Raw genomic sequence first — 57208 nt, forward strand, 5'->3', positions numbered from 1 at the left:
GCGACCGATTCCTCCATCGCCGTGGCGTCGCTGTGAATATCCAGCCCGCTGCCGTCGGCGAAGTGCGCGCGGTAGGCCGGGATGACCGGCAGCAAGTCCAGCCGGGAGTCGAGACTCTCCCCCACCGCGGCGAGGGTGTCGGCGACGATGTCGGGCATGGTGAGTACCGACGGCCCGGTGTCGAGCATAAGACCGTCGATATCGCGCCGCCCGGCTCGACCGCCTGCGACCGAGTCGCGCTCCACCACCGTGACACCGCGGCCGCGTCCCGCCAAGTGCAGCGCGGCGGCCAGACCAGCCAGACCGGCCCCGACGACGACAACCTCATCGGTTCTTCCCGGTATCGTTCGCATCTCTACCTTCCCGTCGGACTTCTCGATGGCACGCTGGCCGGTCAGGACGTACGGTCGGTGCACAACAGCGCCATTCGGTGCAGCGCGTCGGCCACCGACGGTTCGAGGTCGGCGCGGTCGAGGAGCCGACGCGCGTGTTCGACTCGGTCGTGGATCATCCGCTCGGCGCACTGCCGCGCGCCGCTGTCGACGATCACCGCCTGTGCGAAGGCGACGCCCTGCTCGTCGATCAGCTCTTCCCGCCAGAGATCTCGCAGCCGGGCGCGGTCCGGCGGCCCGGCGAGCTGATCGGCCAGTGCGATCAACGTGGTCGCCTTGCGTTCTCGGATATCGTCACCGGAAGGCTTTCCGGTGGTCGACGGGTCGCCGAAAACGCCGAGCAGGTCGTCGCGAAGCTGGAATGCTTCTCCGACCAGTACGCCGTAGGCACCGAGAACATCCATCACGGTGTCATCGCAGTCGGCCATCGCCGCACCGAGTTCCAGGGGTCGGCGCACGGTGTAATTGCCGGACTTACGGCGTGCGATGTCCATCACCGCGGTCAAGGACGGAAAGCGGTTCGCGTCGTTGGACAGGTCCGCGAGCTGACCTACTGCCAGTTCGCTGCGCATCGCGTCGTAGCGTGGCCATGCCCGGCCCAACGCTGCGGCGCCGACGCCACTTTCGCGCAACATGCGCTCGGCCCACACGAGGTACAGGTCGGCGAGGAGGATCGCCGCGGATTCACCGAATCGGGCCGCCGATCCCGACAACCCCTGCTCGGTATGCCACGCGGCCAGACGCAGATGGGTCGACTGTCGTCCCCGTCTGACACAGGACTCGTCCATCACGTCGTCTTGCACGAGCGCGAACGCGTGTAGCAGTTCCACACTTGCGGCGGCGCGCAGCGCTGGTTCGAACTCGCCGCCGCCACCACACAGCCAACCGAGATAGACGAACACCGACCGCACGCACTTGCCACCCGACGCGAAGTCGACCATCAGCCGACCTGGCAGTGAGAACCCCGCCGGGTCCAATTCCGCCGCGCAACGCGCCCGGACGAACTCATCGACGTGATCGCGGACCGACCTCTGTGTATGCGCGAGCCACTCCGCGAACTGCGTCGAGCCGTCGTCGGTGGAGAGTCCACAAGGTCCGGCCGCGGTCGCAGCTCGCTCTGCATTCACGCCACGATTGTGACACCGTTTTCCCAAAAATGCATCGTTTGTGCGTCGATTACTGTCGCGTCGGCTCTCCCTCGCCGGCACAAGTTGTTCCGCACCGCGGCCGGGTGTCGGAGGGATTCGGTTGGATGAGCGCGTGACTGTCTATGACGTAGCCCGCCGGCTTCCTGCCATCGCCGACCTGCGGGACCTGTGCCGCGCGCTTGCGATGCTCGACGCGATCCTGAGCCCGGACTGGGAAAGCCGGTACTACTCCTTCAACGGCGCTTGGGCCAAAGGTGAGGAGATGGCTTCGATGCGCAACGGGTCGGGAGACGAGTACTCCATTGTGTTCTCGGTGGCCGGGGTATTTGTCCGGGGCTTCAGCCACGAGTCGCCGATGAGCCCGTATGGCCATGACCGCCTGCCCTGGCCGGGAGTGATCGACGAAGTTCCCGATGTCTTCATGCCCTTGGCCGAGGAGCCAGCATTCACCGACGAGGACGGCGTGCTTGCTGTGACGGCCTGCTTGTGGCGGGAGGCTACGGATGATCAGTGGCACCACGGCACGATCGACTTCCCGCCGGACCATGCCGACCCTGACGGGGCGACATATCTGTTCCAACTACTGGTCGACCGCTCACCTGAAGCGTTCCAGCGCTTCGCCGAGGACTATTACGAGGTCCCCGTGGACCTGGAAGCGGTGCGTGACGTGTATGCCTTGCGGCCGCTGGACCAGGAACTCGTGTCGTCGTTGAACCCAGAGGCCACCCTGGCGGACCTGGCCCAAGACATCTCCGAAATCGGATATCCGCATGCCTCGTGATCGAGTGAACGGAATTCGATCGTTCAGTCGGGAAAACCCGCAGGATCGACGAGCAGGCGCTTGAGCACTTTGCCGGTTTCCCCGCGCGGCAGCGAGTTGAGAAAAGTGACATCGCGCGGGACCGAGAAGCGGCTGAGCCGGTTGCGGACGTAGGTGCGCACCATGCCCGAATCCAGGCTGGAGCCTTCATGTTTGACGAGGAATGCGGCCAATCGCTGACCGAATTCACGGTCGGGTACCCCCACCACCGCGACATCGCTGACCTGCGGCAGATACGACAAAGCCTCTTCGACCGGACGTGGGAAGACGTTCTCGCCACCGGAGATGATCATTTCGTCGTCGCGTCCCGCCACGAACAGCCTGCCCTCCGCGTCGAGGTAGCCCAGGTCACCGGTGTTCAGCATGCCGTCGGCCTCCTCGGGCGGAGTGTCGTTGACGTAGCCGTCGAACAGCATGTGGTTGCCGACGAAAATCCGTCCGGTCACCCCGATCGGCACCGGCTGGTTGCCGGCGCCGAGGATCGCGATCCGGGTCCCCAGCGGCGGGCGGCCCGCCGTGGTGGGAGCGGCACGAAGGTCCTCGGGCGCGGCCACGCTGGCCCAGGAGACCTCGGTGGAACCGTAGAGGTTGTAGAGCACATCACCGTAGTCCTCGAGGAAGCGATCGACGGTCGCCGCGACGAGTGGAGCACCACAACTGACGACGTGACGCAGACTGCTCAGGTCGTGGCGAGCGCGCACCGCGGCGGGCAGGTCGACCATGCGCTGGATCATGGTCGGCACCGCGATGAGGGTGTTCACCCGGTGTTCGGCGACCTGACGAAGGCATTCCTCGGCATCGAATCCTTGCGCGAGCACCACGGTGGCCCGTACGGCGGTGCTCAATTGCAGTGCCGAGAGACCCCAGGTGTGGAACAGCGGCGCCGGGATCATCATCGTGCTGCCCACGTGGATCGGGATTCGCGACAGGAGCGCGACCAGGGTGTCGAATCCCTTCGGATGCGGACGCCTGGCGCCCTTCGGCGTGCCGCTGGTTCCCGACGTGAGCACGATCTGCCGACCGGGCACCGTGGGGACCGGAAAAGTCGTGTGGCCCATGGCGATCAGATCCTCGATGGTGATCCGCCCCGGGTCCGCGGGCAGGTCGTCGGTGACGAAGCGCGGCACGCCGTTGTGCAGATACTGCACGAGGTGGTTGAGGTCGGTGTCGACGAACAACGCCGAGAGCCGGTGCCGCTGCACGATCTCCTCGATCCGCCTGCCCGACAGGCCGGCGTTCAGCAGTGCGACGTCCACGCCCAGCTTGCCCGCCGCGACCATCGTCTCGACCATGCCGCAGTGGTTGGCGGCGAGCAACCCGATCGCGTCGCCCGCACGCAATCCGACCTCGTACATCGCACCGGCCAGCGCGGTGGTGCGCTTGTCGGTTTCGGCGAATGTAGCCGTACTGACGGTGTCGATCAGGGCGAGCTGGTCGGGACTGTGCGCGGCGCCCGCCGCGTAACCGCCCGCCAGGTTGAAACCCCACCGGTACAACGACCGCAGTTGCCGCGCCGAGGTCACCGGCGGCGCGACCAGCCCGGAATTCACCACCCAGCGCACGAGCTCGGACTTGCGACGGATCGGCGCCCGCTCGCCGTTTCCCACCACCGATGTCTGCGCCCCACGCACCACATCGACCGCACGCCGCAGCCCGGCCCTGATCCACCGGACGGTCTCGGCGTCGCGTGCCTCCGCCAGCGCCGGATGCAACCGCGGCGCGGCGAAGGCGGTGACGCTCACGCTGGTTCGCTGCTGGTCACCGGCGAGCCGGATCAGCGCGAAACTGCCCGTCTCCGGGTTGTGCAGTTCGAAGCTCTCGTACCAGCGACCGATCCGCAAGGCCAGATCGACGGTGCGCACGCCGACATCCGCGTCGCCGATGCGGACCTGCCACCTCGTGTCTCCCTCGGTACCGGTCAACCGCTGGCATCCCCCGATGCCGGACCACAGCCGCGGATAGCTCTGTGGTTCCAGCAGCACCTCCCACAACGCCTGCCTCGCAACGGCGAAGTCCACGGTCACATCCACGACATCACTCGACATCTCTGCGCCTCTCTCGGCCCGGCCACGCTGCCGGGAAGTGCCCACGCATCCCGGCCACTGTGCCGCGACGGCGCCTTTCGTCAGGCACTGCACCAGAAGTCATAGTCGCGCACCGGGTCGTGGCCGAACGAGGATTCTCCGGATGCTTGACGGTCTACCGAAGAACAGGCGCACCAACTGTGAACACTGCCAATCGTCGGCCGACCCGAAGTCGGGTAGGGGCCCGCGTGTTTCAGTCCACCCGCTGAGCAGGGTCGGCGGCCGCCGCCGGGGGCGGGTCGGCCAACAGTCCGCCGTGCAGGAGCTGGGCGACAGCATCGTCCCAGCGGCGCAATTGTGCTGATGAGGTGAGCGGCTCGGGCAGGTGCCGGTCGATCTGTTTCCGCAACACAGCCGTACCGATGACCAAGATCAATGGATGCAGCGCTGCCCAGGTGCGGTCGACATCGGGTCGTAGCAGCCCCTGTTCATCGAATTGGTGCCACTGCGTGGTGCTGATGGAGACCAGTCCATCGAAGATGGTCGTGCCGATGGTGTCGCCCTCGACGAACGCGTGCGCGATGTAGTCGACGACCTCGGGATGGTCGGTCATGATCGAGGTGACCCGATGCCCCAGCTCGCCGAGCGAATCCTCCGGTGGTGGCGGTAGGGGCCGAGACGCAACCGCTGTCGCGACGACTCGCAGGACGTACTCGTCGACAGCGACAACGAGTCCGGCCTTGGTACCGAAGTGATGTTGCACCAGCCCGATCGACACCCCCGCCTTCTCCGCCACCGCACGAAGCGAGGTTGCCGAAACCCCGTCGGCGGCGAAGCACTTCAACGCGGCAGCGCGGATCCGGTCCGCGGCCGAGGGGCCAGGGCCTGCCGGTAGGGGAAATGGCGACGTGGGCTGCACGAATCAACCATAGACAATACGAGCATACTGTGTCACGATACGTTCATATTGCAAAACAGTATGGACATATTGCACCGGTATCGAGGTAGGTAATGGCCATCCAAGACAATCGACGTCGGACACGAAACCTGCGACTGGCCGCTGTGACGTTCGCGATAGGGTTCGGCGTCCACGGCTTGGATCATCTGCGCCGCGGCATGGACGCTTCGCCGATGTCGATCATGATCGGCGGCAACGTGCAGGCAGCGCTTGTCGCCGTCGCCGTTCTGATGACGATGACTCACCGGTACCGGGCGCCGGAAGCGGCGATCGGCATCGGTTTCGGCAGCGCGGCCGTGTTCACCTACGCCCACCTGCTACCGACATTCTGGGCCGACTATCAAGACAGCTATATCTCGTTGCCGCACACCAACGTCACCTGGTTCTCCTGGCTGAGCGCGATCACCGAGATCGGCACCGGTCTCGTCTACGGGTTCGTCGGCGTCGGCGTACTACGAGCCAGGAAATCAACCGACCCATCCACGCGTCTCGACGCCTCCTCGCCCGGAACAAACCGATGAGGGTCCTGGTGCTCGGCGGCTACGGCGCCGTAGGCGGCCATCTCGTCACCGAGCTCCGCCGCCGAGGAGACGCGGTGGTCGTCGCCGGCCGCGATCCGGCCCGCTCGGACACGGTCATCGATCTCCAAGACCCTCGGCTGTCGGCCTATCGTGCGGCGCTGCCCGGCACCGATGTGACAGTCAACGCCTCGGGAGCCGAAAATCCACGGTTGGCTGCCCTCGCCGGTGACCACGGGTCCGCGTTCATAGAAATCTCGGCCACCTCCGAATATCTCGACGACCTCGCACGGACAAACGTGGGGTCCCCGGTCGTCGTCGAGGTCGGCCTCGCCCCTGGGCTCACCAACCTGCTCGCAGCAGCAGTCCACCGAACTTCGCCGGGCCCGATCGACCTCGCCGTATTCCTCGGCGCCGGCGAACATCACGGCGCCGCCGCCGTCGAATGGTCATATCGACTGCTGGGCAAGCACTTCCGCGACGGCGACGGCTACATCCGCAACTACACACAGCCCGAGACCTTCCTGCTACCCGGGCACCGGAGACCACGGCGGCTCTACCGACTCGATTTCGCCGACCAGCACACCCTCCAGCGCGACTTCGACGTTGCTGTCCGCACGTTCTTCGGTCCCGATTCCCGACTTGCCACCACCGCACTCGCCGCACTCACCTGGCTCCCCGGCGCCTCGAAAGCGCCACGCGGACTCCACTTCCCAGGGACCGACCGATGGATCGTGCTGGCCCGCGGCCACGACGGGACCACGCGCTGGGCACGCGGAACAAACCAATCCCGCGCGACCGCGATCGTGGCCGCCGCAGCCGCGACTCACGCGCCGCACCTCCCCCACGGAATCCACTCCCTCCATCGCGTTCTCACACTGGCCGACCTGCCCCTGGGTGACATCGAACTCGACATCCCGGAGCCGGGCCGCTGACCGAGTTCCGCGACAGCGGCGAAGTGTCGGATGAATTCGCGGGCCGACGGTCTCGACGCAGTGTCCCGTGTCGCGACGGTGTCAGCTCGCGCGCGAGCCGGGATCTTCGGGGACTTCGGTGGTTTTCGTGCTGCGGTGCGCCCGGATCAGCAGGGCCGCGCGCAGATAGCACAGCCCGGTGATGTCGTTGAGGTCGAATCCGGTCATCTGGGTGATCCGCTTCAGCCGGTAATCGACGGTATTGGTGTGGATGAACATCTTTCGCGCGGTGCGCGCACGTTGCATATTCGTCGCCAAATACACCTCGAGCGTCTGCATCAATTCAGGATGCGGCTCGAGGGAATCGACAACCGAACTCAGATAGTCGCGGGCGGGCCCCGGTCGGGTGAGCTGATATTCGAAAGCCAATTCGTGCGGGCGGTACACTTTGCTCGGCCCACCGAGGCGGTGCACTATTTCGACGAGTTCGTGAACCTCTTCGGCGGCGCGCGGGATCTCTGTCGGCGCCGCCGTCGTCACGACAGCGCGCAGCGGTACCTGGGCGGCCGCGGACAGGTGTGCCACCAGCTCGTCGAGGTCTGATCCGGCGAACTCGGAGGCAGGCAGCAGCAACGTGCCACCGTCCACGCTGAGCAGCGAGAGCGCCTTGCCGTCGCATCGGTCGGCCAGTTCTGCCTGGACTCGCCGCAGCTTGCGTCGGGCGACTACTTTCGCGTTCAGCCCCGGTTCCGATTCCTTTGCATGGGGCGGAAGTTCGAGCGCCATGACGTGATACTCGGTGTCGATCTCGATGCCGCATTCCCGCGCCATCGTCGCGGTGTTCTGGCCGCCGAGCAGCGCCGAGGTAAGGGTGTGCACGGCGGTATGGTGCTCGCTGACGACAGCACGCAGTTCCCGCACATACGCCGCCGACACCGCGGCGGTGATCATGTCCTGGGCGTCCATCAGCCGCCGTACCACGCCGACCATGGTGTCGTAGTCATGGTTGGTGACATTGGTGATGATGAGGTCGAAGCCGAGTTTGAAGCCTTCGTACACGGCGTGGTGGATGGTGTCGATCGGAATGCCCTCGCGCGCCCAGTCGGCGGCGGCAGCCTGTACGCGCTCCACCCGGCCGGGCAGATCACGGCCGTCGAGCATGCTTCGGGTGAGTTCCAGGCAGATCCTGGTGACGGTGGTGATATCGCCGTCGAGCGCTTCACCGGGCAGTGTGCCGCAGGGGACGACGTTTTCGATGAAATGGACAACCATCTGCCGCGAGATCGCGCGAACATCGCTCAGGGGCGTCGACACCGGGCGGCCCGCGGCGGTCAAGAACGGTTCGATGGAGGTCGTAACAGCCATAGTGAATCCTTCCCACCCGAGTTCGTAGTTACCGGGCGCGGGCAGGTGCGGGCGCCCCGACGCTCGCCCACACCCGCCGCACGGTCCGGCGGATCAGAGGCAGAAGCTCACTTCCAGCGGCCCCAGCGGCAGCGGCAGGCAGACCTCGACCGAACCCGAAACAGGTGCAGGCGCGGCGGCGGTGGCGGTGCCGGCGCTCAGCGCGGCGGCCGACATGACGAGCGCGGCAACGGCGAGCGGGCGGCTGATTTTGGCGTTCATATGTACTTCCTCGATTGTGCTCGTGAACATCCCAACCTCGGGACATCTCGATCAGATCACGACGATGCTCGAATCTCATTATTCCGGGCGAGGTTTTGACGTTCCCATTTCGCTCGCCGCACAATCCTCGGAGGAATCCACAACAAATGGTGACGGCCGTTTCCACCCCTCATCGGGTATGTACGCGGTCGTCGGCACCACGACGGTTCAGGACCTCGGCAGCCCCAACTGCACACAGGCCCGCAACGCCACCTCGATGTCGAGCCGGTGCTCGGTGAGCGGATGCCCGAGCACCTCCTCGGCTTTGCGCACCCGATAGTGCACGGTGTTCTTGTGAACGTGCAGACGAGCGGCGGCATCGGTGTAACTGCCTCGCGCGTCGAGGAATACGCGCACCGTCTCCCGGAGCCTGGCCGCCGTCTCGTCGGTACCCATCAGTCCGCCGAGCACGCGCGCCGCCCAGGCCTGAACCCGCGTCACGTCATCGGCGAGCAGCCCGGTCAGCGCCACGTCCGCGTAGGCGAGCACACCGCGGGATCGGGCGGCCACCGCCACCGAGCGAGCCCGCTGTGCGTCGTGGAAACTCTGCCGGAATCCCGCGAGCCCGGTCGCGGGATCCCCCACGGCCATCGAGAGAATCGGTGTCGCGCGCAGCTCCCGGACCAGCCGCGCGGTGTCGAGGACGGGCCTGCCGGTCGAAGCCAGCCACACCCAGCGGGTGTGCTCGTCGATTTCGACGGTCATGGGTGAACGGGCCGACACCGCAGCCAGCACCTGGATGCCGGCTCGCAACACAGGCCCCGGGTCGGCGGTTCCCGGCGGTGTCCACAGCAGCACGAACTGGTGCCAGCCGCGCAGTGACGCCGACAGCATCTGCTCCGCGGAGGCCAGATCCAGCTCCTCGGCGTCGAGCACCGCGCGGACCTGGGCGGCACGAGCGGCATCGGTGCGCGCGTCCCAGCGGCGTCGCTCCGTGCCGTAGATATCGATCAGGCCCTCGATCACCTGATCGATGTAGCTGTTGACGAGCTCGGCGACGCGTGCGGCGGCCGCCAGCGCCATGGCGGTCGGCGGCGCCAGCTCGGTCAGCAGCGTGATCGTCCACTGCACGAACATGTGCTCGCCGAGCCGGTAGGCCCGCAGCAGCGCCTCCAGCGACAGATCGTGCTGGGCGAAGCGGCGGGCGTACTCGGCGGCGGCGGGCGGCACGGTGATGTCGTCGAGCCCGATACCGAGGGTGAGGATGTCGATGATGGCGGTGAGGTTCGACTCGGTGCTCGCCACCATGAGTCGGCGGATCTCGTCATCGTGGCGGAACTCCAGGATGGTGTCGGCGAACATCGTGGTCATCGCGGGAGTGAGCCGGTCCAGATCCGCCTTGATCCGGCCCGCCACCTCGCGGACAAGGGCGTCGTAGTCGGGGGCCATGGGCGCCGACACTACCCCGCGCCTACCCGCCGACCAGGCTGTTTGTACCCGTGGCACAACGGGGGCTCGCAACGCTGGTCTCCCGGCCCGTAGCCGCCGCCAAGGCCGGTCCCTACCGTGGGTGATGTAACCCAGATCACAATCAGCCTCGTGAGGAATCATGCGACAGATCGTCGAATTGCCCACCACCCGAGCGGTTTCCGCGCCGGACGCGCCGTGCCTGGCCGACGACACCACCGCGCTGACGAACGCGCAGTTCCGGGACCGGGTGCACGGCGCCGCCTCGGTGCTGCGCCAGGCGGGTGTGCGTGCGGGTGACGTGGTCGCGGTGGTGCTGCCCAACCGCGTCGACCTCGTGGTCGTGCTGTTCGCCGCCTGGCAACTCGGTGCGGCGGTGACACCGGTGAACCCGGGACTGACCGACGACGACATCAGCTTTCAGATCGCCGATTCGCGAGCCCTGGTGGTCGTCGGTGACCCCAGCCGAGCGGGGACAACCCTCGACGTGGCCGAACTGGCGCATTCCGCCGGCCCGGTCGCGGCAGTGGCCCCTCGCGACGGTCTGGCCCTGATCATCTACACCAGCGGTACCACCGGCCGCCCCAAGGGCGTGCTACTCGGCCACGACAACCTCGCCGCCATGTGCGCGATGGTCATCGGCGCGCTCGGCCTGGACCACACCGACCACAGTCTGCTGATCCTGCCTCTGTTCCACGTCAACGGGATCGTGGTCAGCGTGCTGTCGCCGCTGCTGGCCGGTGGCCGCACCACGATTGCCGGGAAGTTCTCCGCGACCGGCTTCTTCGACCTGGTCGAGCGGGTCCGCCCGACCTACTTCTCCGGCGTGCCCGCCATCTACGCCATGCTGGTGGCCCAGCCCGCCGAGCTGTGTCCCGACACCTCCTCGCTGCGGCTGGCGATCTGCGGTGCGGCACCCATGCCCGCAGAGCTCATCGCCCGATTCGAGGACCGTTTCGGTGTCCCGGTCGTGGAAGGCTACGGGTTGTCCGAGGGCACGTGCGCCTCGACACTGAATCCGGCGTCGGGACAACGCAAGCCGGGCACGGTCGGCCTGCCACTGCCCGGTCAGACCGTGCAGGTCGTCGACCTCGACGGCGTCGCGCAGCCCGCCGGGGAACGCGGCGAAGTGGTGATCAGCGGACCGAATGTCATGCGCGGCTACCTCGGCAAGCCCGAGGAGACGGCGAAGACGGTGGTCGACGGCCGACTGCACACCGGCGATATCGGCTATTTCGACCCCGACGGCTACCTGGTCCTGGTGGACCGGATCAAGGACATGATCATCCGTGGCGGGGAGAACCTCTACCCGAAGGAGATCGAGAACGCGCTCTACACCCATCCGTCCGTGCACGAGGCGGCGGTGGTCGGAGCGCCCGATCCGGTGCTCGGGGAGGTGCCGGTCGCGCACGTGGTCACCACCGGCGCCGTGACCGCCGCCGAACTCACCGAGCACTGCCGCGCGCGGCTGGCCGCGTTCAAGGTGCCCGCGGCGATCGTGCTCACCACCGAACTGCCGCGCAATCCCGTCGGCAAGATCGACAAGAACCGGCTCCGCGCGCTCGCGACGACCGCCTGAACACCCTCCACCGGAAGGTAATTCGGAATCAGAGGCAATTCCGGTCGCGGTCGCGCGCGCCCGGAACACGACAAGAAAGGCATGAGAACAATGGGGTTCAAAACAGGTGATTTCCCCCCGGTGGATACGGAGACATTTCTCGATCTGCCACTGCGCGACCGTGTGCGCACCCTGGCCCTGCACTGGGTCGAATACGGCTTCGGCTCACCGAAGATGATCCACACCGTCTATGTGCTGAAACTGCTGGTGCTCTACATCTTCGGCGGCGTCCTGGTGTCCACGCTGACCTCGGGAACCGGCCCGTTCTGGGACATCGGCGCCTGGTGGGATCAGCCGATCGTCTACCAGAAGCTGGTGGTGTGGACCGTCCTGCTCGAGGCGATCGGCGTGGCCGGATCCTGGGGTCCGCTGGCGGGCAAATTCAAGCCGATGACCGGTGGCGTGCTGTTCTTCGCCCGGCCGGGAACCATCCGGCTACGACCGTGGCGGCGGGTGCCGTTCACCGCGGGCAACACCCGCACCCCCTTGGATGTCGTGCTGTACCTCGGGTTCCTCGCGACCCTCGGGCTCGCGCTGCTGGCGCCCGGACGCCCGTCGCAGTCGCTGCTGGAACGCCTGCCCGACAACACTTCCGGGCTGATCAGCCCCGCGCTGCTCATCGCCGCGATCGCGCTGTACATCCTGTGCGGGCTGCGGGACAAGACGATCTTCCTGGCCGCGCGTGGTGAGCAATATCTGCCCGCGCTGGTGTTCTTCGCCCTGCTGCCGTTCACCGACATGATCATCGCCGCCAAGCTGCTGATCGTGATCGTATGGGTCGGCGCCGGGGTGTCGAAGTTCGGCAAGCACTTCACCAATGTCGTGCCGCCGATGGTGTCCAACAGCCCCTCCGTGCCGTTCCGATCGGTCAAGCGAGCCCACTACCGCGACTTCCCGCACGACATCCGCCCGTCCAGGCTCGCCGCGTTCATGGCGCACGTCGGCGGCACCACCGTCGAGGTGGTCACCCCGATCGTGCTGCTGTTCTCCACCAACCACTGGCTTACCCTGGCCGGCGTGGCGATGATGGTCGTGTTCCACCTGTTCATCACCTCAACCTTTCCGCTGGCGGTGCCACTGGAATGGAACATCCTGTTCGCCTACCTGACGGTGTTCCTGTTCCTCGGCTACCCGAACGGTGAGGGGTACGCGGTGTTCGACATGTCCTCGCCGTGGCTGACCCTGGCGATCGTCGTGGCGCTGGCGTTCTTCCCGATCGTCGGGAACCTGCGCCCGGACCTGGTGTCGTTCCTGCCGTCGATGCGTCAGTACGCGGGCAACTGGGCCTCGGCGCTGTGGGCCTTCGCCCCCGGAGCGGAGCAGAAGCTGAACACCATCGAGCACCGGCCCACGCTCAACCAGCTCGAGCAGCTCCAGGCCATGGGTTACGAGCCGACCGTCGCCGAGATCACCATGCAGCAGACCATCGGCTGGCGGTCCATGCACAGTCAGGGCCGCGGCCTGTTCTCCCTGCTGTACAAGCACATTCCCGATATCGACCGCTGGACCGTGCGCGAAGCCGAGTTCGCCTGCAACTCGCTGATCGGCTTCAACTTCGGCGACGGGCACCTGCACAACCTCGACCTGATCGAGGCGGTCCAGCAGCGGGTCGGGTTCGTGCCCGGAGAATGGATCGTGGTCTGGGTCGAATCGCAGCCCATCCACAAACCCACCCAGGAGTACATGGTGATCGACGCCGCTGTCGGCGTGATCGAGCGCGGCACCTGGCGGGTCGCCGACGCGGTCGAGGCACTGCCCTGGCTGCCCGGTGGTCCCATCCCCCACCAGGTGACCTGGCGGCGCGAAGACGTCGACGCCCCGATCGTGTCCCGCCGCGCGGACACCACGGTCCAGCCCACCGAATAGCCCGGAAACCGCAGACAGACAGGACGAGTTCATGAAGACGGCGACAGTGGTCGGCAGCGGCCCCAACGGGCTGGCAGCGGCGATCACCCTGGCCCGGGCGGGCCTGGAAGTGACAGTGCTGGAAGCGGCCGACACCATCGGCGGCGGCACCCGCTCCCACGAGGCGATCGTGCCCGGCCTGCTGCACGACCACTGCTCGGCCATCCATCCGATGGCCGTCGGCTCGTCCTTCCTGCGCGGCATCGACGTAGAGCGGTACGGATTGCGTTGGGCGCATGCGGAATTGGATTGCGTGCACCCCCTCGACGACGGCAGCGCGGGGGTGCTGCACCGCTCGGTCTGCGACACCGCCGCCGGACTCGGCGCCGACGAGCGGCTGTGGCGCAGGCTGTTCGAGGGCCCGGTGGCCGGCTACGACCTCACCAGCGCGGACATCATGCGGCCGCTGCTGCACCTGCCCCGGCATCCGATCCGGCTGGCGCGCTTCGGGATTCCCGCGACGCTGCCCGCCACCTTCCTGGCGCGGGCCTTCCGCACCGAGCAGGGTCGGGCGCTGTTCGGCGGCGTCGCCGCACACGCCTTCCATCCGCTGCACCGGCCGCTCAGCGCCAGTATCGGTCTCGGCATCCTCACCGCCGGCCACCGATACGGGTGGGCGGTGGCGGTCGGCGGCTCTCAGCGCATCACCGACACTATGGCCGCGGTCCTCGGTGACCACGGCGGCAAGATCGAAACCGGTATCCAGGTGCGCTCGACGTCGGACCTGCCGCCCTCGGATATCACGATCTGGGATCTCGCGCCGACCGCGGTCGCCGAGATCCTGGGCGACCGGCTACCCGCCCGTATCGCCCGCGCTTACCGCCGATTCCGTTACGGGCCGGGCGCTTTCAAAGTGGACTTCGCTGTCGAGGGCGGTGTCCCGTGGACCGCCCCCGCCGCGCGACGGGCGGGCACCGTGCACCTGGGTGGCGACTTCGCCGAGATCGCCGCGGCCGAACGCGACATCCACGCGGGCCGGCTGCCACAGCGCCCCTTCGTCCTGGTCGGTCAGCAGTATCTGGCCGACCCCGGCCGCTCGGTCGGTGACATCCACCCCGTGTGGACCTACGCCCACGTGCCCAACGGCTACACCGGTGACGCCACCGAGGCGATCATCGCTCAACTCGAGCGCTTCGCCCCCGACTTCCGCGAGCGGGTGATCGGCATGTCGGTCCACAGCACGGCCGAATTCGCCGCGGGCAACCCGAATTTCGTCGGCGGCAACATCATGACCGGCGCCAAGGACATCCCGCAGCTGGTCTTCGGCCCGCGAAAGACCCTCCAGCCCTACGATATCGGCGTCCCGGGCCACTATCTGTGCTCGGCAGCGACGCCACCGGGCCCGGGCGCGCACGGCATGTGTGGCGCGAACGCCGCCGAGCGGGCACTGCGGAAGACGCATTCCTGAGGCCTCGTCGACCAGCGGGTTACGTCGACCCGAACCACCGGATAGGCGTAACTCAATCCACCGCGCGTCGGGACGAGTCGAGTCGGTGCACGGTGAGGGCGGCCGCGAGCATGCGGGATTCCCGGGGGACGGTGGGGTCGAGGCCGGTGAGTTCGGCGATGCGGTGCAGTCGATAGGTGAAGGTGTTGGGGTGGACGTGGAGGCGACGGGATGCTGTTTTGCGGTCGGCGCCGTAGTGCAGATGGGCTTCCAGCGCGTCGAGCAGATGGGGGCTGGCCAACAACGGAATCACGCGTTGGGCCAGTCTCGCTCGGGCGGGGCCCGGACGCGTGAGCTGGTACTCCAGCAGCAGATCGTCGAGCCGGTAGCAGCCACCCGGTCTGCCGCGCAGGCGCGCCAATTCGGTCAGTTCGATCGCGTCTTCGGCGGCGGCCGGAATATCCGCACGACCGACGCCGGGAAGTTCGGCCAGATACACGGTCACGCCGAATTGCTCCGAGAGTCGCGCGGCGAGTCGGTCGAACTGCTGGGCTTCGACGGTGCCGGTCTCGGAGCTGTCGCTCACCAAGGCGATTCCGGTCTTCCCGTCGAAAGTGGCGGGCGTGGTGGTGCCGGTGAGGTCGTCGAGTGCGTGTTGCAGCACCCGGATCCGGCGCCGGGCCACCAGATTCGCGGCGCTGCCAGTCAGCAGCGGTTCGTTCAGGTGTATCGCCAAGACGGTGTAGTGATCGGCGAGAATCGTGTCCGCGCGGGCCGCGAGTTCCTCGGCGGGCAGGCCCCGCACCAGTGCCGAGCACAATTCGCGACGCGCCTCCCGCTCGGCGTGATAGATCGAGCGCTCGACCTCGGTGTATGCCTCCACGACCGTCAGATTGATATCGCGCAGCAGATCGAGAAGTCTGCCGAATGCCATCAGGAATTGGTCCATCTCGTCCGGTTCGACCAAGGCCGATGCCTCGGCCAGCAACGACTTCGCCGATGCGTGGATCGCGGCGATGAGCATTCGCAGCGGCAGCCGGTCCTCGGCGTGCCGTTCGGCGACGGGTCCGACGAAGACCGCCACCTCGGCCTGACTGAAGTCACGACCGGCGGCGATGGCCTCCAAGACCGCGCGACCGCAGGTCAGGATCGTCGGCAGCACCTCCGCGGTGAAGTGGTCGGCGGGTAGGTCGACGGGTGTGGTCGCACCGAGACCTTCCGCGAGCATGCGTTCGGAGATCTGCGGCCATCGAGCGAGCATGCGGGCAGTCAGAGCGGGTCGCACGGTAACAGGCTTTTCGACGAGCATGCCCCGATTGTGTTCCGAAGACAGGCCTGCAGTGGTAGGTCCGGTCGAATACGGCCAAACCCTGGCGTCCGCACCAATTTCGTCACCGTCATCTCAGCGCACGGTGCAACGAACGTCTCCGACTACAACGTGTTGCTACTCGTAATCGTCGCTCAGTGGAGTGACGATGCGGTCCTGTGCACGCCAAACTGTCGTGACCCTACTTTCGGAGATGCGGCCGACACCAACGATGATCATGTTCGACACCAGTGCCTTACCGACCGCGCCGTCCGCGCAGATCTCGCGGGCGACGCAGCGGATCGTCGACGGAGTTCTGCACGCGATTCGCCCGCACAATGCGCCCAGCAATGTCCTGCACGACGAAATACATGCCGTTGTCAGAGAATGTCTGGAATTGGTGAGCGGCGCGCGCGAACACGATGTACGCGCGGCGCTCCGCCCCGCTGCCGCACGATGGGCGACCACCGGTGTTCCCATCGAAACCGTCCACCGGCTCGTGCAAACAGGGTTCCGTGTTCACCTGAACGACCACACCTCGAATCCGAGGTACCAAAAGAACCTCGGCAATGTCGCCAAGATCATGGAGGCGATGCAAACGGTCAACACGACGATCTACCGGGTCTATCTCGAGGTCGATCGGTTCGTCGCCGATCACCATGGTCGGCAGGCAGTCGCCCGTGCCCTGCTCAGCGGGCGAAACGCGTCCGCGGTCGCCCGTGAACACGGAACACCGCTCACCGAGCGGTACCTCGTCTTGTCGGTGGCCGCCCACTCGCCCGGGCACGGGACTGTTTCACCCGGAAACTTCGTCGAGATGCTCGAAGACTGTCTGCCACAACCCGTTTCCGCGTTGCACAGCACGCTCGGTGGCACCGTGTTGATTCACGGCACGCCGGATACCGAGACAATTCGGCACATGCTCGTGCGGACATCGCTGATCGTGATCGCGATCGAGGCAGCGGGTGACGATATTCCGGCGGCCACCGAAGTCGGCCACGAATTGCTCGACGTCGCGCGCAGACTCCGCAAACGACCAGGCCTGTACCACTTCGACGATCTCGCAGTCGAATATCAGCTGACGCGTCCCGGCCCCGGCCGCGACCGCCTCGAAACCGCGCTCGACGCGGTAGCGGTAGATCCCGAGCTGGTGACCACGCTGCGGGTCCATCTGAACAACGGACTACATCGCCGGCTCACCGCACGTGAGATGCACATCCACGAAAACACCGTCGACTACCGGCTCCGCCGGATCTACCGACTCGCCGGACTCGACCCCCGCAACCCGGAGCTCATCACGAGACTGAGAGCAGCGCTGACCGTGCGCGAGTACATGCTGGCCGTACGCTCCCACCGCGCGGACGAGGCCGACGGACCAGCCTCCTGATCGGCACCGAGGGGTGCCCCGGCATGGTGGTTTCCCCGCCACCGAAGGTCTGGTTCGGGAGGATTTGTTGCGGGTTCAACGCGCCTCGAGAGGCGTGGTCGTACCTATGACGGACAGCAGCTGCAGTTTCTCGTAGCTTTCGCTCCCTGGTACCGCTGTGTAGACGAGCAATAGATTCGATTGGTCTGGGTCCAGAAGGATTTGACAGTTCAGTTCCAGTGGTCCGACGGTCGGGTGTAGGTATCGCTTGACCGCTCGTGGTTTGATGCCGACTTCGTGGTCTTTCCACAGGGTGCGGAACTGCTCGCTTTCGGTGGTGAGCAACTCCGCGAGGTGGGCAGCTTTGGACGTCGGCCCACGGAGTGCGAGCACGCCCCGAAGACCCGAAACATACATTCTCGACAAGAACTCGTGGTCCTCGGCAGGATGAAGGGCACGGGCCGCTGGATCGGTGAACCATCTGTATCCGATGCTGCGCGACGGTCCGGTGTATCGAGTCAGGTCGCCTACGAGCGCGACACCGAGCGGAGTCTGGCGCAACGTTTCACCGAGTTCGGTAACGATCTCGGCCGGAGTGTCGTCGGTCAGTCTGTCGAAAATCCGCATCATGCCCGGACTGATGAACTCGCTGTCGCCATCTCGGCTCGGCGGCTGGTGCCCGGCTAGGCGGAAGAGATGGTCGCGCTCGTCCCGCGACAAGTGCAGGCCCTGCGCGATAGATGCGATCATCTGCTCGGAAGGCTGCGGGCCGCTTGCTCTTTCGAGACGCGCGAAATAGTCCGGGGACATGTGACACAGCGCGGCGACCTCTTCGCGCCGCAACCCACGAGTTCGACGACGTTTGCCACGCGGGAGACCGACATCTTCGGGCTGCAATGCCTGCCGTCGGCCAAGGAGGAACTCCGCGAGTCCCGCTCGATCGATCATATGTACATCTTCCCCCTTCTCCGTCGGGACGCGGACTCTCAGCCACTGATCGTCGAGTCCTGGATAAGTTCCGTAGCGAGCGGAAGGCTCGTCCTGAGGTACCGAAACGGTGCAAACGCAGGTCGACATCAGGAGTAGCCCATGGTGCGCAAAAACTACGACATCGCGATCCCCGACCTTTCCGGTAAACGAGCGGTCGTGACGGGAGGAAGCGATGGCATCGGACTCGGTATCGCGACGATGCTCGCCGGCGCGGGCGCCGAAGTCGTCCTGCCCGTCCGTAATCGCCGCAAAGGCGAGGCGGCCATTGCGAAGATTCGCGAGCAGCACCCTGACGCGATACTTTTTCTGCGCGATCTGGACCTGTCTTCGCTGGCGTCGATCGCGGCGCTCGGCGAACAGTTGCGTGCCGACGGTTCACCGATCCATTTCCTGGTGAACAACGCGGGCGTCATGACCCCGCCCGAGCGGCAGGCCACCACCGATGGATTCGAGCTGCAGTTCGGCACCAACCACCTCGGTCATTTCGCATTCACCGGCCACCTCCTACCACTCCTACGCGCCGGTCACGCGCGGGTGACCACGCAATCGAGCGTGGCGGCCCGCAACGCCGAGATCAACTGGGCAGACCTGAACTGGGAACGGAAATACGACGGAATGCGGTCCTACCGGCAATCCAAGCTTGCGTGTGGGCTGCTCGGGCTCGAACTCGGTCGCCTCAGCCGCGCGAAAGGTTGGGGAATCACCAGCAATATCTCTCATCCCGGTGTCGCACCGACAAGCCTGCTCGCAGCACGCCCGGAAATCGGACGGACCGGCGACACCATGCAGGTACGGATCATCCGTTGGCTTTCGGCGCACGGAATCATCGCGGGAACCGTGGACAGCGCGAAACTTCCCGCGCTCATGGCCGCGGTCACTCCTGAATCCAAAGACGGTGGTTTCTACGGTCCACAATGGCCAGGCCGAGTCGGCGGCCCGCCCGGAGAGCAGAAGCTGTGGAAACCACTGCGCGACGCCGACAGCGCCTCGCGACTGTGGAAGATCTCGGAGGATCTCACCGGCGTTTCGTACGGGTGAGAGGCCACCGGATCTCCATTGCGACGCGTTGGCGAGTCAGCGGATGCGTAGCGGCAAGGTGTGGTGGCGGCGTACGAAAATGCTTGGTACCCATCGTGGTTGGTCGCCCTCTATGAGGGTGAAGTTGTCGCTGCGTTCGAGCAGCGTGGTGATCGCGACCCTGGCCTCCGTTCGAGCCAGTGCCGATCCGAGGCAGAAGTGGGCGCCTTTGCCGAAGGCGAGATGACCGGTCAGGCCTTTCCGATCGATGTCCACTTCGTCCGGGGCCGGGAACCGCGCGGGGTCGCGATTGGCGGCGCCCCAGAGCAACAGCAGATGGCTGCCCTCGGGCAACTCGACATCGCCGAGGGTCGTCGAGGTGGTGACGTGCCGGTGGTGGCCGCGGAACGGGGACTCGAGCCGCAGAACCTCCTCGAGAAACGGGGCGACGAGGTCGGGCTGCGCTCGTAAGTGCTCCTGGAGATGCGGGCGGGTGGCCAAGATTCTGGCCGCACTGGCGATCAGACCTGCGGTGGACTCTCCCCCGGCTCCGACCAGTTGCACCAAGACCAGGACGGCGACTTCCTCGGAGATCTCGCCGGTGGTGCAGGCGTGGGCCAAGACCCCGAGTAGGTCGTCGCCGGGATCTTGTCGGGCACGTTGCAGTTGGTGGTGCAGGTACTGAGCGAGTTCTGCCGCCGACGCGAACAGCCTGCCCAGTTGCCCTTCGCCGACCACACCGCCCAGCATCTCGGTGCTGTCGTAAGCCCAGACGAGCAGCTGCGGCACGTCCTGTTCGGGCAGTCCGATCAGGTGCGCGACCATTGCCAGCGGCAAACGATCAGCCATCTCGCCGGCCCAGTCGATCCGGCCGTCACGCATTCCGTCGGACCACAAACGGTCGACCAGCTCGCCGACGGCGGGGCCGAGGGTCCGGATCCGCTTACCGAGGACCGGCAACACCAGCTTGCGGTGAGCCAGATGAGTCGGGTCGTCGGCGGTCGCCAGGACGTGCACCGCTTGTCCACCGCCGTCCAGGTCGAAAGTCGTCGGCGGACCCGCGGGTTGCTGGACAAGAACCGCCGTCAGATTCGACGAGAAGTCCTCGGTGCGCCGTACGGCTTCGGTCACCAGCTCCCACGTCGAAACGAGGTAGAAGTCGGTGCCGGGTACCCGATGAACCGGTGCGGTCTCACGCAACGATCGGTAGAGGCGGTACGGATTCTCGAGGTGAGCCGAATCGAAGATGTCGATCTCGTCCAGCGGTATGACGCTCATCAGCTACTCCCAGACCATCGGTAGAACGTGTTTCAGTAGCACCACCGTCCATGTCCGAAACAGGGGTGTCAAGATCACGTGGAGAATTGCGATTCAACGCCTTTACCTGCGGTTTCATCTGTCTCAACGCCGACGAGGCTCAGGCCATCGAAGCTGGTCGGCGGCCCTTTCGCGCACGGCGATGATAGACACAAACGCAATTCTGTCTCACTATGAGATCTCACGCAGGCCCGTTCCAACTGCTGGAGGCACCCCATCACAGATCATGATCGAGCCGATTGGCTCGCCGGTGGGCGTCGTCGCGACATCGCCGCCGAACGAATCCACGCCGCGGCAACCGCACTCATTCTCGAACGAGGCATCGAGGCGGTGAACGTCGACGAGGTCGCCGCGCGCGCGGGCTGCTCGAGAGCGACGCTGTACCGGCATGTCGGCGGGAAATCGGCCATCGTCGACGGTGTGATCGCGCGTGCCGCGTCCGTGGTCGCGGAGGAAGTCGCCCTCGCCGTCGAACCCTTCGACGGGTCGCGTCGCGTCGTAGAGGCGATCCTGGCATCGGTCGACGCGGTCCGCACGAATCCGGTACTGGCCCAGTGGTATGCGCGATCCCGCGCCACCCGCGCGGACAGCTATCTCGCGGCTTCACCGCAACTCGGCAGATTCGCGACCGCACTCACCGGTGTCGCCCCCGACGACGCGGCGGCGCGATGGATCGTTCGAGTCGTGATGTCGCTGCTCACCTGGCCACTGGACGATCCGGCCGAAGAGCGGCTGCTCGTCGAGCGCTACGTCGAACCAGGCCTTCGCTGAGACCGCGCGGACGTGCCCCTCACCGCATTGCGAGAATTTCCGCGTCACCGTCATACACTGCCGGAATACCGCATTTCCGCAAGCGTGTCCCCACTAGTTATGGAGGGTTTTCATGCGTGCTGTTTCCGTTATCGCGACAATGCTTGGATCCGCCGCCTTATCGCTGGCCCTGGCGGTCGCACCAGCCGAAGCAGAATCCAGCCCCGTAGGCACCGACGCGCTGGTGTCCTTCGAATTCGGACCGGGAAATACCCGCACCGAATGTCACGGCGGCCGGTTCCCTTGTGAACCGACAGAATTCAAATGCGACAACGATCGGTGCGTTCAGAAACAATGGCTGTGCGATGGCGACGACGACTGCGGCGACGGGACCGATGAACGCAACTGCCAGTAGCGCCCGAGTTCGCGAACCGGTCCGGGAACCACTAGCTTCGACCCATGTCGGTTGGTACGCGCGAGCTCGCGGAGTTCGAGAACTCACGGGCGCGTTTAGAGGCGATCGCGTATCGCCTGTTGGGCTCGGCGAGCGATGCCGAGGACGCGGTGCAGGACACCTTCGTGCGCTGGCACGCCGCCGACCACGCATTCGTCGAGACGCCCGCCGCCTGGCTCACGAAGGTGCTCACCAATATCTGCCTCAACCAGCTCACGTCGGCGCGGGTTCGGCGGGAGGCGTATGTGGGCCAGTGGTTACCCGAGCCGGTCTTCGCCACCGACCCGATCACGGGCCCGGCCGACACCGTCGAGCAGCGCGAATCGGTGTCGATGGCCGTACTCACCCTGATGGAACGGCTCTCGCCGAGGGAACGCGCCGTGTACGTGTTGCGCGAGGCATTCGGCTACGCGCACAACGAGATCGCCGACATCCTCGATATCACCGAGGCCAACTGCTACCAGATCTACCGGCGCGCCAAACAGCATGTGACCGACGACCGGACGCGCGTGCACGTCGACGAGGCGGCCGCGCGCAAGGTGGTCGAGGAATTCCTGGCCGCCACACTGAGCGGCAACACCGACTCGCTCATCCGGTTGCTGACCGACGACGCGATCAGCGCGGGCGACGGTGGTGGTGTGGTTCCGTCGCTGGACCGGCCGATCACCGGCTCGCTGCAGGTGGCGCGGTTCCTGCGTCGCCTGTTCGTGCCGAACGAACACAAGTGGGCGATGATCGGCGGCCGCGCCGACCTGTTCGCCGCCGTCGCCAATGGTGTTCCCGCGCTGGTGATCGTGGCCGCCGACCGCGTCGTCGCCCTCATCACCTTCGACGTGACGACCGAGGGGATCGTGGCCGTGCACACCCAGGCCAACCCGGCCAAGCTCGAGCGGGCAACCTGGCACTGGGCGACGAATCAGCACGCCGACCCACTCCTCACGGGCTGGTGATCTAGCTCACATTCCAGTGCTGTCAGGTTTCGCATCGCTGTCCGGTTCAGGAAGCGAACACCACCCAGACAGGAGTGAGACCATGAAGCATCGCATCGTCGTTCTCGGCGCCGGTTACGCCGGAGCCAACGCCGCCGGACGTCTGGCCAAGCGGCTGCACCCGGCCGACGTCGACATCACCGTCGTCAATGCCGACCCGGAGTTCGTCGAACGGGTCCGTATGCACCAGCTCGCGGCCGGACAGGACCTGAAGAGCCGCCCGCTGACCGAGGTCTTCGCGGGTACCGGGGTGAGCGTGCGGCTGGGGCGGGTCACCGCCATCGATGTCGACCACAAGACGGTATCCGTCGATGACAGCAACGAGATCGCTTACGACACACTGGTTTACGCCCTGGGCAGCACTGCCGCTTCCGGTGCGCCGGGTGTGGCCGAGCACGCGTACGACATCGCGGGCAAGCAGTCCGCGCTCCGCACGCGTGCGCGGCTGGCGAGCCTGGGCGCCGGTGCGACCGTGCTGGTCGTCGGCGGTGGTCTCACCGGCATCGAAGCGGCCACCGAGATCGCCGAAGCCCGACCGGATCTCGGCGTCGTGCTCGTGGCGCGCGGTGGCCTGGGCGACTGGCTGAGCGACAAAGCGCGTCGACACCTGCGCGCCGCGTTCGACCGGCTCGGCATCACGGTGCGTGAGCACACCGATATCGCCCGCGTGCTGGAAACCGGTGCAGTCACCGGTGACGGTGCGGTCATCCAGGCCGAGATGACGGTGTGGACAGCAGGTTTCGCGGTCCATCCGATCCCCACGGCCACCACCTTGACCGTGTCGGACACCGGTCGGATCGTCGTCGACGAGACGATGCGCTCGATCTCGCATCCCGACGTCTATGCCATCGGTGATGCCGCACTCGCCCCCGGCGCGGGCGGTGACCCGCTGCGTATGTCCTGCGCTTCCGGTGTCCCCACGGCGTACCAGGCGGCCGACGCCATCGCCGCCCGCCTGACCGGACGCCCGGTGCCGCGCAACGAAATCGGCTACACCGGCCAGTGCGTGAGCCTCGGCCGCCGCGACGCCCTCGTGCAGTGGGTCACCCCCGACGACCAGCCCAAGTCCTCCGCGCTCACCGGACGACCGGCCGCGCGCCTCAAGGAGTTCATCTGCAAGAGCGCGGCCTGGAGCGTTTCGCACCCGACCACGATGATGCCGTCGCGCAGACGACGCATCACCGCGACCTCGCCGGACTCCGCGCGCACGGCCTGATGCGCCGCGCCTCGTCCCATCGGGCCGTGCATTCGTGGTCCTACTTCGCCGGTGCGATGTTCTGATTGAGATGGAACAGGTTGGCCGGGTCGTAGGCCTTCTTGATCGCCGCCAAGCGGTCGTAGTTGGGCCCGTAGTTGGCGCGGATGCGGCCCTGGTCGTCGGAGGCCATGAAATTGATGTAGCCACCGTCGGCGGTATGCGGTTCGAGCGCGGCGTGGTAGTCGCGCACCCACTCGATATTGGCTTCGTTGTCGGCCGCATCCGGCCACATGCCCGCGATGACCGGGGCGAAGTTCGCGGTCCGGTAGGCGAACGCGGTGTCCTCCGCCGCGACGTCGTGGACGGCGCCGTCGATCGGGTACAGGTGCATGGTGGACTGCATGGCGGGCACCCGTGGACCGAACTCCAGGTGCGTGGCGAGAGCGCCGTCGGTGAGTTCGGGTTGGAAGGCCGCCTTCCAGTAGTGCTGCAACCCGGCGGGGAGCAGCGCGTCGAACGCGCCGTTGAGGGTCGGGTAGGGCATGCGGCCCACGTGCTCGGCGACCGGTGCCGCGACCGCGCGCAGGTCCGCGAGCAGTGCCTCGGCCTCCTCGTCGCTGCCGTTGAAGCACGACACCAGGAGCACGAAGGGCTCACCGACCCGGTCTTCGGGGATGAACGGTAGCGGCGGGGCGATCTGGAAGGCGGGGAAGGCGCCCATCGCGCGCGGTGCCGCGGCGATCCAGTCGCGGTAGGTCCGCAACAGTTGTTCGGCTTCTTCGAGCTCGAAGAACATGGGTCCGCCGTAGATGGTGTCCACCGGGTGCAGGTCGAACTCCATCTCGGTCACCACACCGAAGTTGCCGCCGCCACCGCGCAACGCCCAGAACAGATCGGGATGCTCGGTCACGTTCGCGGTGACGAAAGTGCCGTCGGCCAGGACGACGTCGGCGGATCGCAGGTTGTCGATCGAGAGCCCGTAGGCACGGGCGAGGTAGCCGATGCCACCGCCGAGCGTCAGGCCGGCCACACCGGTGGTCGAGATGATGCCGCCGGTGGTGGCGAGGCCGAAAGTGTGTGCGGCGTGGTCGAAGTCGCCCCAGGTGCAGCCTGCCTGGACCCGGGCGATCCGCTTGTCGGGATCGATGCGAATGCCCTTCATCGCGCTGAGGTCCAAGACGATGCCGTCGTCGACGGTGCCGAAACCGGGCACGCTGTGCCCGCCCGCGCGCACAGCGAGGTCGAGCCCGCTCGCCCGGGCGGTGTCGATGGTGACGCGCACGTCGGCGACGTCGACCGCGCCGACGATCGCGAAAGGTTTGCGGTCGATCATCCCGTTGTAGACCGAACGGGCCTGGTCGTAGCCGGGTGACTGCGCGGTGATCACCTCGCCGCGGACCGCTTCGAGCATGGTCAGTGCTGGTGTGCCGTTCATTTCTGCTCCCTGAGGGTCGGCCGGTGCGGCGATCAGCCGAACAGGCGCAGGACGTGGTCGTGGAACTGACGCATCTGCGCCACCGGGCCGACTTCGAGGAAGACGGCTCCCCCGGCGGAAGTGGCGGTGTGCCCGGCAGGCCAGTGGTAGACCTCCCCCGCGGCAGCGGTCTCCACCGTGCCGTCGGCGTGCTCGAGCCGCAACGATCCTTCCAGCACGATTCCCCAGTGTGGGCTGGGGCAACGGTCGTCGGGGAGGCCCTGCAGGACCGGTCCGAAGTCGGTTTCGGGCGGCACGCTGGCGTACCGGACCGCCATGTCGCCCCACTCGATGTACCGGGTGGTCAACTCGCCCTGGGCGACCTCGATGGGCAGGTCTTCGATCCTCGTCGCCATGATGTGCTCCTCGGTCGGCGTTACCTGTGACGCTACGGAGAACCGGTGCCGCGCACCTGACCTGATCTGACCGAATCGGCGCGGGCGCGAGGGGGTCGGATCGGACTATCTCGATGGGCGTCGAATCCGGCTAAGGTCGAAGAGTGACCGAATCGGCGTCGCCGAGCAGCGGTACGGCCTTTGTCGGTCGCGGCGCGGAGGTCGCGCGGCTCGAGGCCGTGTGGGCGGCGGTCGAGAGTGATCGGCGGCAGGTCGTCTTCGTCGGCGGCGAGCCGGGCGTCGGCAAGACCCGGTTGGTGAGTGAGGCGGCCACCGCGTTGCGCGCGCAGGGCGCCACCGTGCTGTGGGGCGCGTGCCGCGAAGACCTCGACATCCCGTACCGGCCCTTCGTCGCGATTCTCGAGCAGGCGATCGAGCAGGCCCCACCGGAAGCCCTTCGCGCTATCGCGCCCACCGCGGCCGCCCCGCTGCTGCGGCTCACCACGAGCGTGTCGCGGTATTGGCCGTCGGCGCAACCGAATCCGGGTGACCGGGACTCGCGACCCGCCCTCTTCGACGCCCTCATGCGGGTCTTGCTGGCGGCCGCCGAGCGCTGCCCGCTGGTGCTCGTTCTCGAGGATCTGCACTGGGCATCGGAACCGACGTTGGCGATGCTGTCTCATCTGGTCGAGTCCACTGCCGGTGAGCGGTTGCTCGTGCTGGCGACCTTGCGGACGACCGCACCGGACCGTACGGACGCGGTGAGCTTCGCCCTCGCCGATCTGCATCGTCTCGACGGTGTCGCCCGGATCGACCTCGCCGGGCTCAGCACCGAGGAGGTGGCCGAGTACCTCGTCCGGGCGGCCGGGGTGTCGCGGGGCTCGGCGCTCTCGGCCGCGCCGGTACTGCGCGACCACACCGGCGGGAATCCGTTCTTCCTCCAGGAGTACTGGCACGACCTGGCGACCCGCGGCGGCTTGACCGCGGTACGTTCCGCTGTCGCCGCACCGCGATCGGTCCAGGATGCGCTGGCCCGTCGGCTGGCGGCCTTCGATGTGGACCACGCGCGGGTGATCGAACTGGCGGCGGTCGCCGGTGATGTCGTCGATCCAGAGATCCTGACCGACGGACTCGACTCGAACCAGGTCCTCGCGGGCATCGACTTCGGTGTGCGTGCCGGACTTCTCGTCGCGGGGACCGCCGACGGCGAGTATCGCTTCGCGCACGCCCTCGCTCGCCAGGCCGTGCTCGACCGGATGTCGGCGGGCGATCTGGCGGCCGCGCATGCCCGGGTCGCGCTCGCCCTCGAGCAGCGCGACCCCACCCGGGTCGCCGCACTGGCTCATCACTATTTCCGGGCCCGTGCCCTCGGATACGCGGACAAGGCGGTGCACTACCTGGTGCTCGCGGCCCGCCAGGCCGAGCGTGGCATCGCCCATCGCGAGGCGGCGTCGCTGTACGAGCGCGCCGCGCAGGCGCATGCCGCACACGGCCCGACCAGGGTCGAGCTTCTCTCGGCGGCGGCGCGCTGTCACCTGCACGGTGGCGACTTCGACACCGCCCGTCGGCTCTACGAGGAGCTGGCCACGGACGGGGATCCGCGCGTCCGGCTGGCCGCCGCGATCGGGCACGAGAACGCGTCGTGGCGGCCCTCCGCGAGTGGTCAGCGCTCGCTGGCGCTGCTGAGCGAAGCTCTGGGCGCCGCCGCCTTGAACCCTGACGACCCACTGTCGGTGCGCGCTCGCGCGAGCATGGGGCGTGCCGCGTCGTTCACCGGCGACTCCCGGCAGGCTCGCCGGATCGGTGAGGATGCGTTGGCGCGGGCCAGGGTCATCGGTGATCCGGAGCTGCTCGCGCACGCCCTGTGCACGACGCTGTGGCAGGGTATGCGCCCGGACCTGGCACCCGAACTGCTGGCACGGGCGATCGAGCTCAACGACATCGGGGCGCGCCTCGGTGACGACGACTACCGGGGACCCGCCGCCTTCCACCGCGCGGTGTTCGCCTACCTGCTCGGCGACGCGGTGGCCTGGAGCAGCGCCCAGCGCGACCTGACCGAGTTGGCGCTGGCTCGGGGTCAGCCGTTCTTCCGGTATGTCGCCGGATGTTCGCGGTGCGCGCACCGGTTCGCCGTCGGCGACTTCGCGGGTACCGAGCGGATCATCGACTGGCTCGACGACCAGTTCGCCCAGGAGTTCGGCGGCGCCACCGAGGGCTCATGGGGTGTGCAGCAGTTCATGCTCCGGCGGGTCACCGGTGGGCTGGAGCAGGTTCGTCCGCTCGTGTCCGGCGATGAGAGCTTCGACGACCACTGGTTGCCGGGACTCTTGGCGTTGTACACCGAACTGGAGATGTGGCAGCCGGCCGCGCGCCTGCTGACTCACCTCTGCGAACGACTCGCCGATCACCGTTTCGGCGCCCAATGGGCGGGCGTGCTGGCTTTCGCCACCGAGGCGGCGGTCCGGCTCGACGACACCGAGGTGGCGGCGACCCTGCGCCCGTTGATGGCCGAGTACGCCGGCGCCAATCTGATGGCCGGTGCGAGCGTGGCGGTATTCGGCAGTGCGGATCGCTATCTCGCCGAACTGGACTCGGTGCTCGGTGCAGGCGGTGCGGACATGCACTTCGAGCGAGCTCTCGCGATGGACCGCCGGATGGGAGCGGTGACTCACCAGGCCGAGACATTGGCGGCTTGGTATCGGCACCGGCTGCGTCGTCCCGCCGCCGTGCCCGGACCTACCGCCGCCGACCTCGCCACCGAGGCACGCGCACTGGCACGGCGGATCGGACACCGCCGCATTCTGCGGGATCTGGAGGCGGACCCGGCGCCGCGCCGCGAGCATTTGACGCTGCCGAACGGGCTGACCGATCGCGAGGTCGATGTGCTCCGCCTGGTCGCCGACGGACTGTCCAATCGCGAGATCGGCGAGCGGTTGTTCATCAGCGCCAACACCGCCGCCAACCATGTACGCAGCATCCTGATCAAGACGGCCGCGCCCAATCGGACCAGGGCCGCCATCTTCGCCACCGAGCACGGCCTGCTCTAGCCGGAAGCAAGCCCGTCTGCGGTGGACAGCGGAGCGAAGGCTCCGTCCGGGGTTATGGTTCCGGACAGTTCCATGATGGCGTCGGCGGGGATTCCGGCCCTGACTGCGGCGGCGCGGATCGCATCGACGTTGTCGGCCTCGTAGAGGCAGAACGTCTTGCGTTTGTCCAGCGACAGAAACGAACTGAGCCAGCGCACCCCGAACTCGTCGTTGATCCGGTTGATCTCCGCGGCGGTCTCCGGGGCCACCTCGAGCTGTTCGGCGAATTGCCGCTCCACCATGAATATCGGCATCGGATGCCCCTTGGTTGTGCTCGAGCGCGGCCCACACGGTACACCGGTCCGAACGGCGGTCCCCGGTCTTCACGGTACTCGCTGCTCGACGATCCGCGCAGCCTGCAGAGCCCCGCCGTCGCAGCGGACTACGCTCGACAGATGACTACGGCGGCGCAGTTGAAAGCCCTGCAAGCTGCGGTGAAACAGCGCTACCGGGACGACCGGGCCGCTGCAGTCACGCCCCTGTGTGCGGCGGGTTCGTTCGCCGACCCCGGCATCACCTGCACCGTGCGGACATTCGCGGGGCCCGTGCGCGCCGGGCTGCATCCGGCGACCGGTGGTGGCGGTTCGGATGCCTGCTCCGGCGACATGCTGCTCGAGGCGTTGGCCGCCTGCGCCGGGGTGACCTGCCGCAGCGTCGCCACCGCCATGGCGCTGCCCATCACCGGCGCCGAAGTGGAGGCGACCGGGTCGTTCGACGCCGCCGGCACCCTCGGTATCGACCGGACCGCCGAAGTCGGGGTATCGCCGATCACGGTGACGATCACCGTCACGACCTCGGCCGACGTCGACGCTGCCGCATTGGCGAAACTCGCCGAACTCACCGAGCGATACTGCGTGGTCGGCCGGAGCCTCGTGCACCCGCCGGTGATCCGGGTGGTGGCAAGCCGATGAGCTCGTCACCGGGGTCATGGGCCGACGGCACCCGGCTCTACGAGTTCGTCGAGAAGTACGCGAGCATGGGTGACCATCGCGTCGGCACCGACGTCGACCACGACACCAACGCATTGTTCGCCGACGAGCTGACCAGCCTGGGCGCGAGCATCGAATACCAGCGATTCACGTTCGACCGTTACGTCGCGAAAACCCAGGTGACCATCGACGGAGAGCCGGTCGAGTCGGACGCGCTGTACTACCAGAGCGTCGGCGTGCGCGAGACCGACTCCCCGTATACGGCCGCCGTGCACGCCACCGAGGGCGACCGCACTTCCGCCGACCTCGACGCCGCGATCACGGCTGCGGAGAATGCGGGTGCGGCTGCCGCGGTGATCGCGACTCTCAACCCGCTGGGTCAGCTCGTGATGCCCAACCGGTATCCCACCGTCGTCGGCCGGATGCCGGTGGTCCTGGTACCCGGCCGGGTAGCCGACGACCTCGCCGCGAAATCGGTCCACCTCCGCTTCTCGGCCGAGACAGTCGCGGGCTCGAGCACGAACGTGATCGCCACCTTCGCCGCGGCCAACGCCGACGCCGCGCCCCTCCTGCTCGCGACACCGCTCAGTGGCTGGTTCGGATGCGCGGCCGAACGCGCGACCGGCATCGCCGTCGCGTTCGCTCTCGCGGAGCGCTTCGCCGGACGGCACCCGGTGGTCGTCGTCGGAGCGCCCGGACACGAGATCCTGCACCACATCGGTTTGCAGCACTACCTGCGCACCTTCGACATGGATCCCGCGCTGATCGTGCATCTGGGCGCCAATGTCGCACTGGGAGTGCGGAAAGCACCCGAGACACCCCTCGAACTCGCACCACCGGTGACCGGCCCGCACCACCTCCCGACCGTCGGGCGTTCGCTGTTCGTCAGGATGGACGAAAGCCGTTACGGCCCGGTGGAAAAGGCCCTCGCCACGGCCGGGCTGGCACCGATCCTCAACCCGCCGAAGTGGTTCGGCGAAGGCGAACTGTGGGCTGATGTGAGCCCCGCGCCGCTGATGTCGTTCGTCGGGATCACTCCCGCCTTCCACACCCCGGCCGATACACCGGACAACACCACCTCACCCGAAGCGCTCGCCACCGTTGCTCGCGCCGTCGGCACGGCCGTCGAAAACTACCTCGACCAGAGCTGATCTCGACCTGATTCCGAATCAGCCGTGCAGGTCGTCGTCGTGGGTCCGTACATCCGGCGAGCCTGGTACTCCCGACGCCGGCTCGTGACGGGTGTTCTCCGACGCCGAGTCAGCCGGTGGTCGGCGGATGGGGGCCGACTCGGCCGACGGCGTGCAGGAGCTGGGCGTTCGCCACGTCGATCGGGGTGTCCGCGGGGATCACCAGCAGGGTGAGGTGGACGCCGTTCGCGCCGGCGAGGTGCATGGTGTCGGGAAGCTGGCCGATGTCGGGGGCCCGCAGTTCGACACCGTCGGGGCGGTCGATGCGGCGCTGGTTGCGGCTGGTCACGTTCCAGTCGAAGCTGATTCGCGCCGTCCGGCCCAGGCGGGGCGTGAGGGCGCTGATCAGATCGTGGAGTTCGGCGGTGAGATTCTCCGTCCTCGGCCACCAGGCGCCGTCGAACAGCTCGGCATGACTTTCGGTGCCGCGCAACAGGAGTCGCGGCGTCCGGGTCGGTTCTCCGAACGGTTGCCGATCGTTGTCCGCAGTGTCTGTCGTCTGGGGATCGAGGGCGGGGGGCGGGCTGTCCTCGGGGTCGGCTTCGGCCGCGGCCATCAGGGATTCGTGGGCGATTCGGGCGTCGGTGCCGGAAGGGATCACCTGCAGCACCATCATGGCCGCGTCGCGCCCGAACACGTACATCGTGTTCCACAGCTCGAAGTGATAGGCATCGAGCCGGACGGTCTCCCCCGCGACGGTGATCCGAGAAGGTGCGGACGCCCAGCACGAGGGGTCGTACACGACGCGCCAGACCGGGCCCAGCCGTACCCCGAGCACGGCGAGCAAGTCGGGCAGTTCGGCCGACAGGTCGTCCGAGCGCGGCCACCAGGCGCCGTCGATGTAATGGTCGGCCGCAGAACGCGCCCGTATCCGCAGTCGCGGCGTATAGAGCGGGGGAACCTCGTGGCGGGCGGGTGCCGCGTCGGGATGACGACTTTCGCGAAGGCGCATGACGGTCCTTTCGGCCGGGATCCGAGGAATCGGTATCAGCTCCGGGGACCTGTACATCCTCCAGTAGACGCCTCGGGCAGCTTGCTTGTCAACGCTGTAGGTCTACACTGGCAACGAAACTGGATCAGACGGAGGTGGCCTCGTGGCCGAGGATTCGACAGATGGCGCCCGCCGTCCCGCCAACGCGGTGACCAGGGCGTCCGTGCTCACCGCGGCGCTGATGATCGTCGATCGCGACGGCGTCGACGCACTGTCGATGCGGCGGCTGGCCGAAGCGGTCGGCCGGGACCCGATGGTGATCTACCGTCACCTGCCCAACAAGGCCGCCGTGCTCGACGGCGTGGCCGAGATGGTGTTCGAACAGCTGGTGGTCGATGCCGACGATCCGGACTGGGCGGCACAGCTGCGCGCGGTGGCGCGCTCCTTCCGCGCGTTGTCGCTGGCCCACCCGAATGTCGTCCCGCTGCTGGTGACCCGGCCGCTGTCGACCCCGCTCGGCATGCGCCCGATCGCGGTGGTCCGGCCGCTCGAGAACATCCTGCGACTGCTCACCAACGCCGGGTTCTCCGGCGCCGACGCGCTGCACGTCTACCGCGCCCTGTTCGGATTCCTCTACGGTCACGTACTCAACGAGCTCCAAGAGGTGATCGAGCGGCCGGAGGAATCCGACGAGGTCCTGCGGCTCGGCTTGCATCGGCTGCCGATCACCGAGTTCCCCCTGGTGCGTGAGCTCGCACCGATACTGGCCGCCTACGACGGCGCGGCCGAACTCGAGCGAGGCCTGGATATCCTCCTCACCGGCCTCACCGCGACCCTGAGTCACCTCTCGGGCTGATCACTGTCCGGTTCGGCCCCACCCTCGGACTCCCAGCGTTGCTCGGCGGACTCGCCGTCGATGTCGGCCGGGACCACCCGCAGGTGTAACCAGTGGCCGTCGACGCCGAGCACATCGACCGTGTGCGGTCGCATGTAGTGGTAACCGTCCAAGCGCACCCGATGACCTCGATGATCGAAAGTCCGTGCGGCAGCGGGCCATTCGTCGATGTTGTAGCTCAGCCGATGCACCGGGCCGCGCTGGGGCTCGAGCCGCGCCAGCAGATCGGGCAGCTCGGCGGTCAGATCCGCACCGTGCGGCCACCAGGTCGTCGAGGCATCCGAATGCGGTCCGGGAACACGTCCGGCCGATGTTCGCGTCATGATCCGGCGCTCCTGTCCCGGCTCCCGCCGACTCCGTCACACAGCGGTCACTGTGTGCGTCTATACCGTTAGTCTACGCTGTAGACGTCTGCTGTAGATGGACGTAGAATCAGCGGTACGACCAGTGAGGAATCATGGCCATCACCGAAGTCGCGGTCTACGCGCACCTGAGCAGAGCCGATGTCGAAGCCCTCGGCGAGGAACTCGACACGATCCGGCGCGACATCGAGGAGCGGCGCGGCGCCCCCGACGCCGACTACATCCGGCGCACGATCGCCTTCCAGCGAATCCTCGACGCGAGTGCGCGACTGCTCCTGGCGGGCACCGGCTCACGACTGGGTTGGCTCGTCGGCACCTCGGCGCTGGCCGCGGCCAAGAGCATCGAGAACATGGAGATCGGCCACAATGTGTCGCACGGCCAATGGGATTGGATGAACGATCCCGAGATCCATTCCCGCACCTGGGAATGGGACATGGCCGGGGTGTCGTCACAGTGGCGCTACTCGCACAACTACCGCCATCACATGTTCACCAATGTGGTCGGGATGGACGACGACGTCGGATTCGGCGTCATCCGGGTGACCAGAGACCAGCAGTGGCGACCACGCCTGCTCCTGCAACCGCTGCAGAATTTGCTCCTGGCAGCCACTTTCGAATGGGGTATCGCCCTGCACGGGCTGTATTCCGAACGCGACCGCGCCGAGACCGCCACCGAGAAGACCGCGCACACCCGGGCGCTGGTCCGCAAGATCGGCAGGCAGACGGCCAAGGACTACGTGTTCTTCCCGATGTTGAGCGGACGGCGCTGGCGCCGCACCCTGACCGCGAGCATCGCCGCCAACGCGCTGCGCAATCTCTGGGCCTACGTCGTGATCTTCTGCGGCCACTTCCCCGACGGCGCCGAAAAGTTCACCCCGGAAGCGATCGAGCACGAGACGCACGGCGAGTGGTACCTGCGCCAGATGCTCGGCTCCGCCAACTTCGACGCCGGCCCGATCCTGGCCTTCCTCAGCGGCCATCTCTCCCACCAGATCGAGCACCACCTTTTCCCCGACCTGCCGAGCAACCGCTACGCCGAGATAGCAACTCGGGTCCGCGCACTCTGCGACAAATACGACCTGCCCTACACCACCGGCCCGCTGCCCCGGCAGTACCTGCTCACTCTGCGCACGATCAACAAACTGGCCCTGCCCGACACCTTCCTGCTGGCAACCACCGACGACGCACCCGAAACCGCATCCGAACGCAAGTTCGCCACCGCGGTCCCCGCCGAGCCGGGAACCATCCGGCGCGGGCTACGCACCGCACTACGCGCGGGAGCCCGGTCCGGTGATCACCGGGGCAATTTCAGCACTCGGCGGGCGATGATATCGAGCTGGATCTCGATGGTGCCGCCACCGAAGAGGATGGCGGGCAGGCCGAGGAAGTCGAAGGTGTAGGGCTGTTCGGGGTGGCCGACGGCGGCGCGCGGCCCGAGAACAGAGACCAGGGCACGCGTGGCATCGCGCTGAGCGATGGCGTGCCAGACCTTGCGAACGCTGTTGCCCGCGGTATCGCCGTCAGCGATACCGTTCGTCCCCGCTACGGCATTGCGCAGGTTGAGTGCGGCGACCGAGAGCTCGCGTGCGGCATTGCGGCCGAGGACACGCATCACGTCGTCGCGAGTGCCCGCGTGGTCACCGGAATCCAGCAGCCGGCGCACCAGAGCGCTCGAGCCGTGACCGAAGGTGGCCGAGCCCATGGCGAATCGTTCGTTGGACAGGGTGGTGACCGCGATCCGCCAACCGTCACCGGGATTCGCGACCACCTGACTGTCGGGCACGAAGACCTCGTCGAGGAAGACCTCGTTGAACTCCCAGATGCCCGTGGCCTGACGCAGCGGGCGGACGACGACACCATCGGAATCCATCGGAATCAGGAAGTACGTCAGGCCCGCGTGTTTGGCCGCCGTCGCATCGGTGCGAGCCAGGCAGACCGCCCAATCCGCTTCCTGTGCTTGGGAATTCCACACTTTCTGCCCGGTGATCACCCACCCGCCCGCGACCTTCCGCGCGGCGGTGGACAGCCCAGCCAAGTCCGAACCCGCTCCCGGCTCGGAGAACAGCTGACACCAGATGATCCGGCCGAGGAGGGTGTCGGTGACAAACCGCGCGCGCTGTTCGTCGTCACCGTGTTCGATCAGGGTGGGCAGCACCCATCCGCCGATTCCGAGCTCGGGTTGGGCGAGACCGCGGCGCGCGAATTCGTCGGCGATCACAGCCTGTTCGGCCGGACCGGCGCCGAGTCCGTACGGGGGTGGGTAGTGCGGGGCGACCAGGCCGTCGGCGGCCAGCCGCGTACGACGGGATCCGCCGCGCGCGGGAGCCCAACCCGCCGAGGGGATCTCGTCGTCGGGCAAGGCGACGACCTCGTCGAGCACGGCACCCACGGTCGAACGCAGGGCCGGCGAGGTCGTGGCGGTGACGAACGTGAAATCGCGCTCGGCGCGCAGGCACCGCTGTCCCAGCTCGCGCGCCGCCGCGTCCTCGCCGCCGATCACGGCAGCCAACGCGATCGCCCGCCGCCAGTACAGGTGGGCGTCGTGTTCCCAAGTGAAGCCGATGCCACCGAGCAGGCTCACACAATCCACCGCTTGATCGATCGCGGCGGGTAGGGCGGTCAGCGCGGCGCTCGCGGCGGCGAGAAGGCGCTGCTCGGTGGATTGGGACTCGGCGCGACCGGCGTCCCAGGTCGCCGCGGTCGTCACCTCGGCGCGGACCAGCATCAGTGCCGTCTTGTGCTGTACCGCTTGGAAACTGCCGATCGGGCGCCCGAATTGGTGCCGGACGCGAATGTAGTCGACGGTGGTGTCCAGCAGCCGGCGACAGATTCCGGTCGCCTCCGCCGCGGCAAGGGTGGTCGTCCACAGCTGGGCGAGGGCCGGGTCGATGCCGTCGAGCACGTTCGCGGGCTCAACCCGATAGGCGTCGAACGCGAGGCGCCCGAGGGAACGAGTCAGGTCGACGGCCTCGGCGGTGGTCACGTGGGCCGACGAGCCCGACGGAACCGTGTCGGCGGGGTCGAACCAGAACCACAGGATCGCGTCACCGTCGATATCGGCCCGCACCACCACCCGTTGGGCGCCGGGCAGACCGAGTGCCGGATCAGAGGTCCCCGAGACCACCCAGCCGTCTCCGTCGGGTTCGGCGCGAAGTCCTGCGCCGGTGACGACCGATCCGGTCATGCCCGCGCTGAACGCCGTCGACAGTGCCGGGGCGTCCGTCGCCGCCGTAGCGAGCGCGCTCGCGGTCACAGTCGGCAGGTACGGGCCGGGGAACAGGGCCGCGCCCAGTTGCTCGACCGCCACTACGAGGGTGGCCAGCCCGCACTCGTCGCCACCGTAGACAGCAGGCAGGTGCAGTGCGTGTAATCCCTGATCGCACAGGGCTGTCCAGGTGTCGGACGGTCCGGCGCCGGTCGAGTAGTCGGCGAGGTGTTCACGCGTCCGCGACAGCGGTGCGAGCTTGCGGGCGAAGGCGGCGACCGATTCCGCGAGTGCCTGCTGGTCGAGGTCTACGGCTAGGGACATCTGCGGCTCCTGAAGGCTGGAAGGTCACGACGGCGTTCGGTCCTGGCACTCGCTCGACAACGCGGACCAGACCGGGGCGCGGTGGTCGAGCCGGGCGCGCATCCCTTCCACGGCATCGTGGCTGCCCATCACGCGCAGGTGCAGTTCGGTTTCGAGCTCGGCGACCCTGGCGGGGCCATAGCCGTGGATCGCGGCGTCCCACAGCAGTCGCTTGCTCGCTGCCATCGATGTCGGCGAGGCGTAGGTGGCCATGTCGGTGGCCATCGTGAGGGCGGCGGGCAGTACTTCGGCCGCGGGCAGGCACCGGCTGGCGAGGCCGAGCCGGACCGCTTCGACGCCGTCGAAAGTGCGTCCGGACAACAGGATGTCGGCGGCGACGGACATCCCGGCGACCTTGGCCACCGTCCAGTGCGCCATCGCGTCGGGCACGACACCGAGGCGCACCTGGGGAATGGCGTAACGGGCGTCGTCGGCGACCAGGCGGATATCGGCCTGCATGGCGAGGGTCAGCCCGATGCCGATGGCGTGTCCGTTCACCGCGGCGATCACCGGCTTTCGCAGGGCGAAGGCGGGCGGGTCGACCGGTGAGGCGGAGAAGGTGGCGCGGTCGGGACCGTCGAAGGTGGCCGTTCCGCCGCCCAGGTCCGCTCCCGCGCAGAAGGCCGGGGCGGCACCGGTCAGCACGATCACCCGGACCGCGGCGTCGGCATCCAGGTCGCGGTAGGCCCGGCCGAGCGCGTGACCCATCGCGGCGGTGAAGGCATTGCGGCGCTGCGGTCGATCGAGAGTCACCACGGCGACGCCGTCGCAGATCTCGATCCGGACGCCGCTCATACGACCTGCAATGCGGTGACCAGGTCCCTGATCTGCGCGTCCGGAGCGGTGTAACCGGGGAAATAGCAGCAGATCCGGTCGGCGACCCGGCCGAAACGTGCCACGATCTGGTCGGCGCATTCCTCGGGCGTGCCGTAGACGGCGAGCGTACGCAGCATGTGGTGGTCGATCAGCTCCGTCATCGGGCCGACCTGGCCGCGCTTGGACAGCGCGTTCAGTTCGGGCTGGAGTTCACCCCATCCCTCCACCTCGAGGACCGGGCGGTAAGCGGGGGTCGATCCGTAGAAGGCGAGCAACCGCCGTACCCCGACGGCGGCGGATTCGAGTTCGCGCGGCGTCCGGCCCATCGCGACGATCACCTGCGGATAGATCGCCAGGTCGGCGGCCACACGCCCGGCACGCTCGAGCCCTTCCTCGATGGCCGGCACGGTGCGTTCGGCGAAATGGCGGGCGCTGTTGAACGGCATGACCAGCAGCCCGTCGGCCACCTCGGCCGCGGTTCTGGTCATGATCGGGCCGAGCGCGCCGAGGCAGATCTGCGGCACCCCATACGGATTCGGGCCGGGATCGAAGGTGGGCGGCATCAGGGTGTGCCGGGTGAATTCCCCTTCGAAGCGCAGCGCGGTCCCGTTCTGCCACGCGTCGAGGACCGCCTTGACCGCTTGGACGATCTCGCGCATCCGTGCCGCGGGCCGCGACCACTGGCCGCCGTACCGCTTGTCGATGTGCGCGCGAGTCTGCGAACCGAGTCCGAGCCGGAACCGGCCACGGCTGAGCAGGTGCAGATCGTAGGCCGCGTGCGCCAGGTGCAGCGGGCTACGTGGCAGTGCGATGGCGACATTGGTCATGAGGTCGACAGGTTCGGCACCGCCGGCCGCCAGGATCAGCGGCAGAAACGCATCATGGGGACCTTCGAAGGTGAACAGGCCGTCGGCGCCACACGCGGTCAATTCGGCAGTGCGGGAGACGACTTCGTCGGGGCGGGCGTCGAGCTGGAGATCGACCTTCATCGGTCCGCCGTGAACTGCGGAAGCACTGCGATCATAATTACATAGTAGCATGTAACGTTATCGCACGACCCAGGGGAGAATTCGCCGCGAGCGACGGTTCAGCGCGGGTTCACGAGCACGTACAGCGCGTCCGCCATGCGCGTCACGAACCGCTCGGCGTCTTCACCGCCTCGCGACAGCGCGTGGAATGTCGTTGTCCCCGCGAGGATCTCGAAGACCAGCTCCGGATCGACGGCGGGCGCGAGCCGACCGTCGTCGACCGCGCCCGCGAGCAACTCGGCGAAGGCCTTGCGTACCGGCGCACCGATCGCCAGCAGCCGTCGCCGCGCCTCTTCGGTCTGCGAGTCGGCCAGCAGACCCGGCACTCCGGCGCGCGCCGCCGGGCTGTCCGCGCGGGCGAGAAAAATGCGCACCCAGGTCGCCAGGTCGGCACGCAGATCGCCGGTCGGCTCCGGCGGCGCGTACGCGCCGGGACCGTGAATGGCCTCCTCCAGCAAGGCCTGCCGAGTCGGCCAGCGCCGGTAGATCGCCGGTGTGTTGACGCCGGCGCGCTTGGCGATCGCCACCACCGTGGTCTGCGGATACCCCACCTCCGCGAGCAGCTGCCGGGCGGCGATGAGCACGGCGAGGTCTTTGTCGGCGTCACGCGGCCGACCGGGTCGCGGCGAGGATTCCGAAGTCACCATTACATACTAGACTGTAATGTTATTCGGCGCTGCCGCGACCCGTGACCACAATCAGTCCTCGGCCAGCAACTGCTCGATCCGCTGGACACAGAACGCCGTCACATCGACCTCCGGCGGCAGCTGCAACCGGTGCGCCATCCGCAGCAGCGGGATACTGAGCAGGGCCGCCGCCAGAATCTCGTTGTAGCGCAGGTTGCGCACCTTCATCCCACTGCGTTCCTCATAGCGGGCGATGGTCTGCTGCCTGGTCGGTGTGCCCGGAAGCCGTTCGGTGCCTTGGAATTCCGAACACGCCCAGTCGAGGAACAGCATCCAGGCGAGGTCGGCTTCGTGGTCGCCGATGTAGGAGATCTCCCAGTCGAGCACGCCGACAACCCGGAATTCGGTGTCGTAGAGAATGTTCGACATGCGTGCGTCACCCCAACACAGCGTGATGTGGTCGGGTTCGTACGAATTCGCGCGCAGCCAGTCCACCGCACGACGCAGCGCGGGTGGCGCGGTGGTCGACGCCCAGTCGAGAGCGGCGCCGACGTAGCCGACTATCTGCTCGAGTGGTTTCGTGCCGAATTGCGGGAACGCCAGGAAGTCCAGATTCAGGGTGCGCCAGTCGAGCTGGTGGATCTCGGCGATGGTGTCGACGCAACCCCACCACATCTTTTCCCGCTCGGCGGGCTCGGCATCGAAGTACAGTCCGGCCGAATGATAGGACGGCAGGTCACCGGGCGCGCAGCCCTCGATCCGGTCCATCACGAAGTACGGGCTGCCGAGCGCCTCGGTGCCGCGATCCAGCCAGCGGACAGCGGGTACCGGCAGGCCGGTGCCCGCGAGCCTGCGCATGACCAGCACCTGCCGGAGCAGGTCGTAGTCGGGAAACAGCGCGACCTCGGGCGGGCGGCGCAGCACCAGCGACACCTGCTCGGCGTCGTCGCGTTCCAGGTCGAACAGGAACGTCTCGGTCGCCAGCCCGCGCGGGCTGGCCGTCCAGTTCGATACCCGGGCGGAGCGCGCGTCGGGGAACTCCTCGCGCAGGACGGGCACGACGGCGGTCGGCAGGTCTGCTGCCGTGGGTCGAGCGGTCATCAGTAGCCCTCGTACCCGTAGCGGGCGTTGCGGCCCATGAACACCATCTCCACCAAGCCGTAGCCGACCTTCCCGTCACTGCTCTCGACCTTGCAGAAGGTCTCGGTGAGCATGCTGACCTGCCGCAGCTCCCCGGTATCGGCCAGGTCGACGGTGAAGCCGTCGCTGTAGGACTCGCCCTTCCAGATACCGGAGGCGTAACCGCGGTACATGTCGTAGCCGGCCAGGCCCGGCCAGAAATCGTGTAGCGCCGTCACGGAGAAGGTGCGCACGTTGCCGTCGGCGGCGGTCGTGGTGAACGCGCCCTCGGTGACGATGCGGAAGTCGTCGCGGAACTTCAGGTCATGGGTGACGCCGATGATCGGCACGGTCGGCGCCTGCGCTTCGATGGGCTGCTGGATGGAGCCTTCGAAGTGCCAGCGTTGCCCGTCGGCGGTCTCGCGCTGAGCGAAATGGACCAGCTCGTCGTCGAACTGGAAGATGCCCATGAAGTACAGGACACCGTCCGGGATCTCCGAGGGCTGCAGACCGCTGCCCTCGCCGAGGCTGCCGCCGCCACCGCCGTGCCTGGTGCCCCACGAGTGATCGCGGCCGAACCACCAGGTGCTCGGGTCGATGTCGATCCGCTGACCGTCGACCTCGAGCCAGCCGGAGATCTCACCGTTCTGGTAGTAGCGTCGCGCGTCCTCGCGGACGCGGCCACGAGTGCGGAAGAACGCGGGTTCCTGCTCGTAGGCGGGGAACCGACCGCTGAAGTTCAGCTCGAGGCGCAGCCCGTGCTCGTTGTCGCCGAGGCTCGCGCGAACCCCGCGCAGCGGCTCGGTGATCTCGTAGCGGTAGGGGCCCACCTGCCAGGCGCCCAGGTCGTCGTACTTGCCGCCGATCTCACGCGACAGGCGCGCCACATGCGCCTTGCCGTCGATGGTGACCATCGCGTAGGCGTCCATCACATTGCGGTTGGGGTAGCGCGCCATGCCGGTCATGACGCTGACCCGGCCGGTGGTGTCGAAGCCGTAGAGCACGACGCGCTCGGTCCAGCGCAGGTCGCTCTGGACGACGTGGTCGAAGGTCGTCGGCAATTGGTGGCACAGCAGTTCGTCCTGGGGAGTCAGCATGGGGGTCCTTCACGAGTGGGGGGTGGAACAGGTTTCAAGTTAGCGAATTCAAATACACCATGTAGCGTTTTTAAAAAGATCCGATCTCGGCTACGCTCTGCCGACGTCGAAGGAGGAGTGATCGGTGACCGAACAGATCGAGAACCGCCAGGGCCGCGGTCGTCCACGGGACCCACAACTGGACGAGCAAGTGCTGCGCGCCACGCAGGAATTGCTGGTAGAGCAGGGTTTTCAGGCCACGACGATTCAGGGCGTCGCGCGCCGCGCGGGCGTGGTCGCCACCTCGATCTACCGTCGGTGGCCGAACAAGATCCACCTCGTCGAGGACGCGATCTTCGCGCTCGACACCGGGGTGGTCCCGCAGCCCACCGGTGACATCCGCGCGGACCTGCTCGCCTGGACCCGGCTGTTCTTCACCGCCGCCACCCATCCCGCGGCCCGCTCCGGCATCCCCGGCCTGCTCTCGGCCTACCACGACGACGAACAGAGCTACCGGCGACTGCGCGACCGCGGCGAGGGCATGGCGCGAGTCGCGTTGCGCGCCACCATCGATGCGGCCGTCGAAACCGGCCAGGTCTCCCCTGCCTGCGATCCGGACCTGCTCTTCGAATTCCTGCGTGGCGCGACCCTGCTGCGCGCACTCACCCGAGGCGACGAGGACGGCGAACACTTCTGCCGCCAGACGGCCGCGGCCCTGGTCACCCTCGCCCTCCATCACGAAAGTACGGAATGAGAACCCTCTATCGACGTCTGCTCGTCGCCGCGGCCGCCGCGTTGCTGGTCCCCGCCGCGATCGGCACCGCACAACCGGACTCCTCGGGGCGGGTGCTGGAGAGTCGCGACATCGCCGACACCGCTGTCGCCCGGGCTGCCTGCACGGGCGACGCGCTCCCCGAACCCGGCTTGCAGGGCGACGTGCCGGCCGCCGACCGTGACAGTGGCCGCAGTACTCAGGGCTACCGATGCAACATCACCCGTATCGGCGGCTACGCGGGTCGCGGCGCGGGGATCACCTCGACGCAGTTCGACCACTGCGTCTATCTGGGTAGCTTCTTCCCCGGCAACCTGCTCGGCCCGGCGCAAGGCGTGCAGGTGATCGACGTCGCGGATCCGGCGAATCCGGTGCTCACCACCACGCTCACCGAACCCGCGATGCTGGCCGGAACCTGGGAGAGTCTCAAGGTCAACTCCGAGCGAAAGCTGCTGGTCGGCACCGGGGTTCCCGCGTTCACCGGCGCGGGGCTGATCTCGGTCTACGACATCTCCGACTGCGCGCACCCGCGTCTGCTCAACCCCGGCCCGGGCACCGATCCGACCCTGCCGGTGCAGATCACGGCGCACGAGGGCGGTTTCTCCCCCGACGGCCGCACCTATTGGGCGTCCGGGGTCGTTCCCGGCATCGTCAGCGCTGTCGACCTGACCGACCCGGCTCTGCCCCGCGTGATCTGGCAGGGCATGCCCGGCAAATCCATGCACGGTATGGGCCTGCGCGCCGACGGCAACCGGATGTATCTGGCCGACAACATGGGTGGGCTCACGATCCTCGACACCTCCGCCGTGCAGCGGCGCGATCCCGACCCCCAGGTGCCGATCATCGCCCAGCTCACCTGGACCGACGGCTGGGCGACCCAGCAGAACGTGCCGGTCACCTACAACGGCGTGCCGTACCTGTTCAGCGCCGACGAGGCGGGCTCCGGCGGCGTGAAACTCATCGACATCTCCGACGACACCCAGCCGCGCGTGGTGAACACGATCAAGCTGGAGATCAATCTTTCGCAGCACCGCGACAGCGCGATGGCCTCCAGCATGGGTGGGTCGTTGTTCGCCTACGACGCCCACTACTGCTCCGCCGACCGGCCGGTGAATCCCACCGCGCTCGCCTGCGGCTGGATCTCCTCCGGCATCCGGGTGTTCGACGTGCGCGATCCGTTCCAGGTGCGCGAGATCGCCTACTTCAACCCACCGGCACGCACCGGCCAGAACAGCGAGTTGTGGAACTCCCCGCACGCTCTCGCCTCGATCATCGGTGTCCCGCTCCTCAGCGCGCCATCGGTGATGCAGGCCGTCGAGTCGGGCGCCTTCGATCCCGAGCAGGCGACCAGCTCGCGTACCGGCGACGTGGCCTTCGGTGACCTGTCCACGGACTGGTGCTTCTCGGCCCCCGAATGGCGTGGCAACCAGCTGTGGGCCGCCTGCGCCGACAACGGCCTGCTCACCCTGGAATTGTCACCCGAGGTGTACACCCCGCCCGCCGACCAGCGCTCGACCATCGGCTCATGAGCGAGCGAATGCCGACACGCGATGTGTCCGCCGCGGTCGGTTACCGACGCAGCACGCCGCGGGTGGTGCTCGGTGCCGCCACGTCGATCCTGCTCCTGCTGGTGATCGGCGCGGCCCTGCGACCGCTCGTGGTACCCGAGATCCCCACGGCCGCACCGGTATTGACATCGACCGAGATCGGTTTCGTGCAGGACATGACCGGTCACCATCAGCAGGCGCTGACCATCGTCGAGCGCCTCGCGCCCGACGTCGACCCCGCGGTGCGGCGACTGGCCGACCAGATCGCCGACGCCCAGCGCCTCGAGGTCGGCATGATGCTCGGCTGGCTCCGGCTGGCCGGTACGACCCCGACCAACGCGCACCCGATGTCGTGGATGCCCACCGGTCACCGGCATGCCGGCGCCACGACGATGCCCGGAATGGCCACTCGCGCCGATCTCGACGCCCTCGCCGTGGCCCGGGGAGCCGAGGCGGAAATGATGTTCCTGCGCCTGATGTACCGCCATCACCAGGGCGGCGTCGCCATGGCCCAGGCCTTCGACGAGCTGTCCACCGGCGGTCCGGTCGAGCAGGCGGCGCGCGACATGATCAGCACGCAGAGCCAGGAGTCCGGAATCATCGGTCTGCTGATCGCCCGGTACGGTGCGGCCGCGACGGGCTGAGTCGGCTGGATGCGCGGTCTGCCGGTCGTCACCGGCTTCGCTGACGGTTGCCGCGTAGACCCGGCACTGACGCCGGACACCGCGCTCACGAATGCGTGACCATGTCGCGGATCGCAGCGCGGACCTCGACGACAGCGGGGATGGCCGCGAATTCGACCGACTCGTGCAGGAAGTCCGAAAGCCGGGCGGCTGTGCGGCCGGTCGGACCCGGGTTCAGCGACAATGCCGGACCGATCTCCTCGACCGCGCGTTCGGGCTCGCCGAGCATCAACCGCAGGCGAGCCGAGGAGATCGCGGCCATCTCCGGTGTCAGGACTTCCCGCGACAGCGGCGGGTGGCCATCACCGAAGGCGATGCGGGCCAGGTCGGGGCGAGTCGCGATGAGTTGACGGTAGCTGTGGCCGAGCAGCCGCGACTGCTGCCCCGGCCCCGGCCAGTCGCGACGCGGTCCGAGGAGCATGCCGATGGCGGCCGCGGTGAGGCTGCGGTCGGCGGCATTGTCAGCGGGGGCAGCCTCGGCGGCTTCACCACGGCATTCCGCCGCGACGACGATCGCGCGCTGGAACGCGGCCTGCTCGCCGAGAATGCCGTTCGCGTAGGCCTCGAGTTCGGCGAGGGCGACCCGCAACAGGGGTGTCGCGGTGCGGCGCGACAGATACTGTGCGAGCTGAGCCACCTCCAGTCCTTCCGCGGGCCTGCCGCTGTCGAGGAGCTGCCAGGTCGACTCGGTGAGGATCGCGGCGGTCAGCACCGGGTCGCCTGCGGCGTGGGCCAGCCGCGCGGCATCGACCGAGTACCTGCGCGCGGCGGCGACGTCCTCCACATCCCAGCTCATGGCGGCGGCGATGTCGGCCAGTTCCGCACCGATCCGGAGAGCGCGCCCATACCGGTTCGAATCCGAAAGTTGCTGCAACCGAGGCAGATTCGCGCCCAACCACGCCGTGACGGCGCGGCGCGGCGCCTGCCCGTCGCCCCACTGCCTGCCTCGCGCCCATATCGCCAGCTGCTCGGCGGCGGCCAATTCGGCGGCGGAGAAGGTCGGGTGATCGGCGCGCGCGTACGTGGCGGGTGGTAGCAGCAGCGACCGCAGCTGGGTGGGCAGGTCGTCGAGCTCGCCGACCGATTCGACGGTCAACCGGTCACGCAGGTGATCCAGCGACGTGTGCAACGCCGACGCGTAGGCGTCCACGTGCTCGGCGCGCACCGCGCGCGCACCGGTCTCGAGCTGACCCAGGTACGGCTTGGAGTAGTTCGTGCGAGCGGCCATGCCCTGCAGACTGATCCCGGCGGCTGTCCGCGCGACGCGCAGCGCCGAGCCCACTTCGCTCATGCGCGTGCCGCACCGGCGCTCGGCCGCGCCATGCGAATGCGCGCCCGCACATCATTCGCTTGCGCGAGGTTCGCGACTGGGATCGGTTTTCTCATCACCTCGACAATACGTCCCCGGTCTCGCCGCGCGGGGTGTCTGCAAACCGTCTGCAAGACGGCGCGGCCCGGCTTCGCGCAGCGGTTGGTCTCCCTATCGTCCGAGATCGTGAGCAACAAAACTGTCCTGTCCGGTCGGCGCCCGCGCAATGGTGCGCGGGCCGCGCTGACCTCTCTCGCGCTGATCGTCGCCGCGGCGACCGGGGTGATGCCGGCCGCGGCGGCGCCGTACCGACCCGCCGCACCGCTCGAAGCCACCTATCACGCGCCCGGCCCGTGGGTGGTGGCCCAACGAACCGGTGTCGACTGCTGCACGTCCACCGGCGACAGCTACGACATCTGGTATCCGGCCGACCTCGGCGCGGGCGGTGTGGTGCATCCGGTGATCACCTGGGGCAACGGCACCATGGCCCACCCGCGCGAATACGCGTACCTGCTCTCGCATCTCGCGTCGTGGGGATTCGTGGTCATCGCCGCCGATCGCACCGACACCGGCACCGGTGCGCAGATGCTCGACGCGGTGCGCTACCTGAGCGACCAGAACGGCGACCCGAACAGCGTCTTCCACAACAAGATCGACACCGACGCGGCCGGAGCCACGGGCCATTCGCAGGGTGGGCTCGGCGCGATCAACGCGCTCACCCGCGGCGGCGGCCTCGTCGACACCGCGGTGACCCTCGAGATGCCGATGGCGGCGGCCTGCGCGTCGCTGCCGACCGTCGACGGCCAGAGCGCCTGCATCGATCCCACTGCGGTGACCTCCGGCTCGGTCCTGCTGGTGAACGGTACGGCCGACGGCATCTCGCCGGCCACGCAGGCGCTCCCACCCGAGGTGATCGGTTTGCAGTCGATGCAGGCGTACTACGACGCGATGCCCGCAGGCGTACCCAAGGCCCGCGCCGCGGTGGTGGGCGCCCACCACAACGACGTCCAGGGCCAGCCCGACTGCACCAACTTCGGCTGCACCGAGGGCGTGCATCGCTATCTCGGCTACCTGACCGCCTGGTTCATGGACCGGCTGCGCGGCGATCAGGTCGCCCGAGGCGCGTTCCTGGCAGGCACCGGCGAACTCCTGCACAACCCACACTGGTCCGATCAAGCCAGCACCATCACCCGCTGACCGACGAAAGGCTGCATCTTCCATGGAAGACCACATCGAGAAACTGCTCACCGAGCTGGATCTGGACGGCAAGCTCCGGCTGATCTCCGGTGCGAGCCTGTTCCGGATGGCAGGTGACCCCGCTATCGGACTCGCCGAGATGCCGGTGTCCGACGGGCCGTCCGGGGTGCGTGGCGAGAACTGGGACGAACGCGACCCGTCGGTGAGCCTGCCCTCCGGTACCGCGATCGCCGCCACCTGGGATCCGGCGCTGCTCACCGAGATCGGCGCCCTGATCGCCGCCGAGGCCCGCCGCAAGGACGTCTACGCGGTGCTCGGCCCGACGATGAATCTGCACCGTTCCCCGCTCGGCGGCAGGCATTTCGAGTGCTTCTCCGAGGATCCGCTGCTCACCGCCGAGATGGCCGACGCGTACGTGCGCGCCGTGCAGGCGCACGGCGTCAGCGCGTGCCCGAAACACTACGTGGCCAACGACTCCGAGACCGACCGCTTCACCGTCGACGTCCGCGTCGACGACCGGGCACTGCACGAGCTCTACCTCTACCCGTTCGAACGCACCGTGGAAGCGGGCGCCTGGATGATCATGGACGCCTACAACGCCGTCAACGGGACCACCATGACCGAGAACCCACTGCTCGACGAACCGCTCAAGGGCACATGGGGATTCGACGGTGTGGTGGTTTCGGACTGGATGGCGGTGCGCAGCACCGAGAGCGCGGCGAACGGAACCGACCTGTGCATGCCGGGCCCGCCGCACCTGTGGGGTGAACCGCTGGCCGCCGCCGTGCGCGCCGGCGAGATCGCCGAGTCCGCCGTCGACGACAAGGTGCGCCGCATCCTGCGCTTCGCCCAGCGCGTGGGCGCCCTGAACGGAACCCCGGAGCCCACCCCGGTTTTCAGCGACGAACAGGCACAGGATCTGGTCCGCCGGGTCGCCGCGGAGGCGATGGTGCTGGTCCGCAACGACGGTGTCCTGCCGCTGGCACCGGACACGACCGTCGCCCTCCTTGGCCCGTCCGCGGGCGAACCACGTTTCCTCGGCGGTGGCAGCGCCACCGTCATCCCCGGGCACACCAGCACCCCGGTGGAGGGCCTGACCGGGCGCCTGCCGATAACCCACACCGCGGGTGTCCATTTGTCCGAGGACCTGATTCCCGCCCCGGTGGCGATCATGACCGACCCCGAGACCGGCGAACCCGGCCTGTCCGCCCGGTACCTGAAGGACGGCACCGTGCTCGGCGTCCAGCACCGCACCACCAGCCGGCTCGTGCTGCTCGGTGAACCGCTGGCCGCGCAGTCGAACGCGATCGAGTTGCGCACACGTCTGCGCGCGGATATGGCCGGCGACTGGCAGATCGGATTCGGCGGCGTCGGCCACGTCCGGCTCGACATCGACGGCGAGACGGTGCTGGACGAGAACGTGACCCTGGAATCCGGCGACCCGGCGGCAGCGCTGCTCGACCCGCCCCAACGTCACGTGACCCGCACCCTCGCCGCCGGCGAGGAGGTCGAGGTGCGGCTCGTGACCAGCATTCAGGACGCGATGCCGGGCCTCGGCATCATTCTCGGCGCCACCCTCGGCATCCGGCGTCCGCAGCGTGACGACAACGAGGAGTTCGCGGCCGCGATCGAACTGGCGCGCGCCGCCGAGGTGGCCGTGGTGGTGGTCGGCACGACCGAGCAGATCGAGAGCGAGGGCATCGACCGCACGTCTTTGCGGCTGCCCGGCCGTCAGGACGAACTCGTCGCCGCCGTCGCCGCGGTCAACCCGCGCACCGTCGTGGTGGTGAATTCCGGTGCACCGGTAGAGATGCCGTGGCGAAACGAGGTCGCCGCCGTGCTGCTGTCGTGGTTCCCCGGCCAGGAGTTCGGCGCAGCACTGGCCGACGTGCTCACCGGCACCGCCGAACCCGGCGGCCGGCTGCCGACCACCTGGCCCGCGACCATGGCCGATGTTCCGGTCCTGAACACCACGCCCGTCGACGGCGTCCTCGACTACGCCGAGGGCATCCACATCGGCTACCGCGCGTGGTTGCGCGCGGGCACCGAACCCGCCTACCCCTTCGGTCACGGCCTCGGCTACACCACGTGGTCGACCGACGACCTCGTCGTCGACGGGCACACCGTCTCGATCACGGTGACCAACACCGGAGACCGCGACGGCAAACATGTCGTCCAGGCCTACCTCGCACGCCCCGACAGCACGGTGGATCGGCCGGTGCGCTGGCTGGCAGGCTTCGCCGCCGTCACCCTGGCCGCGGGCGAGTCCCGCACCGTGTCGCTCGACCTGCCCGACCGCGCCTTCCAGCACTGGGGGTCCGACGGCTGGGAGACAGAACCCGGCGAATTCACCGTGCACGTAGGCACTTCCGTCACCGACCTGCCCCACACCGCTTCCCTCATCTGACCCTCAGCTCGACCTGCTCGACCGAACAACGGAGCGTGGCCATGTCCACCAGTACCCCTCGACTCGACAAAGACGACCACAACGACACCGGACGGCTCGACGGAGCCTCGCGCACCAGGATTTTCACCGTGCTGGCGGTGATCGTCCTGTTCTCCGAGATCGCCCCGATGCAGTACACGATCGTGGCGGCGGCGTTACAGAAGATCGCGCCGAGCTTCCCCGGTGTCGGGGCCGACATCAACTGGGCCATCATCGTCTTCGGGTTGATCGGCGCGGCCGCGTCTCCGTTGATCGGCAAGATGAGCGACGTCTGGGGCAAGAAGCGGATGTTCCTCATCTGCGGTGCCCTGTTCGTCATCGGTTGCGTACTCGACGCGACCACCTCGAACTGGGCGGTCTTCCTGTTCGGTCGCTGCCTGCAGGCCACCGCCATCGCCACCGCGGTCATCGCCTACGGCCTCATCCGAGACCTGCTGCCGCGCACCATGATTCCGTTGGCGCTCGGGCTCACCGCGACCGGCTTCGGCGTCGCCTCGATCGCGGGTCCGGTCCTCGGCGGCTACCTGGTCGACAACCACAGCTGGCGCGCCATTTTTTGGGTGCTGGCGGCGTTCACCCTGGCGATGCTGCCGCTGGTCTGGTTCATCGTGCCCGAGTCCGAGCTGCGGGTGCCCGAGCGGATCGATATCGTCGGCGCCGCACTGCTGTCCGGAGGTGCCGCACTCACCTTGATCTACGTCGACAAGGGCCACGACTGGGGCTGGGCGAAGCCCACCACGCTGCTCTGGCTGGTCGCGGGCATCACCCTGCTCGTCCTGTTCGTCGTCATCGAAAAGCGTGTCGCGACACCGATCATGAACATGGAGTTGCTGTTCCACCCGCGCGTCGCGCTGGTCCTGGCCGGGGCGCTGCTGGCCTCGCTTCAGATCGGCATCGTCTCCTACGCCATCGCCTACATGGCCCAGACTCCACCGGATTCCGTCGTCACGGCTGGGATCGGGCAGTCGACGGTGGCCGAGATCCAGCGCCTGACCGGTCAGGCGGTACCGCTCGACGCTGTGCGCGTCGCCCTCGATCCCGGCTACACCTACGGCAGCGGGTACTCCCTGCTCGAGTTCGCGATCCGGATCGCCCTGCTCGGTTCGGTGATCACGATGATCTTCGGTGCGGTCGCGGGTCTGCTGGCCAAGCGAATCGGTGCCCGGCTCCCCCTGATCGTCGCCCTGATCATCTTCGCCGGTGCGGGCATCGCGTTCGCGCTGCTACCACTGACCACCACCAACTTCCTGGTCGTGAACTCGATTTTCAGCGTCGGCTTCGGCATGTACTACGCCTGCATGCCGATCCTGCTGGTCGAGGCGGTGCCGCAGGAACAGCAGGGCGTGAGTCTCGGCATGCTCGGGGTCATGCAGTCGATGGGCGTGGCGATCGGCCTGGCCGTCGTCACCGCGTTCCTGCACAACAACGGCATGAGCGCCATGGTGAGCGTGGGCGGCCTACCCCAACCGGCGACCCCGCTGCCCGACCTGTTCGGTGACCACGGCTACCGGCTCGGTTTCTGGGTCTGCGCGGCGGCATCCATGCTCGCACTCTCGCTCGCGCTGGTGATGAAACACGGCCGCACCCCGGCCACCGGGGGCACCGCGCACTGACCCGGACACGCCCTCGGCGATCAGTAGTCGAGGGCATGTTCCGGCTGGCAGACGAACAGGGGTGACGGTAGGTAGCGGACGACGGCGTCCAGGAGGGCGGCGATGTCGTCGCTCGCGCTGGGTGCGTCGCAGAGGATGGGGACGACGTCGCCGTTGCGAGTGCGGCGGCGGATGCGGTTGTGCAGGTCCCGCGCCGAAAGGGAGTCCGCGGAGTCCGATTCGGTCAGCGTCTCGACGAGCGCGCGGTACCAGCACCCGGCGGACTCTCCACGGCTACCGGCAGTCTCGAGCGCCGCGGCCGACACCAGATCGAGGACACCGTCGAAGCCGTCCCCGGTGCCGACCGGGACCTGCAGTGCCAGCGGTGCTGCCCCGCGAGTGTCGGCGATCGTACGAACGCAGCGGTCGAAATCGGCGGTGGGTCGATCGAGGCCGGTGACCAGGCACAGGCGGGCGACCTGGTGGTCGTCGGCGACTCGCAACATGATTTCCAGCCGAGGGGTGCTGCGCACGGCGGCGTTCACCACCACGACGACTCCGTCCGCTACGCGAATGGCGCGTTCCAGGTCGGCTATGAGCGCCTCGTTCGACGGCGCGGTGATACGAATCGTGTGCTCGACACCGTCCGTCGACCAGCGGACGGTGTCCTCCGTGTCGCCGAAGCACCGGCGCAGGCGGTGGGTCAGCCGGGTCGCCCCGGCGGGATCGCCGACGATCGTGACATTGCGGATCGACTGCGGGTCAATAGCTTTGGTGCCCATCGCGCTGCGGTACTCCAGATCGACGTCATCGCATCCTCGACGCGCTCACCGTACCTCCGCCCGAGCGGCGCCGGATCGGAATTCCGCCCCAAAGTAGAACGTGTTCCTATACCGTCGGCCACGTGCAGAAAGAACAACGCCCCGCCGTGGCTGACTGGTTCACTGCGGACGACGGCCAGGTACGCCTCAAAGGAACCCGCTGCAACGACTGCGGCACGCCGTACTTCCCGAAGAACACGCTCGCCTGCCGCAATCCGCAGTGCACAGGTGCCCACGACGGCTCCGAGCTCGTCGAGTACCTGTTCTCCACACGCGGGCGGATCTGGTCGTACGCGGACGCTCGGTACAAGCCGCCCGCGCCCTACGTCTCGGCCGATCCGTTCGTGCCCTACGTCGTCGCGGCGGTGGAGCTCGAGGTGGAGCAGATGGTGATTCTCGGGCAGGTCGAGCGCGGTCTCACCGTGGACGACCTCGCCGTCGGTATGCCGGTCGAACTGACCGTCGGCACGCTGTACGAGGACGACGACGCCGAGCACACGGTGTGGATGTGGAGGCCGGTCAATGACTGACACGAACGATCGCGACATCGCCGTCCTCGGCGCGGGCATGCACCCGTGGGGCAAGTGGGGCCGCAATTTCGTCGAATACGGTCTGGTGGCGGCGCGTGCGGCGCTGGCCGATGCCGGGTTGGACCACCGCGACGTCGGCTACATCGCCGGCGCCGACACCATCCGCAACGGTTACCCCGGCTTCGTCTCGGGTGCGACGTTCGCGCAGGCGCTCGGTTGGTCGGGTGCGCAGATCTCGAGCAGCTATGCCGCGTGCGCCTCGGGTGCGCAGGCCATCGCCAACGCGCGGGCCCAGATCCTGGCCGGACTGTGCGAGGTCGCGCTGGTTGTCGGCGCGGATACCACCCCGAAGGGGTTCTTCCAGCCGGTCGGTGGCGAGCGCCGCGACGACCCGGACTGGTTGCGCTTCCATCTGCTCGGCGCCACCAACCCCATCTATTTCGCGCTGTACGCCCGCCGCCGGATGGCCTTACACGGCGCCACCCTCGACGACTTCGCCGCCGTCAAGGTGAAGAACTCCAGGCACGGCCTGAACAATCCGAACGCCCGCTACCGCAAGGAGGTCTCGGTCGAGGAGATCTCCGCCTCGGCGATCGTCTCGGACCCGCTGCGGTTGCTCGACATCTGTGCGACCAGCGACGGTGGCGCCGCCCTGGTGCTCACGTCGATGGACTACGCCCGTCGCCACGGCGTCACCGATCCGGTGCGCATCTCCGCGCTGTCGACGGTCACGCCGACGTTCCCCAAGACCGTGCTCGATCTGCCGGATTTCTCGACGGATTCGGCGGTGGCCGTCGAGCCGCCCTCGCGCACCTTCCGGTCGGCCATCGCCCACGCCGCCTACGAGGAGGCCGGTATCGGTCCCGAAGACCTGTCCCTGGCCGAGGTCTACGACCTGTCGACGGCACTGGAACTGGACTGGTACGAGGACATCGGGCTCTGCGAGACAGGCGAAGCGGAGGCTCTGCTGCGCAGTGGCGCGACCACCTTGGGCGGACGGGTGCCGGTGAATCCCAGCGGCGGCCTGGCCTGCTTCGGCGAGGCCATCCCAGCCCAGGCCATCGCCCAGATCTGCGAACTCACCTGGCAACTACGCGGTCAGGCCGAGGGCCGCCAGGTCGACGATGCCCGCGCGGGCATCGCGGTGAACCAGGGCCTGTTCGGCCACGGATCAGCGATCATCGCCACACGCTGACCCACGGCGTCGTTCCCCGCGGCGCGCAGGATCGGATCCGCGACCTGCGCGCGTGGGGTATCGGCACCGCGCGGAATTCGAGATACTGTTCGTTACCCCATCGACCGGGCGCTTCGACCCATCGGAGGACTGCCGTGTCCACAGCGATATCCGCTCCGTCGACGATGCCGGTCGCGCAGGGCACCGAAGGCGGTGGCGCCGCCCTCGATCAGGTCGCGCTCATGACCGGTGCGGCCGCGGTGATCGGTGCGGTGCTGCTGTGGGTGGCCTACCTGCACCGGACCCGACGCATCACCTGGCTGCAGCGGCTGGCCGACTTCAGCGGGCGCATCATGAACCGGCCGGGCTGGGTGGCGCTCCCGATCGCGATGTTCCTCGCGACCATCTTGACGGCGTTTCTCGGCTTCATCTGGGATGTGAGCCTGCACGTCGGCAAGGGCCGCGACGCCGGACCGCTGGCCAACCCGGCGCACTACTTCATCCTTGTCGGCCTGTTCTTCCTCTTCATGGCGGGCATGCTTGCCGTCATCCTGCCGCTCGACGAGAAGCCGGGCCGGGCCGCGGTGAAGATCACCCGCGACTGGTACGCCCCCGTGGGCGGCATCCTGATCGCCGGTGCCGGTTTGTACGCGCTGATCGGTTTTCCGCTCGACGACATCTGGCATCGGCTGTTCGGCCAGGATGTCACGCTCTGGGGGCCCACTCACCTGATGCTCATCGGTGGGGCGGGTCTGTCGCTGATCGGCGTGCTGCTGCTCGAACTCGAAGGCCGGTACAACCGGCCCGACCCCGCGCGCATCGACGGCCGGGTGTTGTGGGCGGTTCAGGCCTTCGCTTTCGGCGGCCTGGTGATCGGGCTGTCGGTGTTCGGCGTCGAATTCGACTTCGGTGTGCAGCAGTTCCGGCTGGTGCTGCAACCGATGTTGATCGTCTTCGCCGCGACGATCGCCCTGATCTCGGCGCGGCTCACGCTCGGCCCGCTCAGCACGTTGCTGCTCGTGGCCTTCGCCTTCGGTGTGCGCTGGGTCGTCGCGGTCCTGGTCGGCACCGGATTCGAGGCGCCGCGCAACGTGTTTCCGCTGTACCTCGGTGCCGCGGTCGTGGTCGAATTGCTGGCTCTCCTGCCGTTGATCCGCCGACCGCTCTGGTGGGGCGCGCTGGCCGGGCTCGGGGTGGCGACGGTGGGCATCTGGCTCGAATCGCTGTGGATCGAGCGGATGTTCGTCAATCCCTGGGTCGCCGGGATGTGGCCCGAACTGCTGGCGATGGCGGTGCCGGTCGGTGTGGCGGGCGGTGTGATCGGCGCGATGCTCGGCACTGTGCTGCGCGGCGAGCCATTGCCCAGGCCCGCGGTGCGCCGCGGACTGGTTGTCGCCGCGGTGGTGATCGCCGCCGCGGCCACCACGAACGGGCTGATCATCCGGGTACCGGAGAACGCGTCGGCGACGGTCGTGCTCACCGACGCCGAGCCCGTCCGGGGCGGGCGGATGGTCACCGCCGACATCCGGCTCTCCCCCACCGATCTGATCGGTGCCGATCCGGAATGGGTGGAGATCCTGGCCTGGCAGGGCGGTACCGGTGACGACAGTCCCGGCCACGGCCTGGTCGTGGACGAACTGCGTCGCGTCGCCGACGACCACTTCGTTTCCACCCGCCCGGTGCCCGTGCACGGCACCTGGAAAACGGTGCTGCGCCTGCAGGACGGGCGCATGCAATCCGCGCTGCCCCTCTTCATGCCGCTCGATCCCGGCATCGGCGCCGCGGAGGTGGCCGCGCCCGCGAGCTTCACGCGGCCGTTCGTCGAGGAGATCTCGGTGTTGCAGCGCGAGCGGTCCTTCGACCATCCGTCCTGGCTGATCGGCCTGGCCGGCCTGGTGGTGCTGGCATGCAGCCTGGCCTTGATCGCGGCGATGGCGTGGGGCGCCGCGCGCGTCAACGATCGCTATCTGGCGGCGGGCAGCACACCGGATCAGAAGGCAACGGTCGACACGTGATCCGCCAGGAGAACGTCGACATTCTCGCCGACCACTCCCTGCTGCTGGCGATTCCGGCCTTCCTGCCCGCGGTCGCGCTGGTCGGGTTGGTGTTGTTCATCGCGATGCGCGATCGGCGCGCGGAGAGGCGCGAAAACGAAGGCGCCGGAACTGAATCCACGCAGACCGACGGCAGTGAGGAGAATCCGTGAGTACTCGTCGACTCGGGTTCGGTCTTGTGACGGTCTCCGTGGGTGCGCTGCTGATGGGCTGCTCATCGGGCGAGCCGACCGTCGAGCCGGTGGCGACCGCACGCACCATCGACATCCGGATAGCCGACGGCGAAGTGTCTCCGGTGAATACGCGCACCGAAGCAGAGGTCGGGCAACGCATCGTGTTGCGGGTCGACAGTGACGCCACCGACGAACTCCATGTCCACTCCGCTCCCGCGCACACCTTTCCCGTCGCCGCGGCCGCCGGCCAGGAGTTCGAATTCACGGTGGCGGTTCCGGGCCAGGTGGACATCGAACTCCACCACCTCGGACGGACGGTGACGACGCTGCTGGTCCGGCGTTGAGCCCCCTCGCCCACGGTCTCAACGGTGCCGCGGACCTGCCGATTCCGCTCACGTACGCCCTGGTCGGTGCGGCGTGGGCGCTGACGTTCTCGTTCGCGCTGCTGTTCGTGGCCTGGCGTCAGCCGCGACTCGACCCGGAGTCGCCGGGATGGCCGCTACCCACGCCGGTGCGGCTGATGATCGACGCTCCCGTGACTCGCGGCATAATTTCTGCGATCAGCGTGGTGTCGACCGTGTGGGTGCTCGTCATCGCGGTGTTCGGTTCCGCCGATCCGGCCCTCAATCCGGTTCCCGGAGTGCTGTATATCGGCGTCTGGGTCGGGGTGATGGTGGCGTCGCTGCTGATCGGACCGGTCTGGAAGGTCATCTCCCCGATCAGGGCGATCCATCGATTCGGCTGTCTATTGCTGCGGCGCACGCCGGAACACGGAATTATCCGCTATCGCGAGGAGTGGGGAAACCTCCCCGCCGCTGTCGGCCTGTTCTCCTTCGTGTGGCTGGAGTTGGCTTGGCGCACACCGGGTTCGGTGACCTCGGTGCTGACCTGGCTGATCGGCTACCTGGTCGTCACCTCGATCGGCCTCGTACTGTTCGGCACCGTGTGGGCAGAACGCGCCGACCCGCTCGAGGTGTACAGCACGCTACTGGCGCACCTGAGTCCGTTCGGCCGCGACCGCGCGGGACAGCCGGTGCTGCGGATGCCGCTGAACAATCTCGCGGGAACCCCCGGGCTCGCCGGATCGGTAGCGGTCGCCGCGACATTGCTCGGATCCACCGCCTTCGACAGCTTCTCCACATTCCCGTGGTGGCGCGAACAGGTCGACAACCTGGCCCCGGTGGTCGACCCGACACTGGTGCGCACGGCCGGGCTGCTGGTCTTCATCGGGGTCGTGGGCGGACTGTTCTCCGTCGCCGCGCGCGCCACCGGCGGTGTCTCCTCCGCCGAACGCGCGCTGCTCCCACGGCGGCTGGCGCTCAGCCTCACCCC

At 67.8% G+C, this 57208-nt stretch carries 52 protein-coding genes (2 of these 52 only partly in view); 29 read left to right on the forward strand and 23 right to left on the reverse strand.

From position 1 onward, the window contains the following. Both crtI and HYG95_RS01400 read right to left on the reverse strand, forming a co-directional pair. A protein-coding gene (crtI, locus tag HYG95_RS01395; RefSeq protein ID WP_181696186.1) for a phytoene desaturase family protein crosses the window boundary here: on the reverse strand, positions 1 to 353 show its 5' end (the start). 1174 nt of this gene lie to the left of the window's left edge; only the first 353 of its 1527 coding nucleotides appear in the window; it begins with the start codon at positions 351 to 353; its stop codon lies beyond the left edge, outside the window. Positions 354 to 394: 41 nt separating this feature from the next. Next, the gene (locus HYG95_RS01400; RefSeq protein WP_181696187.1) at positions 395 to 1333 is read right to left on the reverse strand and encodes a polyprenyl synthetase family protein; all 939 of its coding nucleotides are present in this window, start codon (positions 1331 to 1333) and stop codon (positions 395 to 397) included. Positions 1334 to 1652: 319 nt separating this feature from the next. On the opposite strand from HYG95_RS01400, the gene HYG95_RS01405 reads away from it, so the two are divergent. Then, positions 1653 to 2321 carry a hypothetical protein gene (locus HYG95_RS01405; protein WP_181696188.1) on the forward strand — a complete coding sequence of 223 codons (669 nt, stop codon included), beginning with the start codon at positions 1653 to 1655 and terminating at the stop codon, positions 2319 to 2321. 23 nt (positions 2322 to 2344) lie between these two features. Here HYG95_RS01405 and HYG95_RS01410 read toward each other — a convergent pair whose 3' ends face one another. Both HYG95_RS01410 and HYG95_RS01415 read right to left on the reverse strand, forming a co-directional pair. Further along, entirely contained in the window at positions 2345 to 4405 is a 2061-nt protein-coding gene (locus HYG95_RS01410) for an AMP-binding protein (RefSeq protein ID WP_181696189.1), read from the reverse strand. Between the two features lie 232 nt (positions 4406 to 4637). Continuing rightward, complete coding sequence (locus HYG95_RS01415; protein ID WP_181696190.1) at positions 4638 to 5303, reverse strand: TetR family transcriptional regulator; 666 nt, start codon at positions 5301 to 5303, stop codon at positions 4638 to 4640. 143 nt (positions 5304 to 5446) lie between these two features. Here HYG95_RS01415 and HYG95_RS01420 point away from each other — a divergent pair, with 143 nt between their 5' ends. Then, the gene (locus HYG95_RS01420; protein WP_181696502.1) at positions 5447 to 5863 is read left to right on the forward strand and encodes a hypothetical protein; all 417 of its coding nucleotides are present in this window, start codon (positions 5447 to 5449) and stop codon (positions 5861 to 5863) included. After that, positions 5860 to 6795 carry a saccharopine dehydrogenase gene (locus HYG95_RS01425; RefSeq protein ID WP_181696191.1) on the forward strand — a complete coding sequence of 312 codons (936 nt, stop codon included), beginning with the start codon at positions 5860 to 5862 and terminating at the stop codon, positions 6793 to 6795. Before HYG95_RS01420 ends, HYG95_RS01425 begins: the two co-directional genes overlap by 4 nt. 81 nt (positions 6796 to 6876) lie before the next feature. On the opposite strand, the gene HYG95_RS01430 is transcribed toward HYG95_RS01425, so the two are convergent. From HYG95_RS01430 to HYG95_RS01440, 3 genes are all read right to left on the reverse strand, one after another. After that, a complete protein-coding gene (locus HYG95_RS01430) occupies positions 6877 to 8139 on the reverse strand; it encodes a CdaR family transcriptional regulator (RefSeq protein ID WP_181696192.1) in 1263 nt (420 codons plus the stop codon). A 93-nt stretch (positions 8140 to 8232) separates the two neighbouring features. Beyond that, the gene (locus HYG95_RS01435) at positions 8233 to 8400 is read right to left on the reverse strand and encodes a hypothetical protein (RefSeq protein WP_166655812.1); all 168 of its coding nucleotides are present in this window, start codon (positions 8398 to 8400) and stop codon (positions 8233 to 8235) included. A gap of 207 nt (positions 8401 to 8607) precedes the next feature. Then, positions 8608 to 9828, reverse strand: coding sequence for a helix-turn-helix domain-containing protein (locus tag HYG95_RS01440; protein WP_181696193.1), 1221 nt, complete (start codon positions 9826 to 9828; stop codon positions 8608 to 8610). A gap of 160 nt (positions 9829 to 9988) precedes the next feature. Here HYG95_RS01440 and HYG95_RS01445 point away from each other — a divergent pair, with 160 nt between their 5' ends. The 3 genes from HYG95_RS01445 (at position 9989) to HYG95_RS01455 (ending at position 14777) form a co-directional block, all read left to right on the forward strand. Next, positions 9989 to 11425: a class I adenylate-forming enzyme family protein gene (locus tag HYG95_RS01445; RefSeq protein WP_181696194.1), complete on the forward strand. Its 1437-nt coding sequence runs from the start codon at positions 9989 to 9991 to the stop codon at positions 11423 to 11425. Positions 11426 to 11515: 90 nt separating this feature from the next. Further along, positions 11516 to 13330, forward strand: coding sequence for a DUF3556 domain-containing protein (locus HYG95_RS01450; protein ID WP_181696195.1), 1815 nt, complete (start codon positions 11516 to 11518; stop codon positions 13328 to 13330). A gap of 31 nt (positions 13331 to 13361) precedes the next feature. Beyond that, the gene (locus tag HYG95_RS01455; RefSeq protein ID WP_181696196.1) at positions 13362 to 14777 is read left to right on the forward strand and encodes an NAD(P)/FAD-dependent oxidoreductase; all 1416 of its coding nucleotides are present in this window, start codon (positions 13362 to 13364) and stop codon (positions 14775 to 14777) included. Between the two features lie 52 nt (positions 14778 to 14829). On the opposite strand, the gene HYG95_RS01460 is transcribed toward HYG95_RS01455, so the two are convergent. Continuing rightward, positions 14830 to 16017: a CdaR family transcriptional regulator gene (locus HYG95_RS01460; RefSeq protein WP_255494923.1), complete on the reverse strand. Its 1188-nt coding sequence runs from the start codon at positions 16015 to 16017 to the stop codon at positions 14830 to 14832. Positions 16018 to 16300: 283 nt separating this feature from the next. On the opposite strand from HYG95_RS01460, the gene HYG95_RS01465 reads away from it, so the two are divergent. After that, a complete protein-coding gene (locus HYG95_RS01465; RefSeq protein ID WP_181696198.1) occupies positions 16301 to 17449 on the forward strand; it encodes a CdaR family transcriptional regulator in 1149 nt (382 codons plus the stop codon). 75 nt (positions 17450 to 17524) lie between these two features. On the opposite strand, the gene HYG95_RS01470 is transcribed toward HYG95_RS01465, so the two are convergent. Continuing rightward, the gene (locus tag HYG95_RS01470; RefSeq protein WP_181696199.1) at positions 17525 to 18376 is read right to left on the reverse strand and encodes a helix-turn-helix transcriptional regulator; all 852 of its coding nucleotides are present in this window, start codon (positions 18374 to 18376) and stop codon (positions 17525 to 17527) included. 141 nt (positions 18377 to 18517) lie between these two features. Between HYG95_RS01470 and HYG95_RS01475 the strand changes: the two genes are divergently transcribed. Continuing rightward, positions 18518 to 19456 carry an SDR family oxidoreductase gene (locus HYG95_RS01475; RefSeq protein ID WP_181696200.1) on the forward strand — a complete coding sequence of 313 codons (939 nt, stop codon included), beginning with the start codon at positions 18518 to 18520 and terminating at the stop codon, positions 19454 to 19456. A 36-nt stretch (positions 19457 to 19492) separates the two neighbouring features. Here HYG95_RS01475 and HYG95_RS01480 read toward each other — a convergent pair whose 3' ends face one another. Then, a complete protein-coding gene (locus HYG95_RS01480; RefSeq protein ID WP_181696201.1) occupies positions 19493 to 20713 on the reverse strand; it encodes a cytochrome P450 in 1221 nt (406 codons plus the stop codon). 321 nt (positions 20714 to 21034) lie between these two features. Here HYG95_RS01480 and HYG95_RS01485 point away from each other — a divergent pair, with 321 nt between their 5' ends. The 4 genes from HYG95_RS01485 (at position 21035) to HYG95_RS01500 (ending at position 24161) form a co-directional block, all read left to right on the forward strand. Further along, positions 21035 to 21523, forward strand: a complete 489-nt coding sequence (locus HYG95_RS01485; protein WP_370465661.1) for a TetR/AcrR family transcriptional regulator — start codon at positions 21035 to 21037, stop codon at positions 21521 to 21523. A 112-nt stretch (positions 21524 to 21635) separates the two neighbouring features. After that, complete coding sequence (locus tag HYG95_RS01490; protein WP_181696202.1) at positions 21636 to 21917, forward strand: hypothetical protein; 282 nt, start codon at positions 21636 to 21638, stop codon at positions 21915 to 21917. A 44-nt stretch (positions 21918 to 21961) separates the two neighbouring features. Then, entirely contained in the window at positions 21962 to 22906 is a 945-nt protein-coding gene (locus HYG95_RS01495) for an RNA polymerase sigma-70 factor (RefSeq protein ID WP_181696203.1), read from the forward strand. 82 nt (positions 22907 to 22988) lie between these two features. Next, complete coding sequence (locus HYG95_RS01500) at positions 22989 to 24161, forward strand: NAD(P)/FAD-dependent oxidoreductase (RefSeq protein WP_181696204.1); 1173 nt, start codon at positions 22989 to 22991, stop codon at positions 24159 to 24161. Between the two features lie 40 nt (positions 24162 to 24201). Here the strand turns inward: HYG95_RS01500 and HYG95_RS01505 are convergent, their stop codons facing one another. Next, positions 24202 to 25578, reverse strand: coding sequence for an FAD-binding oxidoreductase (locus tag HYG95_RS01505; RefSeq protein WP_181696205.1), 1377 nt, complete (start codon positions 25576 to 25578; stop codon positions 24202 to 24204). 32 nt (positions 25579 to 25610) lie between these two features. Then, the gene (locus HYG95_RS01510) at positions 25611 to 25973 is read right to left on the reverse strand and encodes a hypothetical protein (RefSeq protein ID WP_067487616.1); all 363 of its coding nucleotides are present in this window, start codon (positions 25971 to 25973) and stop codon (positions 25611 to 25613) included. Positions 25974 to 26116: 143 nt separating this feature from the next. On the opposite strand from HYG95_RS01510, the gene HYG95_RS25075 reads away from it, so the two are divergent. Beyond that, a complete protein-coding gene (locus tag HYG95_RS25075) occupies positions 26117 to 28999 on the forward strand; it encodes a helix-turn-helix transcriptional regulator (protein WP_181696206.1) in 2883 nt (960 codons plus the stop codon). Here the strand turns inward: HYG95_RS25075 and HYG95_RS01520 are convergent. Next, positions 28996 to 29292, reverse strand: a complete 297-nt coding sequence (locus tag HYG95_RS01520) for a DUF4242 domain-containing protein (RefSeq protein ID WP_181696207.1) — start codon at positions 29290 to 29292, stop codon at positions 28996 to 28998. The genes HYG95_RS25075 and HYG95_RS01520 overlap by 4 nt on opposite strands. 141 nt (positions 29293 to 29433) lie before the next feature. Between HYG95_RS01520 and HYG95_RS01525 the strand changes: the two genes are divergently transcribed. Together HYG95_RS01525 and HYG95_RS01530 are read left to right on the forward strand one after the other, a co-directional pair. Continuing rightward, complete coding sequence (locus HYG95_RS01525; RefSeq protein WP_181696208.1) at positions 29434 to 29949, forward strand: OsmC family protein; 516 nt, start codon at positions 29434 to 29436, stop codon at positions 29947 to 29949. After that, positions 29946 to 31118: a hypothetical protein gene (locus HYG95_RS01530; protein ID WP_181696209.1), complete on the forward strand. Its 1173-nt coding sequence runs from the start codon at positions 29946 to 29948 to the stop codon at positions 31116 to 31118. Before HYG95_RS01525 ends, HYG95_RS01530 begins: the two co-directional genes overlap by 4 nt. Before the next feature lie 109 nt (positions 31119 to 31227). Here the strand turns inward: HYG95_RS01530 and HYG95_RS24625 are convergent, their stop codons facing one another. Continuing rightward, positions 31228 to 32109 carry a DUF5994 family protein gene (locus HYG95_RS24625; protein WP_255494924.1) on the reverse strand — a complete coding sequence of 294 codons (882 nt, stop codon included), beginning with the start codon at positions 32107 to 32109 and terminating at the stop codon, positions 31228 to 31230. Between the two features lie 187 nt (positions 32110 to 32296). On the opposite strand from HYG95_RS24625, the gene HYG95_RS01540 reads away from it, so the two are divergent. Then, on the forward strand, positions 32297 to 32944 hold the full coding sequence (locus HYG95_RS01540; RefSeq protein ID WP_370465662.1) for a TetR/AcrR family transcriptional regulator C-terminal domain-containing protein: 648 nt from the start codon (positions 32297 to 32299) through the stop codon (positions 32942 to 32944). Here the strand turns inward: HYG95_RS01540 and HYG95_RS01545 are convergent. Beyond that, entirely contained in the window at positions 32929 to 33306 is a 378-nt protein-coding gene (locus HYG95_RS01545; protein WP_181696210.1) for a DUF5994 family protein, read from the reverse strand. The genes HYG95_RS01540 and HYG95_RS01545 overlap by 16 nt on opposite strands. Before the next feature lie 134 nt (positions 33307 to 33440). Between HYG95_RS01545 and HYG95_RS01550 the strand changes: the two genes are divergently transcribed. Next, the gene (locus HYG95_RS01550) at positions 33441 to 34745 is read left to right on the forward strand and encodes an acyl-CoA desaturase (RefSeq protein ID WP_181696211.1); all 1305 of its coding nucleotides are present in this window, start codon (positions 33441 to 33443) and stop codon (positions 34743 to 34745) included. Here HYG95_RS01550 and HYG95_RS01555 read toward each other — a convergent pair. The 6 genes from HYG95_RS01555 to HYG95_RS01580 form a co-directional block, all read right to left on the reverse strand. Continuing rightward, on the reverse strand, positions 34640 to 36874 hold the full coding sequence (locus HYG95_RS01555; protein WP_181696212.1) for an acyl-CoA dehydrogenase: 2235 nt from the start codon (positions 36872 to 36874) through the stop codon (positions 34640 to 34642). The two genes, HYG95_RS01550 and HYG95_RS01555, sit on opposite strands and share 106 nt — an antisense overlap. Before the next feature lie 24 nt (positions 36875 to 36898). Continuing rightward, on the reverse strand, positions 36899 to 37708 hold the full coding sequence (locus HYG95_RS01560; protein ID WP_181696213.1) for an enoyl-CoA hydratase/isomerase family protein: 810 nt from the start codon (positions 37706 to 37708) through the stop codon (positions 36899 to 36901). Beyond that, the gene (locus tag HYG95_RS01565; protein ID WP_181696214.1) at positions 37705 to 38718 is read right to left on the reverse strand and encodes a TIGR03617 family F420-dependent LLM class oxidoreductase; all 1014 of its coding nucleotides are present in this window, start codon (positions 38716 to 38718) and stop codon (positions 37705 to 37707) included. Before HYG95_RS01565 ends, HYG95_RS01560 begins: the two co-directional genes overlap by 4 nt. Positions 38719 to 38816: 98 nt before the next feature. Continuing rightward, complete coding sequence (locus tag HYG95_RS01570) at positions 38817 to 39401, reverse strand: TetR/AcrR family transcriptional regulator (RefSeq protein WP_370465643.1); 585 nt, start codon at positions 39399 to 39401, stop codon at positions 38817 to 38819. 54 nt (positions 39402 to 39455) lie between these two features. Further along, positions 39456 to 40484 carry a phosphotransferase family protein gene (locus HYG95_RS01575; protein WP_181696216.1) on the reverse strand — a complete coding sequence of 343 codons (1029 nt, stop codon included), beginning with the start codon at positions 40482 to 40484 and terminating at the stop codon, positions 39456 to 39458. Then, positions 40484 to 41599: a hypothetical protein gene (locus HYG95_RS01580; protein WP_181696217.1), complete on the reverse strand. Its 1116-nt coding sequence runs from the start codon at positions 41597 to 41599 to the stop codon at positions 40484 to 40486. Before HYG95_RS01580 ends, HYG95_RS01575 begins: the two co-directional genes overlap by 1 nt. A gap of 124 nt (positions 41600 to 41723) precedes the next feature. Here HYG95_RS01580 and HYG95_RS01585 point away from each other — a divergent pair, with 124 nt between their 5' ends. The 3 genes from HYG95_RS01585 to HYG95_RS01595 are packed head-to-tail and all read left to right on the forward strand — an operon-like array spanning position 41724 to position 44541. Beyond that, entirely contained in the window at positions 41724 to 42332 is a 609-nt protein-coding gene (locus HYG95_RS01585; protein ID WP_181696218.1) for a TetR/AcrR family transcriptional regulator, read from the forward strand. Further along, positions 42329 to 43879 (forward strand): LVIVD repeat-containing protein, encoded by a 1551-nt coding sequence (locus HYG95_RS01590; RefSeq protein ID WP_181696219.1) that lies wholly within the window; start codon positions 42329 to 42331, stop codon positions 43877 to 43879. Before HYG95_RS01585 ends, HYG95_RS01590 begins: the two co-directional genes overlap by 4 nt. Before the next feature lie 8 nt (positions 43880 to 43887). Beyond that, positions 43888 to 44541 carry a DUF305 domain-containing protein gene (locus HYG95_RS01595; protein WP_181696469.1) on the forward strand — a complete coding sequence of 218 codons (654 nt, stop codon included), beginning with the start codon at positions 43888 to 43890 and terminating at the stop codon, positions 44539 to 44541. Positions 44542 to 44626: 85 nt separating this feature from the next. Here HYG95_RS01595 and HYG95_RS01600 read toward each other — a convergent pair whose 3' ends face one another. After that, entirely contained in the window at positions 44627 to 45871 is a 1245-nt protein-coding gene (locus tag HYG95_RS01600; RefSeq protein ID WP_181696220.1) for a helix-turn-helix domain-containing protein, read from the reverse strand. Positions 45872 to 46075: 204 nt separating this feature from the next. Between HYG95_RS01600 and HYG95_RS01605 the strand changes: the two genes are divergently transcribed. From HYG95_RS01605 to HYG95_RS01615, 3 genes are read left to right on the forward strand one after another with little or no spacing between them, the layout of a single operon-like run. Beyond that, a complete protein-coding gene (locus HYG95_RS01605) occupies positions 46076 to 47086 on the forward strand; it encodes a hypothetical protein (protein WP_181696221.1) in 1011 nt (336 codons plus the stop codon). Between the two features lie 22 nt (positions 47087 to 47108). Beyond that, complete coding sequence (locus tag HYG95_RS01610; protein ID WP_181696222.1) at positions 47109 to 49493, forward strand: glycoside hydrolase family 3 protein; 2385 nt, start codon at positions 47109 to 47111, stop codon at positions 49491 to 49493. 41 nt (positions 49494 to 49534) lie between these two features. Beyond that, positions 49535 to 51145, forward strand: a complete 1611-nt coding sequence (locus tag HYG95_RS01615; protein ID WP_181696223.1) for an MFS transporter — start codon at positions 49535 to 49537, stop codon at positions 51143 to 51145. Between the two features lie 20 nt (positions 51146 to 51165). On the opposite strand, the gene HYG95_RS01620 is transcribed toward HYG95_RS01615, so the two are convergent. Further along, complete coding sequence (locus HYG95_RS01620; RefSeq protein ID WP_181696224.1) at positions 51166 to 51906, reverse strand: GTP-binding protein; 741 nt, start codon at positions 51904 to 51906, stop codon at positions 51166 to 51168. Between the two features lie 122 nt (positions 51907 to 52028). Here HYG95_RS01620 and HYG95_RS01625 point away from each other — a divergent pair, with 122 nt between their 5' ends. From HYG95_RS01625 to HYG95_RS01650, 6 genes are all read left to right on the forward strand, one after another. Then, positions 52029 to 52475: a Zn-ribbon domain-containing OB-fold protein gene (locus HYG95_RS01625; protein WP_370465644.1), complete on the forward strand. Its 447-nt coding sequence runs from the start codon at positions 52029 to 52031 to the stop codon at positions 52473 to 52475. Then, entirely contained in the window at positions 52468 to 53670 is a 1203-nt protein-coding gene (locus HYG95_RS01630) for a lipid-transfer protein (RefSeq protein WP_181696225.1), read from the forward strand. Before HYG95_RS01625 ends, HYG95_RS01630 begins: the two co-directional genes overlap by 8 nt. Before the next feature lie 164 nt (positions 53671 to 53834). After that, a complete protein-coding gene (locus HYG95_RS01635; protein WP_181696470.1) occupies positions 53835 to 55664 on the forward strand; it encodes a hypothetical protein in 1830 nt (609 codons plus the stop codon). Then, positions 55664 to 55855 carry a hypothetical protein gene (locus HYG95_RS01640; protein WP_181696471.1) on the forward strand — a complete coding sequence of 64 codons (192 nt, stop codon included), beginning with the start codon at positions 55664 to 55666 and terminating at the stop codon, positions 55853 to 55855. The genes HYG95_RS01635 and HYG95_RS01640 overlap by 1 nt, the downstream gene beginning before the upstream one ends. After that, positions 55852 to 56220 carry a hypothetical protein gene (locus HYG95_RS01645; protein ID WP_308017127.1) on the forward strand — a complete coding sequence of 123 codons (369 nt, stop codon included), beginning with the start codon at positions 55852 to 55854 and terminating at the stop codon, positions 56218 to 56220. Before HYG95_RS01640 ends, HYG95_RS01645 begins: the two co-directional genes overlap by 4 nt. Further along, positions 56217 to 57208: the 5' portion of a hypothetical protein gene (locus tag HYG95_RS01650; RefSeq protein ID WP_181696226.1), read on the forward strand. 337 nt of this gene lie beyond the right edge of the window; the window shows 992 of its 1329 coding nt (coding positions 1-992); the start codon lies at positions 56217 to 56219; its stop codon lies off the right edge, out of view. The genes HYG95_RS01645 and HYG95_RS01650 overlap by 4 nt, the downstream gene beginning before the upstream one ends.

This window comes from Nocardia sp. GTS18 (genome assembly GCF_013839555.1).
GTDB lineage: Bacteria > Actinomycetota > Actinomycetes > Mycobacteriales > Mycobacteriaceae > Nocardia > Nocardia rosealba.

Bases quoted from the DNA above. Each gene is read 5' to 3' on its own strand.
- HYG95_RS01400 (WP_181696187.1), bottom strand. From the start codon at position 1,333: ATGGTCGACTTCGCGTCGGGTGGCAAGTGCGTGCGGTCGGTGTTCGTC.
- HYG95_RS01410 (WP_181696189.1), bottom strand. From the start codon at position 4,405: ATGTCGAGTGATGTCGTGGATGTGACCGTGGACTTCGCCGTTGCGAGG.
- HYG95_RS01425 (WP_181696191.1), top strand. From the start codon at position 5,860: ATGAGGGTCCTGGTGCTCGGCGGCTACGGCGCCGTAGGCGGCCATCTC.
- HYG95_RS01430 (WP_181696192.1), bottom strand. From the start codon at position 8,139: ATGGCTGTTACGACCTCCATCGAACCGTTCTTGACCGCCGCGGGCCGC.
- HYG95_RS01435 (WP_166655812.1), bottom strand. From the start codon at position 8,400: ATGAACGCCAAAATCAGCCGCCCGCTCGCCGTTGCCGCGCTCGTCATG.
- HYG95_RS01440 (WP_181696193.1), bottom strand. From the start codon at position 9,828: ATGGCCCCCGACTACGACGCCCTTGTCCGCGAGGTGGCGGGCCGGATC.
- HYG95_RS01445 (WP_181696194.1), top strand. From the start codon at position 9,989: ATGCGACAGATCGTCGAATTGCCCACCACCCGAGCGGTTTCCGCGCCG.
- HYG95_RS01450 (WP_181696195.1), top strand. From the start codon at position 11,516: ATGGGGTTCAAAACAGGTGATTTCCCCCCGGTGGATACGGAGACATTT.
- HYG95_RS01455 (WP_181696196.1), top strand. From the start codon at position 13,362: ATGAAGACGGCGACAGTGGTCGGCAGCGGCCCCAACGGGCTGGCAGCG.
- HYG95_RS01460 (WP_255494923.1), bottom strand. From the start codon at position 16,017: ATGCTCGCTCGATGGCCGCAGATCTCCGAACGCATGCTCGCGGAAGGT.
- HYG95_RS01465 (WP_181696198.1), top strand. From the start codon at position 16,301: ATGTTCGACACCAGTGCCTTACCGACCGCGCCGTCCGCGCAGATCTCG.
- HYG95_RS01470 (WP_181696199.1), bottom strand. From the start codon at position 18,376: ATGATCGATCGAGCGGGACTCGCGGAGTTCCTCCTTGGCCGACGGCAG.
- HYG95_RS01475 (WP_181696200.1), top strand. From the start codon at position 18,518: ATGGTGCGCAAAAACTACGACATCGCGATCCCCGACCTTTCCGGTAAA.
- HYG95_RS01480 (WP_181696201.1), bottom strand. From the start codon at position 20,713: ATGAGCGTCATACCGCTGGACGAGATCGACATCTTCGATTCGGCTCAC.
- HYG95_RS01490 (WP_181696202.1), top strand. From the start codon at position 21,636: ATGCGTGCTGTTTCCGTTATCGCGACAATGCTTGGATCCGCCGCCTTA.
- HYG95_RS01495 (WP_181696203.1), top strand. From the start codon at position 21,962: ATGTCGGTTGGTACGCGCGAGCTCGCGGAGTTCGAGAACTCACGGGCG.
- HYG95_RS01500 (WP_181696204.1), top strand. From the start codon at position 22,989: ATGAAGCATCGCATCGTCGTTCTCGGCGCCGGTTACGCCGGAGCCAAC.
- HYG95_RS01505 (WP_181696205.1), bottom strand. From the start codon at position 25,578: ATGAACGGCACACCAGCACTGACCATGCTCGAAGCGGTCCGCGGCGAG.
- HYG95_RS01510 (WP_067487616.1), bottom strand. From the start codon at position 25,973: ATGGCGACGAGGATCGAAGACCTGCCCATCGAGGTCGCCCAGGGCGAG.
- HYG95_RS01520 (WP_181696207.1), bottom strand. From the start codon at position 29,292: ATGCCGATATTCATGGTGGAGCGGCAATTCGCCGAACAGCTCGAGGTG.
- HYG95_RS01525 (WP_181696208.1), top strand. From the start codon at position 29,434: ATGACTACGGCGGCGCAGTTGAAAGCCCTGCAAGCTGCGGTGAAACAG.
- HYG95_RS01530 (WP_181696209.1), top strand. From the start codon at position 29,946: ATGAGCTCGTCACCGGGGTCATGGGCCGACGGCACCCGGCTCTACGAG.
- HYG95_RS24625 (WP_255494924.1), bottom strand. From the start codon at position 32,109: ATGCGCCTTCGCGAAAGTCGTCATCCCGACGCGGCACCCGCCCGCCAC.
- HYG95_RS01545 (WP_181696210.1), bottom strand. From the start codon at position 33,306: ATGACGCGAACATCGGCCGGACGTGTTCCCGGACCGCATTCGGATGCC.
- HYG95_RS01550 (WP_181696211.1), top strand. From the start codon at position 33,441: ATGGCCATCACCGAAGTCGCGGTCTACGCGCACCTGAGCAGAGCCGAT.
- HYG95_RS01555 (WP_181696212.1), bottom strand. From the start codon at position 36,874: ATGTCCCTAGCCGTAGACCTCGACCAGCAGGCACTCGCGGAATCGGTC.
- HYG95_RS01560 (WP_181696213.1), bottom strand. From the start codon at position 37,708: ATGAGCGGCGTCCGGATCGAGATCTGCGACGGCGTCGCCGTGGTGACT.
- HYG95_RS01565 (WP_181696214.1), bottom strand. From the start codon at position 38,718: ATGAAGGTCGATCTCCAGCTCGACGCCCGCCCCGACGAAGTCGTCTCC.
- HYG95_RS01575 (WP_181696216.1), bottom strand. From the start codon at position 40,484: ATGACCGCTCGACCCACGGCAGCAGACCTGCCGACCGCCGTCGTGCCC.
- HYG95_RS01580 (WP_181696217.1), bottom strand. From the start codon at position 41,599: ATGCTGACTCCCCAGGACGAACTGCTGTGCCACCAATTGCCGACGACC.
- HYG95_RS01590 (WP_181696219.1), top strand. From the start codon at position 42,329: ATGAGAACCCTCTATCGACGTCTGCTCGTCGCCGCGGCCGCCGCGTTG.
- HYG95_RS01595 (WP_181696469.1), top strand. From the start codon at position 43,888: ATGCCGACACGCGATGTGTCCGCCGCGGTCGGTTACCGACGCAGCACG.
- HYG95_RS01600 (WP_181696220.1), bottom strand. From the start codon at position 45,871: ATGAGCGAAGTGGGCTCGGCGCTGCGCGTCGCGCGGACAGCCGCCGGG.
- HYG95_RS01610 (WP_181696222.1), top strand. From the start codon at position 47,109: ATGGAAGACCACATCGAGAAACTGCTCACCGAGCTGGATCTGGACGGC.
- HYG95_RS01615 (WP_181696223.1), top strand. From the start codon at position 49,535: ATGTCCACCAGTACCCCTCGACTCGACAAAGACGACCACAACGACACC.
- HYG95_RS01620 (WP_181696224.1), bottom strand. From the start codon at position 51,906: ATGGGCACCAAAGCTATTGACCCGCAGTCGATCCGCAATGTCACGATC.
- HYG95_RS01630 (WP_181696225.1), top strand. From the start codon at position 52,468: ATGACTGACACGAACGATCGCGACATCGCCGTCCTCGGCGCGGGCATG.
- HYG95_RS01635 (WP_181696470.1), top strand. From the start codon at position 53,835: ATGCCGGTCGCGCAGGGCACCGAAGGCGGTGGCGCCGCCCTCGATCAG.